This window comes from Paenibacillus praedii (assembly GCF_049725345.1).
Classification (GTDB): domain Bacteria; phylum Bacillota; class Bacilli; order Paenibacillales; family Paenibacillaceae; genus Pristimantibacillus.
In genome coordinates, this window is sequence record NZ_JBMWAM010000025.1 from 1 (window position 1) to 57,671 (window position 57,671).

49 protein-coding genes, 3 tRNA genes, 1 pseudogene and 1 riboswitch (1 of these 54 running past the window's edge) are annotated in these 57,671 nt (G+C 47.7%); of the genes and pseudogenes, 40 read left to right on the plus strand and 13 right to left on the minus strand.

The features are described 5' to 3' along the window. Position 1 precedes the first annotated feature (1 nt). The 4 genes from ACO9K6_RS18330 (at position 2) to pdaA (ending at position 1,264) form a co-directional block, all read left to right on the plus strand. Positions 2 to 77, plus strand: a tRNA-Thr gene (locus tag ACO9K6_RS18330). Between the two features lie 73 nt (positions 78 to 150). Next, positions 151 to 226, plus strand: a tRNA-Thr gene (locus tag ACO9K6_RS18335). A gap of 8 nt (positions 227 to 234) precedes the next feature. Beyond that, a tRNA-Pro gene (locus ACO9K6_RS18340) sits at positions 235 to 311 on the plus strand. A gap of 194 nt (positions 312 to 505) precedes the next feature. Next, positions 506 to 1,264, plus strand: a complete 759-nt coding sequence (gene pdaA, locus ACO9K6_RS18345; protein WP_424769001.1) for a delta-lactam-biosynthetic de-N-acetylase — start codon at positions 506 to 508, stop codon at positions 1,262 to 1,264. 43 nt (positions 1,265 to 1,307) lie between these two features. On the opposite strand, the gene yhbH is transcribed toward pdaA, so the two are convergent. Then, positions 1,308 to 2,462, minus strand: a complete 1,155-nt coding sequence (yhbH, locus tag ACO9K6_RS18350) for a sporulation protein YhbH (protein ID WP_424769002.1) — start codon at positions 2,460 to 2,462, stop codon at positions 1,308 to 1,310. 294 nt (positions 2,463 to 2,756) lie between these two features. Here yhbH and ACO9K6_RS18355 point away from each other — a divergent pair, with 294 nt between their 5' ends. The 3 genes from ACO9K6_RS18355 (at position 2,757) to ACO9K6_RS18365 (ending at position 7,449) form a co-directional block, all read left to right on the plus strand. Continuing rightward, positions 2,757 to 3,026 carry a substrate-binding domain-containing protein gene (locus tag ACO9K6_RS18355; RefSeq protein ID WP_424769003.1) on the plus strand — a complete coding sequence of 90 codons (270 nt, stop codon included), beginning with the start codon at positions 2,757 to 2,759 and terminating at the stop codon, positions 3,024 to 3,026. Between the two features lie 158 nt (positions 3,027 to 3,184). Next, on the plus strand, positions 3,185 to 4,360 hold the full coding sequence (locus ACO9K6_RS18360; protein WP_424769004.1) for an exonuclease SbcCD subunit D: 1,176 nt from the start codon (positions 3,185 to 3,187) through the stop codon (positions 4,358 to 4,360). Then, positions 4,357 to 7,449, plus strand: a complete 3,093-nt coding sequence (locus tag ACO9K6_RS18365) for an AAA family ATPase (protein WP_424769005.1) — start codon at positions 4,357 to 4,359, stop codon at positions 7,447 to 7,449. Before ACO9K6_RS18360 ends, ACO9K6_RS18365 begins: the two co-directional genes overlap by 4 nt. A gap of 57 nt (positions 7,450 to 7,506) precedes the next feature. Here the strand turns inward: ACO9K6_RS18365 and ACO9K6_RS18370 are convergent, their stop codons facing one another. Continuing rightward, positions 7,507 to 8,037 (minus strand): hypothetical protein, encoded by a 531-nt coding sequence (locus ACO9K6_RS18370; RefSeq protein WP_424769006.1) that lies wholly within the window; start codon positions 8,035 to 8,037, stop codon positions 7,507 to 7,509. A gap of 64 nt (positions 8,038 to 8,101) precedes the next feature. Here ACO9K6_RS18370 and ACO9K6_RS18375 point away from each other — a divergent pair, with 64 nt between their 5' ends. Continuing rightward, the gene (locus ACO9K6_RS18375; RefSeq protein WP_424769007.1) at positions 8,102 to 8,482 is read left to right on the plus strand and encodes a DUF423 domain-containing protein; all 381 of its coding nucleotides are present in this window, start codon (positions 8,102 to 8,104) and stop codon (positions 8,480 to 8,482) included. A 166-nt stretch (positions 8,483 to 8,648) separates the two neighbouring features. After that, positions 8,649 to 10,553 carry a putative bifunctional diguanylate cyclase/phosphodiesterase gene (locus ACO9K6_RS18380; protein WP_424769008.1) on the plus strand — a complete coding sequence of 635 codons (1,905 nt, stop codon included), beginning with the start codon at positions 8,649 to 8,651 and terminating at the stop codon, positions 10,551 to 10,553. Between the two features lie 71 nt (positions 10,554 to 10,624). On the opposite strand, the gene ACO9K6_RS18385 is transcribed toward ACO9K6_RS18380, so the two are convergent. Then, a complete protein-coding gene (locus ACO9K6_RS18385) occupies positions 10,625 to 11,101 on the minus strand; it encodes a hypothetical protein (protein WP_424769009.1) in 477 nt (158 codons plus the stop codon). A 159-nt stretch (positions 11,102 to 11,260) separates the two neighbouring features. Here ACO9K6_RS18385 and ACO9K6_RS18390 point away from each other — a divergent pair, with 159 nt between their 5' ends. Then, positions 11,261 to 11,566 (plus strand): YunC family protein, encoded by a 306-nt coding sequence (locus ACO9K6_RS18390; RefSeq protein WP_424769010.1) that lies wholly within the window; start codon positions 11,261 to 11,263, stop codon positions 11,564 to 11,566. A gap of 82 nt (positions 11,567 to 11,648) precedes the next feature. Here the strand turns inward: ACO9K6_RS18390 and mtnA are convergent, their stop codons facing one another. Both mtnA and mtnK read right to left on the minus strand, forming a co-directional pair. Continuing rightward, positions 11,649 to 12,704: an S-methyl-5-thioribose-1-phosphate isomerase gene (mtnA, locus tag ACO9K6_RS18395; protein ID WP_424769011.1), complete on the minus strand. Its 1,056-nt coding sequence runs from the start codon at positions 12,702 to 12,704 to the stop codon at positions 11,649 to 11,651. Between the two features lie 28 nt (positions 12,705 to 12,732). Then, positions 12,733 to 13,944, minus strand: coding sequence for an S-methyl-5-thioribose kinase (gene mtnK, locus ACO9K6_RS18400; RefSeq protein ID WP_424769012.1), 1,212 nt, complete (start codon positions 13,942 to 13,944; stop codon positions 12,733 to 12,735). A 141-nt stretch (positions 13,945 to 14,085) separates the two neighbouring features. Between mtnK and ACO9K6_RS18405 the strand changes: the two genes are divergently transcribed. The 6 genes from ACO9K6_RS18405 (at position 14,086) to sufB (ending at position 20,015) form a co-directional block, all read left to right on the plus strand. Then, positions 14,086 to 14,685, plus strand: a complete 600-nt coding sequence (locus ACO9K6_RS18405; RefSeq protein WP_424769013.1) for a DUF1802 family protein — start codon at positions 14,086 to 14,088, stop codon at positions 14,683 to 14,685. A 159-nt stretch (positions 14,686 to 14,844) separates the two neighbouring features. Further along, positions 14,845 to 15,624 carry a Fe-S cluster assembly ATPase SufC gene (gene sufC / locus ACO9K6_RS18410; protein WP_424769014.1) on the plus strand — a complete coding sequence of 260 codons (780 nt, stop codon included), beginning with the start codon at positions 14,845 to 14,847 and terminating at the stop codon, positions 15,622 to 15,624. Positions 15,625 to 15,645: 21 nt separating this feature from the next. Next, positions 15,646 to 16,953, plus strand: a complete 1,308-nt coding sequence (gene sufD / locus ACO9K6_RS18415; RefSeq protein ID WP_424769015.1) for a Fe-S cluster assembly protein SufD — start codon at positions 15,646 to 15,648, stop codon at positions 16,951 to 16,953. Next, positions 16,950 to 18,176, plus strand: a complete 1,227-nt coding sequence (locus ACO9K6_RS18420) for a cysteine desulfurase (protein ID WP_424769016.1) — start codon at positions 16,950 to 16,952, stop codon at positions 18,174 to 18,176. Before sufD ends, ACO9K6_RS18420 begins: the two co-directional genes overlap by 4 nt. Continuing rightward, on the plus strand, positions 18,163 to 18,588 hold the full coding sequence (sufU, locus tag ACO9K6_RS18425; protein WP_424769017.1) for a Fe-S cluster assembly sulfur transfer protein SufU: 426 nt from the start codon (positions 18,163 to 18,165) through the stop codon (positions 18,586 to 18,588). Before ACO9K6_RS18420 ends, sufU begins: the two co-directional genes overlap by 14 nt. A gap of 29 nt (positions 18,589 to 18,617) precedes the next feature. Continuing rightward, positions 18,618 to 20,015: a Fe-S cluster assembly protein SufB gene (gene sufB / locus ACO9K6_RS18430; RefSeq protein ID WP_424769018.1), complete on the plus strand. Its 1,398-nt coding sequence runs from the start codon at positions 18,618 to 18,620 to the stop codon at positions 20,013 to 20,015. A 475-nt stretch (positions 20,016 to 20,490) separates the two neighbouring features. On the opposite strand, the pseudogene ACO9K6_RS18435 reads toward sufB, so the two are convergent. The 6 genes and pseudogenes from ACO9K6_RS18435 to ACO9K6_RS18460 form a co-directional block, all read right to left on the minus strand. Beyond that, positions 20,491 to 20,601: pseudogene (locus ACO9K6_RS18435) on the minus strand (IS1/IS1595 family N-terminal zinc-binding domain-containing protein); the annotation flags it as partial. A 122-nt stretch (positions 20,602 to 20,723) separates the two neighbouring features. Next, entirely contained in the window at positions 20,724 to 21,608 is an 885-nt protein-coding gene (locus ACO9K6_RS18440; RefSeq protein ID WP_424769019.1) for an ATP-dependent DNA ligase, read from the minus strand. After that, positions 21,605 to 22,444: a non-homologous end joining protein Ku gene (gene ku, locus ACO9K6_RS18445; protein ID WP_424769020.1), complete on the minus strand. Its 840-nt coding sequence runs from the start codon at positions 22,442 to 22,444 to the stop codon at positions 21,605 to 21,607. Before ku ends, ACO9K6_RS18440 begins: the two co-directional genes overlap by 4 nt. Before the next feature lie 442 nt (positions 22,445 to 22,886). After that, positions 22,887 to 23,942 carry an HD-GYP domain-containing protein gene (locus ACO9K6_RS18450; protein WP_424769021.1) on the minus strand — a complete coding sequence of 352 codons (1,056 nt, stop codon included), beginning with the start codon at positions 23,940 to 23,942 and terminating at the stop codon, positions 22,887 to 22,889. A gap of 90 nt (positions 23,943 to 24,032) precedes the next feature. Continuing rightward, positions 24,033 to 25,112 (minus strand): ThiF family adenylyltransferase, encoded by a 1,080-nt coding sequence (locus ACO9K6_RS18455; RefSeq protein ID WP_424769022.1) that lies wholly within the window; start codon positions 25,110 to 25,112, stop codon positions 24,033 to 24,035. 59 nt (positions 25,113 to 25,171) lie between these two features. Continuing rightward, the gene (locus ACO9K6_RS18460) at positions 25,172 to 25,909 is read right to left on the minus strand and encodes a molybdenum cofactor biosynthesis protein (RefSeq protein WP_424769023.1); all 738 of its coding nucleotides are present in this window, start codon (positions 25,907 to 25,909) and stop codon (positions 25,172 to 25,174) included. A gap of 101 nt (positions 25,910 to 26,010) precedes the next feature. Here ACO9K6_RS18460 and moaA point away from each other — a divergent pair, with 101 nt between their 5' ends. The 18 genes from moaA (at position 26,011) to ACO9K6_RS18550 (ending at position 48,990) form a co-directional block, all read left to right on the plus strand. Beyond that, positions 26,011 to 27,012: a GTP 3',8-cyclase MoaA gene (gene moaA, locus ACO9K6_RS18465; RefSeq protein ID WP_424769024.1), complete on the plus strand. Its 1,002-nt coding sequence runs from the start codon at positions 26,011 to 26,013 to the stop codon at positions 27,010 to 27,012. A 9-nt stretch (positions 27,013 to 27,021) separates the two neighbouring features. Further along, the gene (locus ACO9K6_RS18470) at positions 27,022 to 27,489 is read left to right on the plus strand and encodes a hypothetical protein (protein ID WP_424769025.1); all 468 of its coding nucleotides are present in this window, start codon (positions 27,022 to 27,024) and stop codon (positions 27,487 to 27,489) included. A 47-nt stretch (positions 27,490 to 27,536) separates the two neighbouring features. After that, entirely contained in the window at positions 27,537 to 28,982 is a 1,446-nt protein-coding gene (locus ACO9K6_RS18475) for a bifunctional metallophosphatase/5'-nucleotidase (protein WP_424769026.1), read from the plus strand. A 143-nt stretch (positions 28,983 to 29,125) separates the two neighbouring features. After that, entirely contained in the window at positions 29,126 to 30,244 is a 1,119-nt protein-coding gene (locus ACO9K6_RS18480; RefSeq protein WP_424769027.1) for an HD-GYP domain-containing protein, read from the plus strand. A 113-nt stretch (positions 30,245 to 30,357) separates the two neighbouring features. Continuing rightward, the gene (yfkAB, locus tag ACO9K6_RS18485) at positions 30,358 to 31,497 is read left to right on the plus strand and encodes a radical SAM/CxCxxxxC motif protein YfkAB (RefSeq protein WP_424769028.1); all 1,140 of its coding nucleotides are present in this window, start codon (positions 30,358 to 30,360) and stop codon (positions 31,495 to 31,497) included. Positions 31,498 to 31,564: 67 nt separating this feature from the next. After that, positions 31,565 to 32,596 (plus strand): sporulation integral membrane protein YtvI, encoded by a 1,032-nt coding sequence (gene ytvI, locus ACO9K6_RS18490; protein WP_424769029.1) that lies wholly within the window; start codon positions 31,565 to 31,567, stop codon positions 32,594 to 32,596. Between the two features lie 164 nt (positions 32,597 to 32,760). Next, positions 32,761 to 32,865, plus strand: a riboswitch (TPP riboswitch). A gap of 331 nt (positions 32,866 to 33,196) precedes the next feature. Beyond that, a complete protein-coding gene (thiC, locus tag ACO9K6_RS18495) occupies positions 33,197 to 34,960 on the plus strand; it encodes a phosphomethylpyrimidine synthase ThiC (RefSeq protein ID WP_424769030.1) in 1,764 nt (587 codons plus the stop codon). Continuing rightward, entirely contained in the window at positions 34,953 to 36,038 is a 1,086-nt protein-coding gene (locus ACO9K6_RS18500; protein ID WP_424769031.1) for a ThiF family adenylyltransferase, read from the plus strand. The genes thiC and ACO9K6_RS18500 overlap by 8 nt, the downstream gene beginning before the upstream one ends. Positions 36,039 to 36,062: 24 nt before the next feature. Next, the gene (gene thiE / locus ACO9K6_RS18505) at positions 36,063 to 36,917 is read left to right on the plus strand and encodes a thiamine phosphate synthase (protein WP_424769032.1); all 855 of its coding nucleotides are present in this window, start codon (positions 36,063 to 36,065) and stop codon (positions 36,915 to 36,917) included. Positions 36,918 to 36,922: 5 nt separating this feature from the next. Next, a complete protein-coding gene (locus ACO9K6_RS18510; RefSeq protein WP_424769033.1) occupies positions 36,923 to 37,744 on the plus strand; it encodes a thiazole synthase in 822 nt (273 codons plus the stop codon). Next, on the plus strand, positions 37,744 to 38,883 hold the full coding sequence (gene thiO / locus ACO9K6_RS18515) for a glycine oxidase ThiO (RefSeq protein WP_424769034.1): 1,140 nt from the start codon (positions 37,744 to 37,746) through the stop codon (positions 38,881 to 38,883). Before ACO9K6_RS18510 ends, thiO begins: the two co-directional genes overlap by 1 nt. A 164-nt stretch (positions 38,884 to 39,047) precedes the next feature. Beyond that, positions 39,048 to 40,088 (plus strand): FecCD family ABC transporter permease, encoded by a 1,041-nt coding sequence (locus tag ACO9K6_RS18520; protein WP_424769035.1) that lies wholly within the window; start codon positions 39,048 to 39,050, stop codon positions 40,086 to 40,088. Between the two features lie 2 nt (positions 40,089 to 40,090). After that, a complete protein-coding gene (locus tag ACO9K6_RS18525) occupies positions 40,091 to 41,116 on the plus strand; it encodes a FecCD family ABC transporter permease (RefSeq protein WP_424769036.1) in 1,026 nt (341 codons plus the stop codon). Between the two features lie 135 nt (positions 41,117 to 41,251). Further along, positions 41,252 to 46,393: a WIAG-tail domain gene (locus ACO9K6_RS18530; RefSeq protein WP_424769037.1), complete on the plus strand. Its 5,142-nt coding sequence runs from the start codon at positions 41,252 to 41,254 to the stop codon at positions 46,391 to 46,393. Positions 46,394 to 46,503: 110 nt separating this feature from the next. Then, positions 46,504 to 46,824 carry a nucleoside-diphosphate sugar epimerase gene (locus ACO9K6_RS18535; protein ID WP_424769038.1) on the plus strand — a complete coding sequence of 107 codons (321 nt, stop codon included), beginning with the start codon at positions 46,504 to 46,506 and terminating at the stop codon, positions 46,822 to 46,824. A 26-nt stretch (positions 46,825 to 46,850) separates the two neighbouring features. Then, a complete protein-coding gene (locus tag ACO9K6_RS18540) occupies positions 46,851 to 47,189 on the plus strand; it encodes a restriction endonuclease subunit S (protein ID WP_424769039.1) in 339 nt (112 codons plus the stop codon). A gap of 2 nt (positions 47,190 to 47,191) precedes the next feature. Beyond that, positions 47,192 to 47,512 carry a hypothetical protein gene (locus tag ACO9K6_RS18545; RefSeq protein WP_424769040.1) on the plus strand — a complete coding sequence of 107 codons (321 nt, stop codon included), beginning with the start codon at positions 47,192 to 47,194 and terminating at the stop codon, positions 47,510 to 47,512. Between the two features lie 404 nt (positions 47,513 to 47,916). Beyond that, a complete protein-coding gene (locus ACO9K6_RS18550) occupies positions 47,917 to 48,990 on the plus strand; it encodes a glucose-1-phosphate thymidylyltransferase (RefSeq protein WP_424769041.1) in 1,074 nt (357 codons plus the stop codon). Between the two features lie 187 nt (positions 48,991 to 49,177). On the opposite strand, the gene ACO9K6_RS18555 is transcribed toward ACO9K6_RS18550, so the two are convergent. After that, the gene (locus ACO9K6_RS18555) at positions 49,178 to 50,260 is read right to left on the minus strand and encodes a glycosyltransferase (protein ID WP_424769042.1); all 1,083 of its coding nucleotides are present in this window, start codon (positions 50,258 to 50,260) and stop codon (positions 49,178 to 49,180) included. Between the two features lie 60 nt (positions 50,261 to 50,320). Beyond that, positions 50,321 to 52,018, minus strand: a complete 1,698-nt coding sequence (locus ACO9K6_RS18560) for a glycosyltransferase (RefSeq protein ID WP_424769043.1) — start codon at positions 52,016 to 52,018, stop codon at positions 50,321 to 50,323. 252 nt (positions 52,019 to 52,270) lie between these two features. Here ACO9K6_RS18560 and ACO9K6_RS18565 point away from each other — a divergent pair, with 252 nt between their 5' ends. The 6 genes in view from ACO9K6_RS18565 to ACO9K6_RS18590 are tightly spaced (each overlapping or abutting the next) and all read left to right on the plus strand, a layout consistent with a single transcriptional unit that may run on beyond the window. After that, positions 52,271 to 53,296: a CotS family spore coat protein gene (locus ACO9K6_RS18565; RefSeq protein ID WP_424769044.1), complete on the plus strand. Its 1,026-nt coding sequence runs from the start codon at positions 52,271 to 52,273 to the stop codon at positions 53,294 to 53,296. Further along, the gene (locus ACO9K6_RS18570; protein WP_424769045.1) at positions 53,289 to 54,368 is read left to right on the plus strand and encodes a glycosyltransferase; all 1,080 of its coding nucleotides are present in this window, start codon (positions 53,289 to 53,291) and stop codon (positions 54,366 to 54,368) included. Before ACO9K6_RS18565 ends, ACO9K6_RS18570 begins: the two co-directional genes overlap by 8 nt. Continuing rightward, positions 54,368 to 55,213, plus strand: a complete 846-nt coding sequence (locus ACO9K6_RS18575; RefSeq protein WP_424769046.1) for a glycosyltransferase family 2 protein — start codon at positions 54,368 to 54,370, stop codon at positions 55,211 to 55,213. The genes ACO9K6_RS18570 and ACO9K6_RS18575 overlap by 1 nt, the downstream gene beginning before the upstream one ends. After that, on the plus strand, positions 55,210 to 56,031 hold the full coding sequence (locus ACO9K6_RS18580) for a GT-D fold domain-containing protein (RefSeq protein ID WP_424769047.1): 822 nt from the start codon (positions 55,210 to 55,212) through the stop codon (positions 56,029 to 56,031). The genes ACO9K6_RS18575 and ACO9K6_RS18580 overlap by 4 nt, the downstream gene beginning before the upstream one ends. Next, positions 56,028 to 57,359, plus strand: a complete 1,332-nt coding sequence (locus ACO9K6_RS18585) for a UDP-glucose dehydrogenase family protein (RefSeq protein ID WP_424769048.1) — start codon at positions 56,028 to 56,030, stop codon at positions 57,357 to 57,359. The genes ACO9K6_RS18580 and ACO9K6_RS18585 overlap by 4 nt, the downstream gene beginning before the upstream one ends. After that, a protein-coding gene (locus ACO9K6_RS18590; RefSeq protein ID WP_424769049.1) for an NAD-dependent epimerase/dehydratase family protein crosses the window boundary here: on the plus strand, positions 57,356 to 57,671 show its 5' end (the start). 638 nt of this gene lie beyond the right edge of the window; the window shows 316 of its 954 coding nt (coding positions 1-316); its start codon is at positions 57,356 to 57,358; its stop codon lies off the right edge, out of view. Before ACO9K6_RS18585 ends, ACO9K6_RS18590 begins: the two co-directional genes overlap by 4 nt.

Consider the following 57,671-nt stretch of genomic DNA (forward strand, 5'->3'; position numbering starts at 1 on the left):
TGCCGTTGTAGCTCAACTGGTAGAGCAACTGACTTGTAATCAGTAGGTTGGGGGTTCAAGTCCTCTCGACGGCACCACTTTTTTTTCATGATGCAGCAAAGTTAGCAAATGCATCATCAAATATCATTGATTGGTGATCATAAGCATTTTGCCGTTGTAGCTCAACTGGTAGAGCAACTGACTTGTAATCAGTAGGTTGGGGGTTCAAGTCCTCTCGACGGCACCATCTTTTCTCGGGATGTAGCTCAGCTTGGTAGAGCACCTGGTTTGGGACCAGGGGGTCGCATGTTCAAATCGTGTCATCCCGACCATTTTCGAATTAAATAATTACGATTCATAACCATCCACTTACTTCTTATGCAAAGAAGCAGGTAGATGGTTTTTTACTGTGCATGAGTAACGATGATGGTATGTGGGAAATATAACGAAACCAATAAATAAATTTATGACATCTCTCAGGAAAAGGAGTGATCCCTTGTTTAGGCATAGGATAGGGTATGCTGCGATGATTACGGCGATGCTGTGGAGTGTGGTGAGTGCTCCTATCGCTGTTCATGCCCAGCCAGCTGCGTATCATTTTGGTTTTAAGAAGAGCGTGCAAGGCAGGCTTCCTTCGATCGATGAGGAAGGCTTTAAAAACATCGTCACGAAGCACGGAGCGTTGTTTCTCGGCGATACTAGCAAGAAAGAGCTGTTTATTACATTTGATAATGGTTATGAGAATGGTTTTACTTCTCGAATTTTAGATGTCCTTAAAGAAAAAAAGGCGCCTGCTGTTTTTTTTGTGACTGGACATTATGTAAAGGATCAGCCGGAACTGTTAAAGCGTATGGTTAACGAAGGCCATATTGTCGGCAATCATTCCTGGAGTCATCCGGATATGACTCAGCTAACGGTAAGTCAGATTCAGAGTGAGCTGGATAAGGTAAAAAATCAGGTGATATCGCTGACAGAACAGAAGGATATGAAATATTTGCGGCCGCCTAGAGGTATTTTTAGTGAAAGAGTACTAGAAGCAAGCAAGCAATTTGGGTATACAAATGTATTCTGGTCTGTAGCCTATAAGGATTGGGATGTAAATGCGCAGAGGGGCTCGCAATTTGCGTTTAATGAGGTTGTGAAGCAGTTTCATCCGGGTGCTATTATTTTGCTGCATTCGGTATCTAAGGACAATACGGAGGCTCTTGGCAGCATAATCGATGAAGCGCGCCGTCAAGGCTATGAGTTTAAGAGCTTGGATGAGCTAGCCTTCACCTATAGATGATCAAAAAAATCCCGCCAATGAAGTGAATGGCGGGATTTTGGATTTATACACCGGTTACTCTTTTGGAGAAAAACGTCTTAAGCGCTTTATAAACCTCGCCTTTCTCCTTGATGATCGAGTACATAAATTTTTTGTGATTGATGTGCTTGTAGGCGGACATTAATGTACTGCTTCTGTTGTATTGGTTGACTTCGCCATAACCGAACATATTGCTGCGCTCCATTAATTGTCCGATCAGTTTTACGCAGCGCTCGTTATCGGAGGTAAGATTGTCGCCATCGGAGAAGTGGAAGGGATAGATATTCCAATTGGCTGTCGGATAACGGCTGTCAATCACCTCAATCGCCTTTTGGTAGGCGGAGGAGCAGATCGTCCCGCCGCTTTCGCCCCGATTGAAAAATTCCTCCTCGGTCACTTCCTTGGCTTCCGTATGATGTGCGATAAAGACGATTTCTACATGCTCATATTTGCGGCGAAGGAAACGAGTCATCCAGAAGAAGAAGCTGCGCGCGCAGTATTTCTCGAATGAACCCATACTCCCTGAGGTGTCCATGAGGGCGAGAATGACAGCGTTGGATTGAGGCCGTACGATTTCATTCCAGGTTTTGTAGCGAAGATCATCGGGCGATATCCCGCCGATGCCGGCTTTGCCAGCATTAGCGTTTCGACGCAGGTTCTCGATGAGTGTGCGTTTTTTGTCGATGTTGGACATAATGCCCTTTTTTCTAATTTCATGAAATACGATTTCGGTCGTCTGCATTTGATCTTTCTGCTTCTGCTCCAGATTAGGAAGCTCGAGCTCCTCGAACAGCATATCCTCAAGCTGATCAATGCTTATCTCTGTATCGATCACATCTTCTCCAGGCTGATCGCCTGCGTCTTTACCTTTGCCAGGGCCCTTGGCTGCTTGAGGGTCTACCCCAAGCACATCGCCAACTTGTGAATCACCATCGCCTTGTCCTACGTGCTGCTTCTTGTTGTAATTATAGATAAAATGGGACTCATCGAGGCTTTTGATTGGCACTTTGATCGTACGACGGCCATCGGATAAGACGATGCTTTCGTCGGAAACCAGATCGGGAAGGTTTTGCTTTATGGCCTCGTGTACCTTTTCCTGGTGACGAGCTTGATCCTCATAACCTTTGCGGTGAAGCGACCAGTCCTCCCTGGATACCACAAATAGCTTTTCTGATTCCATTTCCCTCACCTCATTCCTTATTGTCAATCGGCATTTCTTTGTTGTTATTCAATATATTCAAGAGTCGAGTGGTTATGTGAATGAAAATGAACAGAAAGCAACTATTCCAGCCTAGCAAATAACTAGAATGGGCAATAGCTTTATTAGTTCATAGAATAACAAAATTTATAAAATATTTTGATTCTTATGGATGTTAAAATCATTAATGTAGCTTAAGAAGCTAAGGTTTCACTGAGCAAAAAATGAGGGAAAAAGTTCTAAAGGTTATTAAGCAATTAAACTATGTTCCTCCTCATGCTGCGGCAAAAACTCTACGTCAGCAAAAAAACATTTACTATTGGAATAATTGTGCCGAACTTTATGGTTTCTTGTGGAAAAGGTGATTTCAACAAAAAAGACGGATATTCAGCTATGAAGCGTCTTTGGGATGAAGCTCGCACCTTCACTGCTATTTTCTCAGCGAATGATGAAATGGCCTTAGGTATCTACGAGACTTGCAGGGAAGCTGAAATTTCCATTCCCAAAGACCTGTCGGCTTTCGGTCTAGATAGTGAACTGGTGTAAAGATACCTGATGCCTCAGATACGATGTTGAGTGTGCAAGGCTCCCAACTGGTCGTTTTTGCCGTACTATGCGATGAGCGTGAACGAGTGTTAAAATAGATGATAGAGTATTGTGACATGATTAACAGCTGATTTGCTAGGAAAGGATGTTAGAGACGAATGAAGCTGTTTCATACTGCGGACTGGCATCTAGGCAAGCTGGTTCAAGGTGTTTATATGACGGATGACCAGCGCTATGTGCTGGAGCAGCTGCTTCAGGCGATAGAGAAGGAAAAGCCGGATGCGGTAATCATTGCCGGCGATCTCTACGATCGAGCAGTACCGCCGACCGAGGCTGTCGAGCTATTGGATGAGCTTCTAGGAAGGATCGTTATTCATCTAAATACGCCGGTGCTTGCGATCTCGGGAAATCACGACAGTCCTGATAGGATAAATTTTGGTACAAAAATGATGGAAAGCCAGGGCTTGTATCTGGTCGGACAGCTGAGAGCGGACCTTCAGCCTGTTGTGCTTCGCGATGCGCACGGCGAGGTGCATTTTCATCTCATCCCTTACGCAGACCCTGCTCAAGTGCGTCATCAGCTTGCAGACGAAACGATCCGAACGCATGATGATGCGATGAAGGCAATTGTTGCAAAGCTGAAGACTAGCATGGATCCTGCAGCGCGGCATGTGTTTGTCGGCCATGCTTTTGTCACCTCGACGGGGGAGCCTGAGCAGAACACAAGCGATTCCGAAAGACCGCTGTCCATTGGCGGAGCCGAGCATGTCAGCGCGGCTTATTTCGAACGGTTTCATTATACGGCGCTGGGCCACCTGCATCAGGCGCATTTTGTTCGTAACGATAAGATCAGATATGCGGGCTCACCGCTCAAATATTCGATTTCCGAGGAGAACCATGTGAAGGGCTATTTCGTTATTGAGCTGAGTGAAGCGGGAGAAGTTCAGGTTGAGAAGGGAGAGCTGAAGCCGCTGCGTGACATGAGACGGATCGTCGCTACCATCGAAGAGCTGGAATCGCATCCGAAAAATGAAGATTATGTGTTTGTGACGCTATTAAGCGATAATCCTGTGTTGTTTCCAATGGAGAAGGTGCGGGCGGTTTACCCCAATGCGCTTCATGTGGAACGCCGGACAAGAGCTGCCGCAGGCTTGGGCGCGGATTCTGGCGCGATGGATGAGGGCGGCGGTGCGGGAAGACGCGAAGCAAATCCGATAGAGCTGTTTGCTGCGTTTTATCAGGAGGTTAAAGGAATGCCGCTCTCTGATGCAAAGAAGCAGCTGTTCGCGGATACGTATGCAGAGCTGCTGCGTGAGGAAGGGGGAGCTGTATGAGGCCGCTTAAGCTGACGATGACGGCCTTCGGTCCTTATCGCGATGCGGAGATGATCGATTTCCGCCTGCTGAAGGATCGCCGCTTATTTGTCATCTCAGGGAATACGGGAGCGGGCAAAACCTCGATATTCGATGCGGTTTGCTTTGCTTTTTACGGCACAGCAAGCGGAGAGGATCGGTCTGACCCGCGTATGCTCCGCAGCCAATTTGCGGATGATGATACACATACTTCCGTTACATTTGAGTTCGCGATAGGTCGCAGAAGTTATATAGTTACGCGCCAGATGCCGCATCGCAAAAGTGGGAACAAAGGCGAGACGGGAGGCAAGGCCGAGCTGTATGAAACGACTAGCGGGGAGTCCATTCCAGCCGTGGACCGATTCATTATATCCGATGTGAATGCGAAGCTAGAAGCGCTTATCGGGCTGACAAAGGAGCAATTTAGTCAAATCGTCATGCTACCGCAGGGAGAATTCCGTAAGCTGCTAACCTCCGACACTGAGAATAAGGAAGAAATATTGCGGCGAATTTTTCGTACGGAGCTGTATAATCGGCTGGAAGGCCGTTTTCAACAGAAAAACCGAGAGCTGCAGGATCAGTTGAAGGACGCGAAAGCAACGGTGTCAGCGTATATGAAGCAGGCGCAGGAGGCGCTTCCTGAGCGTGAGGGAAGTGAGCTTGCCTCCACTTTCAGGCAAGACGTATACAGCGCCTCACAAGTCATAGACGCATTAGAGCAAGAGTTTGCTTACTATAGAGAATTGGCTGTACAGGCAGACGAACGAAAAAAGACGCTGACAGCCGATATAGAGAAGCAGGAAGCTTGGCTTAGGGAAGCGTTTGCCTTAAACAGCAGGCATGAGGAGCTGGATCGAAAGCGAGCGCAGCAAGAGCAGCTTGATGCGCAGAAAGCTGGACATGCGTTGAAAGAGCAGCAGCTGGCACTTGCGGAGAGGGCTGCGCATTTGGCGCCGTATCAGGAGCAAGCGGAACGGTTAATTATTGATGCGGCTGCGAAGCGCAATCAGCTGACTGTAAGGAAACGTGAGCTTGAGGCCGCAGATCGCGGGCATGCGATCGCGATCGAACGGTACCGCAGCGAGGAGTACCGTGAGGAAGAGCGGCGCGAGGCGGATCGAGAGCTAAATAAACTGACAGAGCTGGTCCCGGTGGTGACTACGCTTGCCGCTCAGCAGCAAGCAATTGAAAAGCTTGTTTTTGAGGAGAGGAGCCTTGCGGCGAAGCTCGCGGATTCGGAAGCATCGCTTATTCAATTGCGGGAATCGAAGCAAGGCACAAGCAAGCAAATTAAAGAAATAGAGCTTGAAACGGCGCAGCTCTCCGATAAACTGGATAAGCTGCGGCAGGTCGAGCAGCACGGGAAGCAGCTGAAGCGGCTGGTTGATGTAGAGAAGGAAATGGCTCGACTTGCTATGCTGGAAGGCGAATTTAACCAGTCTTTCGAGAAGCTGAAGGCAGAGCATGATCGGCTGGAGGCGGCATGGATTGAAGGTCAGGCTACATTGCTTGCTGTTCATCTTCATGATGGCAAGCCTTGCCCGGTCTGCGGAAGCCAGAGTCATCCAGCTAAGGCGGACATGTCCAATAAGGTCCCTTCAAGAGAGCTGCTGCAGCAGGCTAAGGAGCAGCTGGGCGCAGTTGAGCGTGAATGGCTTCAAGCACGAGCGCAAGCGGCCGCTGCGCAGGCAACGCGCGAAGACGGCATAAGAGAGCTTGCTGAGTACGGCTTGCAGGCTGTCAGGCTGGAGGAGCAGCGATCGGATTTGCTTAGACAATGGCGTACCTTGAAAGAGGAGACAGATGTTCTGCAGACTAAGGTTAAGCTGCTTCCTGAGCTTAAGCAGAAGGGGGAGCTGCAGGAACAAATGCTGGAGCAGCAGCTTGCAGCAAAGGAGCGGCTGCAGCAAGAGCTGCAGCGTCTGGCCGTTAAAAGAACAGCTGGTGAGTCGGTGCTTGACAAGGAGCTGGCTCGCGTGCCAGAGCAGCTGCGATCTCCGGAGCAACTCGAGACGAAGCAGCGTGAGCAGCAAGCGTTAGCAGACCGGCTGGCGAAGGACTGGAAGCTTGCACAAGAGCAGCTGCAACGTATGGCGGGTAAGCTGGCTGAACAGAAAGCCTATGCTGATCAAGCGGCTACGCAGCTTGAGGAAGCGGATAACAATCGTCTGCAGGCAGAGCAGCGCCTGCAGGACGAGCTGGCGAGGGCTGGCTTTGCCGATGCGCACCAGTATCGCGAAGCGGTAATGACTGCAGCAGCGCAAGAAGCTCTCAAAAATGAGCTTGAAGCCTTTCGTTCGGCAGCTGCATCAATAGCTCAGCAGTTGGCGGAGCTTCAGCTTGAGCTTGCTGGGAAGCAGCGCATCGATCTTACCGGGCTCCAAACGCAGCTGTCGGAGTTGAAGCGGGAGCTTGAGCAATCGATAGCAGCTTCCCAGACGGCGCTGCGAACCGGTCAAGAAGCACAGCGGCTATCGGTTTCCATTGCGCGAGCCAACGGACAGGCGAAGGCCATCGAGTCTAAGCTCGAAGAGGTTTTGGATGTTTTCCAAATGATCAAGGGTGATAATGCACTTAAAATTTCTTTCGAACGCTACATTCTCATCGAGTATCTCGAGCATATTCTTTACGCTGCCAACGCTCGTCTGAGGGAGCTGTCCAATGGACAGTTTACGCTGCAGCGCAGCGAGCGTATGGAGACACGAGGAAAGCAAAGCGGCTTAGGTCTCGATGTTTACGATGCGTATACAGGACAGAACCGCGATGTGAAGACATTATCCGGCGGCGAGAAGTTTAATGCGTCATTATGCTTGGCGCTTGGTATGACAGACGTCATTCAGGCGCATCAGGGCGGCGTCTCCATCGAGATGATGTTCATAGATGAAGGCTTCGGCTCGTTGGATGAGGAATCGCTGCAGAAGGCGATCGCCGCGCTCGTAGATTTGCAGAAGGCTGGAAGAATGATCGGCGTTATCTCACACGTGCAGGAACTGAAGGAGGCTTTCCCCGCTTGTCTTGAGGTAATAAAGACGAAGGAAGGGTTCAGCCGCACCACGATTACGGTAAAATAAAAAAGTCTGCTCCGCACACAAAGGGTGCGAGAGCAGACTCTAAAATCATAAAAATAATTAAACAGCCCCGGTTGCGCCTATCGCTAAGCCAACGACAATTAAGCCAAGAGCGCCAAGAACGAGAATGCCGTTCAAAATAATCCCAATAACGCTGAACACCTTGCGGCGATTTTTGGAGAATGCACCTATGATACCGAGAATAAGACCGATGAATGCGGCGCCAATTGAAGCAAGAATGGATAAACCGGCAATCATGATGGGAACAATGGCCTCCTGGCCAATAGCTTCCATAACAGCCTCCTCATCTTTGGTGTCAATCAGCAGACTGTCGTTATTTACGAGCTGATCGGCAAAAGCGACACCGAATACAATGGAAACGATAATCAGGATGACAGCCACCAAAGACAAGATGAAGGAAGCAATGCCAAGTCCGGATTGTTTTTTCGGTTCTTCCTCCATGGGGAGGGAATTTGAGAAGATGGGTCTTACGTCATGCGGATTGCTCGATTCGTGACTCTGGCTGTCGCCTTCCGTCACAGACGAGCTCTCTTTGTTTAAATTAATTGGTTCATTGCGGTCATTATCCATTGCGATCGTCTCCTTTACTAATTACGGTAAAATTATACACAAAGCTGAAAGGAATGAAAACCATATGTTTCCCAAATATTTCACAATTGGCGCGATTAATGCCGTACTGGCGATTGCGCTGGGCGCATTCGGCGCTCATGGTTTAGAAAATATACTTGATGAGCATTATTTAGAAGTATTCGAGACAGGTGTCCGCTACCATATGTACAGTGCACTGGGGCTTATGCTCGTTTCATTGCTTGTGAAGCAAATAGGCGAGAGTAAGCTGGTAGTGAATGGCGGACGTCTTATCTTGGGCGGGACGATCATATTCAGCGGGAGCCTTTATGTGCTTGTTCTGAGCGGTATAAGCAAGCTTGGGATGATTACACCTATCGGAGGACTTGCCATGCTGGCAGGCTGGATTTGCGTCATTGCAGCTGCATGTAAAGCAAAATCCCGATAAGCGATCATAAATAAGATTTAATAAGAGTTTGATCGGCCTGTTCTTATGTAACATAATATCAATTAGCTTTAGTAAATACTTCTATACCGGGCCAGTTCAATCGTTTATAATAAAGCGAATACTCACTTCATTAGAATAATTAGAATTAGAGGAGGGACGTTGGTGCGTGACGAATCGGATGGATGGTTTGCCTGAAAAACGAAAGCGGCAGCTATTTAAGCAGTCGCTGAACGGACCGATGATTATTAGCAGCCTTTTGGCAGCTCTTGCGTCGGTTTGGATCGTTATTTCATTTCTGTTGATTTCTAATTCGATGTACAAATGGACCGCTGCGGCCATTGCTGCATCGTTATTCGTTACAGCAATCATCGTTTATACAAGGCGCCATCAATCCCTAAGCTTCCAGCATTACCATACCGCAATCGTTGAAAGCTTGCTTCGATCGGAAGCTGTTCCACTTGCTGTACTGGATCCAAACGGCACGGTTATGGAAATGAATGAGGCTTCGAGTCAAACGTTCGGTTATCAGCGTATTGAGCTATTGGGTGAAGAGATTTCTCGTTTAGTCGAGCCGGCCAGCCGACCATTACTGCATGAGACGCTTCAGCAGGCTATGCTTGGTAAGGCTAAGCAGACGAATGTTAATATTACTCATCGTTCTGGCTTTCCACTCGAGCTTCAAGTGATTTGCGCCCCGATGATTCAGGATGATGAAGTGATCGGAAGCGTTATGATTAGTCATGATTTAAGCGACCGCAAGCGTAATGTTGAGCGTATTCGTTACATGGCTTATTATGACGATATGACGGGACTGCCTAATCGAACTCTATTTCAAATGAAACTGACTGAAACGCTTGTAAGAGCCAAAGACGAGGGGCGTGTTGTCGGCTTATGCTATTTGGATCTTGATCGGTTTAAGCTCGTTAACGCTTCCTTCGGACGCGAATTTGGAGATATGCTTCTCATGCAGGTGGCGGAGAGACTGAGCAGAGATCTATCCGAAACGGATTTTGCCGCTCGAATGGAAGGCGATGAATTCGCTTTGCTATTCTGCAATCTGCAATCGGAGAAGCATCTGCTTGAGCAGTCACGCCAGCTGCTGAAATCGATTGAGGAACCCTATGATCTCGGAGGATTTCCCCTACATATAACTGCTAGCATGGGCTCGGTTACGAACAACAACGAGGATGATGACACCTATGCTTTAATTAAAAAAGCGGACATGGCGCTCGTGAAAGTGAAGGAAAGCGGGAAAAACGACTGTCTGTTGTACTCGGAAAGCTGGAGTAATTCTTCCTTGGAGCGGCTGACGCTTCAACACGAAATGTACCGCGCGATACAGCACAATGAATTTGTGCTCCATTACCAGCCGCAGTTCGATTTGGTATCGGGCATGATGGTTGGCGTGGAAGCGCTGGTAAGGTGGAATCATCCGCTTAAAGGCATAATACCCCCAGGCAGCTTTATTCCGTTAGCGGAAGAGAGCGGTATGATCGTACAGATTGGAGATTGGGTGCTTGAAGAGGCTTGCCGTCAAAATAAAGCATGGCAGGATGCAGGACTACCGCCTATTCCCGTGTCCGTAAATATGTCGATCAGACAGTTTGTCCAAAATGATCTAGCCAGCAAGGTGTCAAGCGTGCTTCACAAGACGGGTCTTGACGCGAAGTATTTGGATCTTGAAATAACCGAGTCGATGACGATGGATATCGGTCACGTATCACGCTGTTTGTTAGCCCTGACGGATTTGGGTGTTAATATTAGCGTAGATGATTTCGGTACCGGCTACAGCTCCTTTCATTATTTGAAGAGCTTCCCGATTGATCGATTGAAAATTGACCGGTCCTTCGTGCGCGATATTCAGCAGGATCCTGGCGATGCGGAAATTGTGGCAGCGATTATCGCAATGGCGCATAACCTCAATATTCAGGTTATAGCGGAGGGTGTAGAAAACGAAGAGCAAATGGAATTTTTGCGCAGACATCATTGTGATGAGATGCAAGGCTACTTCTGGAGTCCTCCCGTACCAAGCGGGAACATCGAACAAATGCTGGCGCCAGGCTATGTATAAAAAATACCCGTTTCGGACTGCTTTAGAGCAGTACGCTGAACGGGTATTTTTGTGTTATCGATGATGTGAAGTTAAGTAGAGAAGTCCTCTATTTCATTCAACCGGAAAGTATATACCTGCTTCTCGTCAACATGGTATACCGTAATCAAATTCTCGCCCTCATCTATGTTAATAATACGGCAAGGAATATTTAGCTTGATGCCAAGACCTTTGTTAACGATTAGACGGATCAGCGTGTTGTTCTTCATATAGGTACGAATATTGTCAAAACCGCTTGATGTCTTCGTTATTGAAGCTTGTCTGTTGGCAGCGCTTCCGGATTGATCCATCTCAACTGGGATTTGGGTGAGTGATGCAGAATTTGACTTGCGCTCGTCTATCTTCTGGCCAAGCTGTATACCGGAGAGTATGCGGTAATCCAAAAAATTACAGTTGCTCAACGCGTGAAGCAGCTGTTCGAGCGCTTCAGCATTATTTTTGCCTTCAACAAGGAGCTCAACATTGAAAATAAAAGATTGTTGATCCGGTGATGGGGTTTGATTTTTCATAAGACCTCCGTGCCATATGTTATAGCACTAATATACCACTAAACCTTCAGATCATGTAGTCTCATAAATGTATATTTATTAAGCACTGTTCACACATATTGCATATAATGATGTGCAGTGTAATAGCACTTATTAATGAGATGAAGGGGTGGACTCTATATGATGCGAATGGTTCCTTTCACACTTGAGAATGGCGGAACCGTTTTAGGCGTTGAAGCGAAGCTGCCTAAAACGACATTACTTGCGATTATGACTGACAAAGGATACATTATGTGCGGTGCACTTGATGTCGCTCTTCTAAACGAGCGGCTTAAGGACCGTGAAATTATTGCTGGCCGGGCAGTAGGTGTGCGAACGTTAGAGGAGCTGTTGGAAGCCCCATTGGAATCAGTTACTTTTACCGCCGAGAAGCTTGGTATTAAAGCAGGAATGAAAGGCTCGGATGCGCTTCGTTTAATGCAGTAAAGCAGATGGAAACAGCCCTAATCCGTTGTGCTGAGCTGTTCAGCACAATGGATTAGGACTTCTTGTTTCTTTACATTTTGGTTTATTCCTCAAATAGCTTACGGAGATTAACGTCAAAAGGAGCGTGTACGATACCCTTCTCCGTAATGATTGCTGTTACATACTCATTAGGCGTCACGTCAAAGGCAGGATTGTAAACTTTGATGCCCTGCGGCGCGGTACGTTTGCCGAAGCCCTCTGTAATTTCCTCGGCGCTGCGCTCCTCGATCGGAATTTCGGCGCCTGTCGGCGTATTCAGATCGATTGTGGACAGCGGGGAAGCAACATAGAATGGGATTCCATGTGCCTTCGCCAGAACAGCTACGCTGTATGTGCCGATTTTGTTGGCAACATCGCCGTTTGCCGCAACGCGGTCTGTTCCGACAATAACCGCATCGATCCAACCCTTAGACATGACCATTCCAGCCATATTGTCGCAAATCAGTGTGACATCTACCCCGGCTTGCTGCAGCTCGAATGCTGTTAAACGAGCGCCCTGCAGCACCGGGCGGGTCTCATCCGCAAAAACCCTTAATGTGATGCCGCGCTCTAGGGCAAGGTAGAAGGGGGCTAGCGCTGTTCCGTATTTGGCCGTAGCCAATCCGCCCGCATTACAATGCGTAAGCACGCCCATATCATCTTTGAATAGAGAAAGCGCATGTTCGCCGATAAGACGGTTCGTTTCTTCGTCTTCACTCTGAATAGCAATGGCTTCACTTAACAATGCAGCTTTACCTTCTTCTAAGGATAAGCCCTTGTTGATAAAAGAAACCGCCGCCGCCTTCATACGATCCAGCGCCCAAAATAAATTAACGGCGGTTGGGCGGGAGGTTGCCAAGTATTCAGCCTGCAACATTACTTTCTCAAGCCAAGTATCGAGGTTCTGCTCATCGCGAGAGCCAAGCACTACGCCATAAGCAGCGGCGATTCCGATTGCTGGCGCTCCACGAACCTTCAGATGCCGAATGGCCTCCCATACATCTTCAGAGGTCTTTAATGGCAAATACACGATTTCCTCAGGCAATAGCCGCTGGTCCAGTAAATCAAGCTTATCACCATTCCAAATGACGGATTGTAAGCCTGCATAATTTGTAGTCATGATGTCTATTCCTCCCTGATCTGATGGTTCAATTGTGCACTGCTGATAAGGCAGCATCGATGACTTCGTCGATGGATTGCGCGCTGCGATGATTGCGAATAAGCGATGTTCCGATCGTTAACGCAAGGCGCTGTGCCTTCTCGCGAGCGGCAGCATCAGGGATGCGGTCAATATCAATAACATGCGACAGACCGACGATACGGCGAACGATTTTGCAGCCTGCAAAGCCGATCGCATCCTGCAGTAAGCGATTCATATAGTAGTCTTTGTAGCTCGGCGTTGTTGAAGCGATGCGATCAATGCCATACTCGTCCCATAGTGCCCGGAATTTCTTCTCGAATAAGGTCCAGACATCGCGAACCGTGTCCGTTAAGTAGCTTCGGAAATCCGTGCGCTGCTGCGCATCGGCTGACCAGTGCTCCTGTCCTGCAAAGTTAAGCAGCAAATTAGCGATGACAGCGCCGATATCAAAGCCGATGGGACCGAAATAAGCAAATTCAGGATCAATAACCTTTGTAGAAGCAGGAGTGACAAAGACGCTGCCCGTGTGCAGATCGCCATGAAGCAGCGCCTGCGCATTCGTCAAAAACTTTTCCCGAAGGATAGCTACCTCAAGATGAAGCTCGCTGTCCTTCCAAAGGGCTTCAGCCGCGTCTCTGATCGCAGGGTCAAAGCTGTTATTAGGTGAGTCGGTGTAAGGATCGTCGAAAATAAGGTCTTCTGTTATTTTGCACAGCTCTGGATTAATAAAAGATTTTACGCGATTTTTTTTGTCCTGCTGGTTCATACCCAGATCGGAAGTGAAAAATAGCGTGCGTGCCATAAACGTTGAGATATCGTCAGCGAATTTCGGATAGCGTGTGCCTGCAATAAGACCGTGACGCATAATGATATGATCGCTCAGATCCTCCATGACGGTAAGCGCGAGATCTGCATCATATTTATATACGATAGGAACAAGGCCCGGCGCCAGCTCTCCTTCGAGAATCAGCTTCTCGCTCTCGATTCGGGCTCTGTCGAGCGTAAGCGGCCAGGATTCTCCAACGACCTTCGCATAGGGCAAGGCTTGCTTCAATATTAAGCTTTTGCCGCTCGCAGAATCCGAAATGTGAAACACCAGGTTTAGATTGCCGTCTCCGATTTCACGGCATTGCAGCGCTGCTCCTGCAGGAAAGAATCCTTCGATATTTTTGGCTATTTGAATAGCTTCTTGCTCAGCTAGTGGATGATATGCAGACATGGCTGTCACCTCCGGTTAAATTTGTTGAGGCTGTAAAGCCCAGTATTCACCTCAACACAGTATAATAGATATTATTTCGCCTTGGAATACCTCATTTGATATAATATTATCAATTATATAGCAGTTGGGTGGAGGATGCACATGACAGAGCAGAAGGAACGTCATACGATTGCATTGAAGGAGTGGGCTGTAAGCGTTAAGGCTCTTGCGGAGGGCAAGCAAATTCTCATCATGCGCAAAGGCGGCATTCGTGAGGAAACACGTGATTTTCAGATTATGAGTCCTTCCTTTTATTTAATGCCAGCGTACGAGCATCAGAAAAAGCATTTGCTGAAGGCTGATTATGCGGGTGAGCTTGACGATACATTGACGGAATGGTCGCCGGATATGGAGGAGATTAAGCTGAAATGCTTTGCTGAAGTCGTCGAAGATATTGAAATAACGGATCAGGCAACACTCGATCGGCTGCGTGATTTTCATATATGGACAGATACGTTTGCCGAGGAGAGACTGCGGTGGAAAAAAACAAAACCACTGCATTTGTTAATTCTAAGAGTTTACAGCTTGCAGGAGTCTGTGAAAATTCCGATGCGTCCCGCTTACAGCGGCTGCAAATCTTGGGTAGTATTGGAGGATGAGTTTGCAAAGCCTAACTTCGCGCCCGTTTTGGAAGACAATGTTTTCCGTGCTGAGGTGCAGCGAATAAAGGGAGCATGGGCTGACCGAATAGGCTCTGACTAGTGTGAAAATCGCATGAAGGTTTTCATTCGCATTGATTTAAAACAAAAACTATATTAAAATGATTATTGAGAATCATTGAGAATCACTTATTAATAAACAAGCATGTTTATTATAGAGTGACCGGACGCGATATACTAACCTTGGAGGGATCAGCATATTATGGCAACTCATTTTGTCATCGATGGTTTGAAAGCAGCTATCGACGGAAAAGAAATTTTGAAGGGGATTAACCTTGAAATTAAAGGTGGAGAAATTCACGCGATCATGGGTCCTAATGGAACAGGTAAAAGTACACTGGCTTCCGCTTTGATGGGACATCCTAAATATGAAGTAACGGAAGGCACAGCACAGCTCGACGGTGAAGACCTGTTTGAAATGGAAGTAGACGAGCGAGCTCGCGCCGGACTATTCCTTGCTATGCAGTATCCAAGCGAAATTTCTGGCGTTACGAACTCCGACTTCCTTCGCAGCGCGCTGAACGCTCGCCGCGAAGAAGGGAAAGAAATTTCACTGATCAAGTTCATTCGTCAGATGGAAGGCAAAATGAAGGAACTTGAGATGAACCCGGAGTTTGCTCATCGTTATTTGAACGAAGGCTTCTCCGGAGGCGAGAAAAAACGTAACGAAATTTTGCAAATGATGTTATTGGATCCCAAAATCGTTATTCTTGATGAAATCGATTCGGGTCTAGACATCGATGCGCTTCGTATCGTATCGCAAGGCGTAAACGCGATGCGTTCGGAAGACCGCGGTTTCCTGATTATTACTCACTATCAGCGTTTGCTTAACTATATCACACCAGATTTCGTCCACGTTATGATGCAAGGCCGCATCGTGAAATCAGGCGGTCCTGAGCTTGCGGAAAGACTTGAAAATGAAGGTTACGATTGGGTAAAAGAAGAACTTGGCATCGTGGATGAAACGGTCGGCCAGGCCTAAGCGGAGAAGGGGGCATAACGGATGAGTACACAACTATCGACTCCGACCGACCGTCAATCTGCAGAGGCTTTGGCCCGCAGCAAGGGCGAGCCGAATTGGCTTGTTGAGCTGCGCGGGGAAGCCGCAGAGCTTGCCGGAACACTCGGTTGGCCAAAGCCAGAGAAGGTGCGCATTGAGCGTTGGAATTTGACGGCAGTAGGCAGCTATGAGCAGCCGGCAAAGGTAGGAGCTATTAGCGAGCTTCCAGAAATTGTTCGCGAATTGGTAGCAGAAGGCACGGAAAATTTATTAGTTCAACGCAACTCGGGCTCCGTATGGAAGCAGGTTGCAGGCGAGCTTGAAAGCAAGGGTGTTATTTTCACCGATCTCGAGACGGCATGCAAGGAGCATGGCGATCTTGTTCAAAAATATTTGTTCCAAGCAGTAGCGAAAGACGAAGATAAGCTAACGGCGCTTCATGCTGCATTGTGGAATGGCGGAGTATTTGTCTACGTTCCAAAAAATGTAGAGGTTGAGCTTCCGCTGCAGGCGATTTTTTACAACGACAATGCGGAAGCGACATTCGCGCCGCATATTCTAATCGTTGCTGACAGTCATAGTCGTGTAACTTACGTGGATTGCGTGGTGTCCGAGCCAAGTACAGCAGCCGGTCCGTTCGTTCACCCGTCAATCGTAGAGGTTTTCGTGAAACCAGGCGCTCATGTTCGCTTCGGTTCTATACATTCTATGGGCGAGACTGGTGTCGATATGACAATCCGTCGTTCCGTTATCGAAAATGACGGTCAAATGGAATGGATCATTGGTGATTTGAACGATGGCAATACGTTGTCGGATACGAAATCCGTGCTCAAGGGACAAGGCTCCACATCGGATGCAAAAGTCATCAGCGTAGGCAAGAATGCTCAGCAAAACAGCTTGACGACACAAGCTGTTCACTTCGGCAAAAGCACCGACAGCAACATGGTAACTCGCGCGGTTATGAAGGATTCGGCTTCGGCGATCATTAACGGGATTACCAAAATCGAGCATGGCGCGACAAAAGCAAACGGCGTGCAAACCGAGAAGGTACTCATGCTGAGTCCTAAGGCGCGCGGCGATGCCAACCCGATTTTGCTGATTGATGAAGATGATGTTACAGCGGGCCATGCGGCAAGCGTAGGTCAAGTAAACCCTGAACAGGTTCACTACTTGATGTCTCGGGGTATTTCCAAGCAGAACGCTGAACGGTTAATTATTTACGGCTTTTTGGCTCCGGTTGTATCGGAAATTCCGGTAGAAGCGGTTCGCGAGCAGCTTCAGCGTTTGCTCGAAAGGAAGCTTGAAGGATGAATATAAATGCGATTCGGGAACAGTTCCCGATATTGCATCAAGAAATAAACGGGCACCCGCTCGTTTATCTGGACAGCGCGGCGTCTTCTCAGAAGCCGCGTTCCGTCATTGATGCGGTTAAACGATACTATGAGCTGGATAATGCGAATGTTCATCGCGGCGTGCATACGCTCGGTTCTAGAGCGACTGACGCCTATGAGGGAGCGCGTGAGAAGGTGGCTAAGCTGCTCAATGCGGGAGCGCCTGAGCAAATTATTTTCACGCGCGGCACAACAACAGCATTGAATTTGGTGGCATCGAGCTATGCACGTTCCGTCTGCGGTGAAGGCGATGAAATCGTCATTACGCCGATGGAGCATCATAGCAATCTCATTCCTTGGCAGCAAGCAGCCAAAGCGACAGGCGCAACGTTGAAGTATATTCCGCTGCAAGCGGACGGATCGATTTCCATTGAGGATGTTGAGAAAACAATTACACCACAAACGAAGGTCGTTTCCGTCACGTATGTGTCGAATGTGCTCGGCGTAATCAATCCAATCAAGGAAATTACGCAAATTGCTCATCGCAATGGTGCGGTCATGGTCGTAGACGGTGCACAAAGCACGCCGCATATGAGAGTTGATTTGAAGGATCTCGATGTTGATTTCTATGCCTTCTCCGGACACAAAATGTGCGGACCAACAGGAATCGGGGCGTTGTACGGCAAGAAAGCATTGCTGAACAATATGGAACCGATTGAATTTGGAGGCGAAATGATTGATTTCGTCGATCTGTATGAATCAACTTGGAAAGAAATCCCTTATCGCTTTGAAGGCGGTACGCCGATCATCGCAGGTGCGGTTGGTCTCGGAGCGGCGATTGATTTCTTAAATGAAATCGGCTTTGATGAAATCGATCAGCATGAGCGCCGTTTGGCGACATACGCTTATGAGAAGCTGTCAATGATGGATGGCATTACCTTGTATGGACCAAAGCAAAATCGTGTTGGTCTCGTTACGTTTAATCTCGAAGACGTACATCCCCATGATGTAGCGACCGTGCTGGATTCCAAGGGCATAGCGGTGCGGGCAGGCCATCATTGCTGCCAGCCTCTTATGAGATGGTTGAATGTATCGGCGACGGCAAGAGCAAGCTTTTATTTGTATAATACTGAAGATGACATTGACCGCTTAGCCGATGCTTTACTACAGACAAAGGAGTTCTTCGGTCATGCAATTGGATGATTTATATCGCAGAGTTATAATGGATCATTATAAAAACCCTCGTAACCGTGGAACGATGAATGAAGAATCGGTTACGATCAACCTCAATAATCCGACCTGCGGCGATCGTATTTCGCTTCAGCTTCAAGTCGTTGACAATAAAGTGACGGATGCGAAGTTCAGCGGCGAAGGCTGTTCGATCAGCATGAGCTCGGCGTCTATGATGACGGAGGCTGTTAAGGGTAAAACATTCGATGAGGCGCTTTCGATGGCTGACAGGTTCTCAGGCTTAATGAAGGGTGAACCCGTCGAATTTGAGGAATTAGAAGATATTGAAGCCTTATCGGGTGTGAACAAGTTCCCTGCGCGGATCAAATGTGCGACGCTTGCGTGGAACGCATTGCGCAAAGGAATTGAGCATCAGCACGAATAACAAATTTAAGTATAGAGGAGCTGAATAAAATGGCTAAATCAATGCCGGAAATGGAAGAGTATAAGTATGGTTTCCGTGACGAGCACAAGGCGATATTCCAATCAGGAAAAGGTCTGACACCTGAAATTGTTCGTACGATTTCAGAAATGAAGAACGAGCCGGAATGGATGCTTGAGTTCCGTCTCAAGTCGCTTGAGCAATTTTACAAAATGCCAATGCCTCGTTGGGGCGGCAACATGGATGATCTTGATTTTAATGACATTCAATACTATGTAAAGCCTTCCGAAAAGCAAGGTAAAACATGGGAAGAGGTTCCTTCGGAAATTAAAGAAACATTCGACAAGCTTGGTATTCCTGAAGCGGAGCAAAAGTTTCTTGCTGGCGTGTCGGCGCAATATGAGTCCGAGGTTGTTTACCACAGTATGCAGGAGGATCTGGAGAAGCAAGGCGTTATTTTCACCGATACGGATACAGCGCTGCGCGAGCATCCAGAGCTTATGAAGGAATATTTCGGTACGATCATTCCTCCGAACGACAACAAGTTTGCTGCGCTGAACAGTGCAGTATGGTCGGGTGGAAGCTTTATCTACGTACCGAAGGGCGTGAAGTGTGAAATTCCGCTTCAAGCATACTTCCGTATTAATTCCGAGAACATGGGTCAATTCGAGCGTACGCTTATCATTGCCGATGAAGACAGCACTGTACATTACGTCGAAGGCTGCACAGCACCTGTATACAGCACGAACTCGCTTCACAGCGCGGTAGTAGAGATTTTGGTTAAGAAAAATGCTCGCGTGCGTTACACTACGATTCAAAACTGGGCACCGAACATTTACAACCTGGTTACTAAACGTGCGGTTGCAGATGAGAATGCAACGATGGAATGGGTGGATGGAAATATCGGTTCCAAGCTGACGATGAAATATCCAGCAGTCGTATTGCGCGGCCGCGGAGCAAAAGGCATGGTATTGTCGATTGCAGTAGCGGGCAAAGGTCAGCATCAGGATGCAGGCGCTAAGATGACTCACCTGGCTCCGGATACAAGCTCAACGATCATTTCGAAATCGATCAGTAAGCATGGCGGTAAAGTAACTTACCGTGGTCTGGCATCGTTCGGTCGCAATTCAGATGGCGCGAAAGCGAATATTAAGTGTGATACGCTCATTCTCGATAACGAGTCGACTTCCGATACGATTCCTTACAACGAGATTTTGAACGATAACATTACGCTCGAGCATGAAGCAACGGTATCCAAGGTATCCGAGGATCAGTTATTCTACCTGATGAGCCGCGGTCTAAGTGAAGCAGAAGCTACACAAATGATCGTTATGGGCTTCATCGAACCGTTCACGAAGGAGCTGCCGATGGAATACGCGGTAGAGATGAACCGTTTGATCAAGTTCGAGATGGAAGGCAGCATCGGTTAATAAAAACGTAGGCGTAAATAGTGATACGGTGATAGCCCACCGAACACATATGACGAATCTTTGAATCCGTAGATTTTTTCTGCGGATTCTTTTTTTATTCCTTCAAGCTTTTCGGCTATAAATGAGGGAACGGGACATCGCCCATGCTACCGCTGTTTTTGGAGTAGTTGGCGTTCTTGTTTTTGGGCATTACGCTAGGGTGGATAAGCAGTTCAAAGTCTATTAGGCAAGAAACACGCGAGGAAGCGCGGAATGCCGCGACCATACGCACGGACAAGAGGCGTAGACGACGTTAGACTTGAGCAGAGAGCGCAAGGGAAGCGTTTTGATCTATTGTCTGAGCGCGTCACGCGGGAATTACAAATTTTATGGTCTTGACCATGTACAACTGGCAGCCCCAGAAGGTTGCGAAACAGAGGCTCGGAATTTTTTCAATAACTTGTTAGGTTGGACGGAGATTCCAAAACCTGAATGCCTCATTAAATGTCATTCCACAGTCTTTACAAAGATAACGTTGGCGAGAACGATATCTGCCATTTCTTTTTAAACTGAGACTTCCACAGTGGATATGCTCTGATTGAGGCATATCAGAAAAGTTCTCATAAAGTTGTGTCCATTCCACTGTGTTCAGCCCTCTCAATAAGTTTGTTACTATTACAACCACTTTTGTTTAATAGCAACAAACTTTAAGAAAATAGCCACTTTGTTTCAATGGTTTCCAAATCCAATTAATTTAGGCTGCCGCAAGATACCGTTATCGGAAAATTCCAGTGCCGTCACACGACAAGGAAAGGGGATGGCCAACCAAGCAATATCGGATTTTTTCATTCCAGGTGATAACTTATCGAATGGACATTCACCGGAGTGTTCCTTCATGAACTGCTGCAGTACCTGTTTAGATACATTATCAAGGCCTGATACATGGCCAACATATCGATCCTCGTAACGCAGGACAAGGCTGGAGACGCGCTTATCTTTAAGTTTTATCCCGACTACGTCAGCCACGATCCGCACTTCTTTGCGCTTTTTAAACCAATGATTATGCTTTTTCGCTTCCACATATGGACTGTCCAGACGCTTCGAAATGATTCCTTCCCACTCACGTTCGTTAACCCATTTCCAGAGAGCCGGCCCATCGTAGACCAGATCAGTTACAAACAAACGAGGGTGTTTGTCTGGAAATGCAGCAGCAAGCCGTTTGTATCGTTCCTTGAAGGGCAGGGGGCGGATGTCCACGCCGCCAGCATAAAGCATATCGAACATGACAAAGATCAGTGAGTCATCGAATTTTTTGCGGTTAACACCTATGAGGCCGCGTTGAAAGTTCGGTCGTCTACCATCAAAATATGCGATCTCCCCGTCCAGCACACAAGCCCCAATCCTTAATGGCTGCAGCAGCTCAACGATTTCAGGAAAACGATCATTCCGCGGCTCAACACGCTTTGAAAAGATCTCGACGCCACCCGTACCATCCAGCCTAACAAGCGTGCGCACTCCGTCCCATTTGATTTGATAACCCCACTCCGGACCTGTTGGAATCTCTGGGGAGGTTATCGGCGCCATTGGTACGGAAGGGAGTTGCATAAAGCTCATGATACGTTATCCTGTTTTTTCTTAGTTGTGCGCTTCCGTTTGGGAGTGGTAACAGGCGGAGCTTTTGTCGCTTCGAGGCTGGCTTGCAGGGCGGCCATCAGATCAATAACATTGGAGCGACCTTCATTAGTAGGCGCTGAAACGATGTCGATACTCTCTCCAGCGATCTTTTGTTGAATTAATTCAGTTAGGGCGATTCGGTAATCGTCTGTATATTTGTCCGGCTTAAATGGCTCACTGAGTTGCTCTACGAGCATTTTTGCCATTGTAAGCTCCTTGTCATTTACGACCGTTTGGGCCGGAAGATTAGGGACCTGGGAGATCGCCCGTATTTCGTCCGGGAAAAACATCGTCTCCATACAAAGGCAGTTATCGACGACCCTCAGAGCGGCCAGGCTGCTTTTGCTGCGGATGGAGATTTTAGCGATACCAATTTTGCCAGTCTGCTTTATCGCCTCAATTAGCAGGCTGTACGCGCCTGCTCCAGCCATATCGGGCGAGAGGTAATAGGCTTTTTGAAAGTAGATCGGATCGATTTCAGTTAGATCGACAAAATCTAATATTTGAATTGACTTTGCAGAATCCGGCTTAATGGCTTCGAGTTCTTCCTCTTTGACGATGACAAATTTGTCTTTCTCGTATTCAAAACCCTTCACGATCTCATCTGGATCAATTTCCTTGTTGCAGTGCCGGCAAATTTTAGCATAATTGATCGGCATCCCGCAATCCTTATGCAGGCTACGAAATGAAATGTCTTTGTCTTCCGTAGCCGAATGCATCTTAACAGGAACGTGAACGAGTCCAAAACTGATTGCGCCTTTCCAGACGGTATGCATAAATATCCCACCCTAATGTTTTTGATAGGGTTTGTTTTATTTTGTTAAATTATTCAAAAATAAAAGCCCACTGGCCTATACGGTCGATGGGCTTTTCCCAATGTTTGTATATAATAAGAGCAAACATTCGTATCGAGGTGAGGTTTATGCTTGAATGTATTGGTCGCATAGTACAATTAATTCACAACGACGGAAACCGTAACATACATATCCTATTATTCTGATCCAATCCGTTCGGGAAGGTAGGGTTAAAATTGACTAAATAAAGTAACAGCCAAAGTGATGGATATACAGAATAAAAAGCAAGCCCCGACATTGATCGGGGCTATTTCATTTACTCAAGCGCATGGTGGTCTATAAATCTGAATTGATATGATACCGATAATCGCGAATGCGGTGCAATCTAACGAATTTGAAGCCACAGAAAACGTGTTTCTTCTTCTTATATATAGACGTGCTTAATTTCATAGCTACGCTCGATTGTCAGATCAATGAAACGATTACCGATTTGGATGAGCGGTTGGAAAAACTCGGTTTGATGAGTCATCACAATGATACCAACTTCGCCGCTTTCAAGCTCTACTCGTTTGCCGATGAAATTCGGCATCATATGTTTAATAAAGGTTTGAGTTGTGAAGGGGTCAAGCTCGCTGAAGCTTAGACGGTAAAGCTCTTTGAGTACGTAGAGTAAGTCTCGCTTCTGCTGATAGACTCTCGCTGAGATCATGGCGCTATAGATATCGACAACGGAGATGATTTTTGAAATAGGGTGAATGGCATCACCCTTTAAGCCATGCGGATAGCCGCTGCCATCCACACGTTCATGGTGCTGAAGCGCTCCTATAGACAATTCCGGCTCAATAAAGGAATTAGAGAGAATCTCATGTCCAAAGATCGTGTGCTTCTTAATCTCTTCATATTCGGCATCTGTGAGCTTGCCGGGCTTGTTCAATACATGATCGGTAATTTTGCATTTTCCAATATCATGAAGAAAGCCTGCTTTTCCAATTTGCAGCGCTTCTTCATCTGAATAGCCGACCCAGCTAGCGAGGTAATAGGCAAGCATGCCTACCTGAACGGAATGCTGATAGGTATAGTCGTCTTTCGTATTAAGCAGAAGAAGCATGGATACGACATCGCGTTCTAATTGGAAATTACTCAATAATGGCTCAATGACAGAAATGACCTCATCTTCATTAATTCGGCCGTCAATCAGCGCTTTTGAAAAAAGCTGTTCAAAGCTCTTTACTGCGTTTTCATACATAGGCTTAACAGTTGGCAGCCATTTTGGGTCGACTGTTGATTCAAGCGTACGGCCCAAGTGCTCTTCAGATCTTCTTGCTTCAATATCGACATAGTCAATTTGATGTTGGAATAATTTTGAAATTTCTTGATTATTCAAGAGCGTTCCTTTGGAAAGAACATGAAGGCCATAGTTGTTAAAGGTATCGCAGCTCAACTGGTCTCCATTTATTAAATCCATCACATGTACTCTCATTCACGCACCTCATAGCATGTAATTACTTAGATACATACAATAGTAGCAATCTATTGACATATTGGCAATAAGAGGGTATTCCCAAAGTGGCTAAATACCTAAAATTTCGGCATAAATCGACCTTGCTTTTATTAATTGATCGGTCCCTTGGACGATAGCGCGGCCGTCGCTGAATAGGACTAAAGTCAATTCCTCCTGCAGCTCCAGTCGAAGCAGGTAGCGATTGGAGGTGACTTTGCCAGCAGGACGTAATCTCTCGGAAAGCGCCTTTAAATTCAGCGAAACGGGCTGATGGGGCGAGATTTGGACGGAATGACGGCCGCAAAGGGAGGCGGCAGCAGGCCCGGAGAGCTGCTCGTTCAGAAATTCATAGTGCCGACGTGCACAGCATGCGCAATCGCTGCGCTTCGCATTCGTTAAGGAAATGGGAAGCCAAGCATGATTCCAGAGGTCCACCTGGAACAATGTCCGGTGCAGCGTACTATGATTCCCGCTCAGAAGCTTAATCGCTTCAGTCGCTTGGATAGAGCCGATAATATCGACGATTGGTGAAATCACACCAGCGGTTTCGCATGTATCGGTTGTACCGGGCGCGGGCGGTTCATTGAACATGCAGCGGTAGCAGGGTGTATCCAGCGGCAGTATGGTCATGGACATGCCTGAGGCGCCGACAGCGCCGCCATAAATCCAAGGAATTCGATGCTTCACGCTGTAATCATTTATAAGGTAACGGACGGAGAAATTGTCGCTGCCGTCGAGGATGAGATGAACGTCTGCAAGCAGCTCCTCCGCATTAGCTGACGTTAAATCGGCTATAATGGGCTCGACTGTAACGGAGCTGTTCATGGCGCGCAAATGAGCGGCCGCAGCTTGCGCCTTCGGAAGCAAATCTATGACGTCCTGCTCGGTATATAGCATTTGTCGCTGCAAGTTGCTCCATTCAATGATATCGCGGTCAATGACCCGTACGTAACCAACACCCGAACGAACGAGATGCTGTGCAATGACTGAACCGAGAGCGCCCATGCCGACGACGACGACGCGGCTTGCGCTAAGCGATTCCTGGCCCTTGTCGCCTATTGGAGCGAAGCGCTTTTGTCTTGCGTAGCGGCTTTGTGGAAGCAGTGAGTTCGTACCGGAAGCAGCAGGTTCATATGGTTTGTTATTCATCAATCATTTCTCCTTCCATGTCTTTGCCAAACGATGTGTGTCCTGAAAGGATGGAGGGCTTAAAAATCTGTAAGCTTTGCAGTAGGGTTCCATGGTCCAAGCTGATGGCCTTTCCATTCTGAGCCATCGTCCCAAATCTCTTTTTTCCAGATGGGAACGATTTGTTTTAATCGCTCGATGGCATATCTGCTCGCCTCGTAGCAGCTGTCACGATGGGGTGCCGATACAGCGATGACTACACTCGTCTCCGCGAGTCCTACAACGCCAATCCGGTGGCTGATGGCGCACAAGGCGCCTTGCCAGCGCTCGGCTATCTCTTCTCCGATTTGCCGCATTGTCGCAACGGCCATAGGAGCGTAGGCTTCATACTCTAATCTGACGGTACGTCTTCCATGCGTCCATTCTCGTGTAGTTCCGACGAAGGCTAAGGCGGCGCCGTGCTCGGGAACGATGACCTTTGCAAGAACATCGTCGGAATTGATCGATTCTGCAGTAATGACATAACGTTCGCTAGATTCATCGACTTGCCGGGGCGATGTCTCTTCGCCCCCGGATACGGGTGGCAGAAGCGCAAGCTCGTCCGTTACGCGCAAAAGTGACTCATCAGCGGCGTAGGAGTGGTTGCAGGCGATGAACGAAAATTGTATAAGTCCGGCATGCTCCGGGTAAGCAGCGGAGATGGCAGCTTTTAGCTCGGCTGCAGTCAGCTGATCAGATTTGGTTTGCAGCAGCAGAGCTGGCCTTCCCAGACGTTCGGGGAGACCGGCAAATAGTTTGATAGACCAATTATACGTCATGTTATATAACCTCTCATCGATTCGGAATATGCTGTTTCTAGAATATCATAATTCACGAAAAAATGTTATGCTGATACATAGACAGGAAGGGAGTGAAGCTTATGCCGACCTTGGTGGATCGTTTTGGACGGGTACATGATTATTTGCGAATATCTGTTACGGACCGCTGTAATTTGCGGTGCCTATATTGCATGCCCGAAGAAGGTATGGAATTTACTGAATCCGAGAACCTATTATCTTATGATCAAATTGTCGAGGTAGTGGAGAGCGGTGCAGCACTAGGCATTTCCAAGCTGCGCATTACGGGGGGCGAGCCGTTAATTCGTCCCGGTTTAGACCAATTGATTAGCAGACTATCCGCGATTCCGGGCATTCGCGATATCGCTCTGACGACAAACGGAATATTTCTTGCCAAGCAGGCTGAAGCGCTTCGTGCCGCAGGGCTGAACCGCGTGAATATAAGCTTAGATACACTGGATCCTGCGCGCTTCCGCTTTATCGCAAGACGCGGTGATCTGAAGCGCGTCTTGGAAGGGATCGAGGCAGCATCCGCTGCAGGCTTTGATCCAATAAAGCTTAATTGCGTCCTTTTGAAAGAAGTAAATGAAGACGAAATCGCCGCATTCCTGCGGATGGCATACGAGCATCCTATGCATGTCAGGTTCATTGAATATATGCCGATTGGCCATGCCGATGAAAATTGGCGCAAGCATTACCTTCCGCTCTCAAGCGTTTTGGAGGTCGCAGAGCAGGAAGGCTATGTGATCAGCCGCCGCGATAATGTACACGGAAACGGCCCTTCTGAGGATTGGCGAATGGAAGGCGCGCGCGGGTCTTTCGGGCTAATACATCCGATCAGCGATCATTTCTGCAGCAGCTGCAACCGGCTTCGCTTAACGGCGGATGGTTCGATTAAGCCCTGCTTGTATTGGGTAGATGAGCTGAATGTGAAGGATGCTTTCGGAAATTCGGATGAGATGCAGCGCCTTCTGCTTCGGGCTATGGATATTAAGCCGGAAAATCACGAAATGGCAGCTAAGCTGGCTAACGGAGAGCTGACGCATATGCCTACTGACCGGCGGATGTCGCAAATTGGAGGTTAATAAACCCTCATGAGTGAGATTACGATTGATCACTTTGCGCTTGGCACAGCTGTAACGAGCGCCGCAGAGATGGCTGAGCTGGCAGGCATGAGCTTTGCGATTACGAACAGAGTACCTGGGACGGCCGGAGACGCATTTGATTGGCTCAGCTGGTATTTTGCATGGGTAACAGCAGCAGGCTTGGAGACGGAAGTTGTGACGCCCACAGAGCTTAAAGCGGAAGCGGCCGATTCGTTCGAGGCGACGATTCCGTGGGAGCAGCTGGAGATGGCGGCCGTATTATACGCACTTGAAGGAGAGCCCCTGCCAAGTAGCGGTCCAATTCGGCTCTATGTGCCTAACGGAAGCAGCAAATGTCTAAATGTGAAAAGCATCGTTAAGCTGACGATTGGTCACAAAGCCGATGGCGGAGCAGAAGAGGCAGCCTATGGCTTTAAGTCCACATTTTCGGCAGCAGAGCTGCGTATGAAAAAATAGAGCGCTATGCAGCGATCTTATAGAGCATGGAGGAGGCGTGCATAAAGTTGTCAGAACGTTTTCGTACCCAAGTAGTACTCCTTCATAGTAATGATATTCACAGCCGTCTTGAGAATGCGGCCAAAATCGCCTCCTTCATCGCGGAGGAACGGAGAACCTATGGCAGCGACGTTGTGCTGGCGGTCGATTGCGGCGACCATATGGATCGGATGCGCGTGGAAACCGAAGGCAGCGATGGGGTCGTCAATGTCGAGTTATTAAATAGCTCAGGTTATGAAGTCATTACGCTTGGCAATAATGAAGGATTGACTTACTCTTATGAAGCCTTGTCCGAGGCCTATGTTGACCGGGCAAAATTTGCGATCGTTTGCGCCAACATGAAGCTGACCGCAACGGGTGAGCTTCCGGACTGGGTGCTGCCGTATACTATCATTGATAAAAATGGCCTGCGCATTGGCCTAATAGCCGCAACCGCAGCTTTTACCGACTTTTATTCGCTGCTTGGCTGGGATGCCGGCGATCCCTTCGAGGCCATTCACGAGCAGGTCCGACAGCTGCGAGGACGTGTTGATGTGACGGTTGTAATGTCTCATCTGGGCTTGGCGTCAGATCGGCTTATGGCGGAGAAGCTTGACGGTATCGACCTCATATTAGGGGCGCATACCCATCATTTGTTGGAGGAGCCGATTGTGATTGGCGACACGACGATTTGCGCAGCCGGGAAATTCGGCGAGTATATCGGGCGGGTTGAAATCGGGATGGATCCGATTTCTGCCCGCCCGGTGTTCCGCGCAGCCTGCGTGCCGACGGCCGCGATGGCGGAGCAGCCTGAAGCCGCCGCTATAATCGGCGGCTTTCGCAAGGCGGGACAGCAGCGCCTGAGCCGAATTATCGCCCGGCTCGATACGCCGCTGCCCGCCAGAGCCGAGCGGGAATCTCCGCTCGGCAACCTGCTGGCCGCTGGCCTGCGCCGCTGGACAGATGCCGAGCTCGGCATCGTGAACGCGGGGCAGCTGCTCGGCGGCCTGGCGCAAGGGGACGTGACAGCGGGCGAATTGCACGCCCTCTGTCCGTCGCCGATCAACCCGTGCCGAATGAACATAGCCGGCAGTCATCTGCGCACAGCGCTTGAGCAATCGCTGCTCCCGGAATACATTCATAAGCCGATCAAGGGCTTCGGCTTCCGAGGCGTTGTGCTTGGTATGCTCGCGGTGGACGGACTGACGATTACGTACGATTCCACGCGGCAGGACATGAATAAGCTGATAACGGTATTGGTAAACGGGGAGCCTTTAAACGATGAGCGAATCTATGCGCTAGGCACGATCGATATGTTCAGCTTCAAAGCAGGTTATGAGACGCTCGCTAATGCAGAGTCCCTTCAGTATTACTTGCCAGAATTTATACGCGACATCATTGCAGAGGAGCTTCAAAACGTTGAGGCTTTACTGGATTGCAATCGTATGAGATGGAAAGATATATCAAAATTTTGACGAATATCGCAATTTTCGACAATATGTGTCGAAAAATTAGCATTAAATGGTTGCCGTATTTTAGCTTTTCCCTTACATTAACATTATGATCGGCTTTTTCCGATGTAATAATTAACAGATCATTTAGGGGAAGGACCGAGATCATGCGCTTGTTGCCCATTACTAATTGTAGGCCTGGCATGAAGCTGGCCAAGAAAATATTTTCACAGGAAGGCGTCGTCCTTCTCGGAGAAAACATAGAGCTTACAGATCGACTCATTACAAGGCTGGAGCAGTGCGGCATACAATATGTCTACATTGCTGATCCGAGGACGGATGATATCGTACTGCCATCCTTGATTAATGAGAATACGATGCAATTGGCGCTCAGGGAAGTTCGGACGAATTTCCGCGAGATGATGGATCGCCCAAAGCAAAAGAAGGGCGTGACCTATCCCTATATTGCACAGCCCTTCAAGCAAATGATGAGTATGATTATCGATGATTTGTCCGGGCATAAGGACGCGATGATTATGCTGATGGACATGGGCTCTATCGACCACTATCTGTATCAGCATTCCTTGAACGTCTGTGTCTACACGACGCTGCTGGGGATGGCTCACGGGTATACCCGTGACGAGCTTACAACGCTCGGAATGGGTGCGCTTCTTCATGATATCGGAAAAACGCAAATTACGATGAACGTCCTGAAGAAGCCAGGCTCACTTACGCAGGAAGAATACGAGGCGATGAAGCAGCATACGCGCATCGGTTACGAGCTTCTAAAGGATGAACCGAACCTTCCTCTCATCGTCGCACACTGCGCTTTTCAGCATCATGAGCGAATTGACGGAAGCGGCTATCCACGGGGGATTAAAGGGAATGAGATTCATGAATACGCCAAATGGATCGGACTTGTCGATTCGTATGACGCAATGACAACAAATCGCATCTATAGTCAACCAATGCTGCCGCATCATGCGATTGAACGTCTCTATGCGGGTACGGGAACTTTATATGATCAGCAAATGCTGCAGCTGTTCCGCGACAGAGTCGCGATTTATCCGATCGGTATTACGGTAAAGCTGCATACGGGCGAGTCGGGTGTGGTTGTGGACCTGAATCACTCCTATCCGCACAGACCGATCATTCGGATTCTGTCCAACGAAGCGGGCGAAGAGCTCAAGTCGCCGTACGAAATTGATTTATCAAAGCAGCTGACGACGATGATTGTCAGCGTGAATGATGATCCTAACGAAGTCCAGCGAACTGCTGGCATTTAATCAGGAGCCGATAAGGCTCCTTTTTTGCTGATTTATTTGCTTCCTGCCGAAGCGGGCAGTACAATGAAAAAATAGAAGTGTCAATACAGATCATGAAGTCAGGTGCTGAATAAATGAACACAATTGATTTGCAACAATCCATTTTCCCGTTATCTCCATTATCCCCGATGAATGACCCATGGGATCCGATCCGTTCCCTCCAGAAGCATGGCAGACATCGTTTGACAAGTGTAGAAATGACGGTTTCCAATCTATGTAATATGCGGTGCGAGCATTGCGCCGTTGGCGATACACTTGTTTTATCGGAGCCTGCTAAGCTGCCGCTGAAGCAGATGCTGGACCGCTTGGAAGAGGTTGAGCATCTTGAGACGATCAGCATAACGGGAGGGGAGCCGTCCTTCTCTGATCGAACGGTGCGCGAATATATGGTGCCGCTTCTTCAATACGCTCGCAGCCGCGGCATTCGCTCCCAAATTAATTCGAATGTAACCCTTCCTTACAGCAGGTATGAGCTGCTGGCACCGCATCTGGACGTAATGCATATATCCTTCAACTATACGTCGGCCGAGCAATTCCATCAAATCGGCTTTGCTAAGGCTGGTCATGCGGTATCGCTGGAAGCAGCGACTAAGCTTTACGAGCGAATGATCGACAATGCGCGGCGCTTAAGCGAGACGGGTGTGCTAGTGTCGGCGGAATCAATGATCAATTATAGAACCTATGACAAAATTGAAGAGATTCATCAGTTGATTGTGGAAATGGGCTGCAAGCGGCATGAGGTGCATCCGATGTATCCAAGCTCCTTCGCCAAGGATTTACCCGTACTATCGCGTGAGCAAATGCTGGAAGCGATCGAGCGTTTGCTGAATGCAAGAGATCAATCGATTTGGATGCTGTTCGGAACATTGCCTTTCTATCAATGCAGCGATCATTCCAACGAGCGGAAGCTGCTTACTAGACTGGCTAACGAGCCAAATGTAACAGTCCGCAATGATCCGGATGGGCGGAATAGATTGAATGTCAATTTATTTACTGGCGATGTGTTCGTAACCGACTTCTCGGATGTGCCGGCCTTCGGCAATATCGGATCTGCGAAGCTGGATGATCTATTTGACAAATGGCTTGACCATGACCTTGCGCGCAGCGTTAATTGTCATTGTCCGGCGGCAGCCTGCTGCGGCCCGAACCTGCTAGTTAAGGATATGTACTACAAGGAAACGGACTTCCACAAAAGAAGCGCCATCATAGATTAGCTTTCAGCGATTTACAAGGCTTATTCCATACAGCAAGCGCATATAGAATTAAGAGGAGGGGAAGCTAGTGTCTATCAAAACTGTTGTATTTATCGGGCTTGGTTTGCTGCTGCTCTATTTATTATTTACGGTAGGAGCGCCCTTCCTGCTGGCGCTTGTCGTTGCTATCTTTCTAGAGCCTCTTAATCAGCTGTTTATGCAAAAATTTAAAATGAATAGGCTGGCAGCAGCAACCGTTTCGAGCAGTATTTTTACGGTCATTCTCATTGGTCTGATCGCACTACTTGGTGTAAAGGTTGTCGCCGAGCTTATCGCCTTCTTCAAGAGGGTTCCTAATTATTTCGAGGATGCGAACGGCATCGTTGACGATCTTATGCTGCAAGCGCAATCGCTTTATCAAAACTTTTCTCCCGAGGCAGTCGATACGATTGAAGGCTGGCTAGTTGGTTTAACGAACACGTTGACGAGAATGGTCGGCTCCTTATCCGACTCCGTCATCGGCTTCGCAACAAGCATCCCTGCCATGTTCATTTTCTTTATCGTATTTTTGGTCGCTGTATACATGATGAGCTTCAGTCTGAATACAATGAAGACTACTGTACTGTCGCTGTTTGACGAGAAGTCGCATCCTCAGGTAAATGACGTGCTGAATAATTTGCGCAAATCGATATTTGGCTTCCTTCGTTCTCAATTCATCCTAAGCGCGCTTACCTACATCATCTCCTTAATTGGTCTCCTGGTGCTTCATGTGAAATACCCATTAGCGATTGCTCTGCTCATTGTTATCGTAGATATTATGCCGATTCTTGGAACAGGCTCGGTACTTGTACCTTGGGCATCCTATCTGATATTTACGGGAGATATTTATACAGGCGTCGGTTTGATTGTGCTGTTTCTCGTCATCACTGTATTCCGCCGGATTATAGAACCGAAAATTCTCGGAGATGCTGTAGGCATTGGCTCCTTGTCCGCTCTCATTAGCCTCTATGTCGGCTTTAAGCTCGTAGGCGTAATAGGCGTATTCATTGGTCCCCTTGTTGTTATTATTTATATGGCTGCACGCAGGGCTGGCTTATTCCAAATGAAAATCAAGCTATAGCAGAACTGCTGAGAGCGGGTAGAGCAAGTCTTTACATGGCGGCATACGGCTGATCGATGGATAAAGCCGATGAAGGTGAACGGCTTGCAGCAGGCAGCTTTTTCGCAGCTTCTTAGATATTGAGGGTTGACACCTTTCTTGCATTAACGTTATAGTCAAACAAGGAAATCCACTAGGGGCGCCGTCTTGGCTGAGATAAAGCGTTATGCTTTGGTCCCTTTGAACCTGATCTGGGTTATGCCAGCGTAGGAAAGTGGGATTGTGCGTTTATGCATTTGCGCGAAGGGACTCCTGCCTCATTCAGCCGAAGCTTCAGTTTGAGCAAGGATGGGAACGGAAACTAATCGATCGGTTAATTAACCTGATCTGAGAACCGCGCATGACGACACATTTCAACCGCTCCTTCGCTGGGGCGGTTTTTTTGTTGCGATTTAGCACCGATTTTAGTAAGGTGGTGCTCCTCTGCGATGACGACTGTCCCGGCAAAAGAAGCACTGCTTGCTATTGAGCAAGCGAGGGCCGCGGTGCAACAAACTTTCTTATATGCTTGCGTACGCCTCCAGGAGGAATTCTGACTATTCCATTTAGGAGGTTTTTTTGATGTCAATTTTAACAACTCCGCTGCCGGGCAGCAGAAAAGTGTATGTAACTGGCTCGAAGGACAGCATCCGTGTGCCGATGAGAGAAATCGCGCTTGAGGCGAGTTCGGGAAGAAATGGAGAAGAGCTGCCAAACGAACCAATCCGGGTATATGACGCAAGCGGTCCCTATACAGACGAAAGCTATGAATCAGATGTGAGACGGGGCTTGCCGACCTTCCGCAATGAATGGTTGATGGAGCGCGGCGACGTTGAGCATTATGATGGACGTGCAGTGAAGCCTGAGGATAACGGTTTCTTATCCGAGGAGAGGGCTGAGCAGCGGGGAGCGGAGCTGTTTCCTGGATTAACTAGACAGCCCCTTCGTGCAAAGGCTGGACATAATGTGACCCAGCTGCACTATGCGCGCAAAGGGATCATAACGCCGGAGATGGAGTATATTGCGATTCGAGAAGGCATGGAGGCTGAATTCGTACGCAGCGAGGTGGCGGCGGGACGCGCCATTATTCCGTCGAACATCAACCATCCGGAGAGCGAGCCGATGATTATCGGGCGGTATTTCCATGTGAAAATTAATGCGAATATCGGTAACTCTGCTGTTGCTTCTTCGATTGAAGAGGAAGTGGAGAAAATGACGTGGGCGACCCGTTGGGGCGCGGATACGATTATGGATTTATCCACAGGCAAAAACATCCACACGACGCGCGAGTGGATTGTCCGCAATTCACCGGTGCCTGTGGGTACCGTGCCGATTTATCAGGCGCTTGAGAAGGTTAACGGCAATGCCGAGGATTTGAGCTGGGAGGTATTCCGCGATACTTTGATCGAGCAGGCGGAGCAGGGAGTCGATTATTTCACCATTCATGCAGGCGTGCTGCTGCGTTATATACCATTGACAGCAAAGCGGGTGACGGGTATCGTGTCGCGGGGCGGATCGATTATGGCGGCATGGTGTCTTGCCCATCACAAGGAAAATTTCTTGTACACGCACTTTGAAGAGATTTGTGAAATTATGAAGGCTTATGATGTATCCTTCTCGCTGGGTGACGGCTTGCGTCCAGGCTCGATTGCCGATGCAAATGATGATGCCCAATTCGCTGAGCTGGATACGCTGGGCGAGTTGACGAAAATTGCATGGAAGCATGATGTACAGGTCATGATTGAAGGTCCGGGACACGTTCCGATGCATCTCATCAAAGAAAACATGGATCGCCAGCTAGCGGTATGCGATGAAGCTCCGTTCTATACGCTGGGCCCTCTAACGACTGACATTGCGCCTGGCTACGATCATATTACGTCAGCTATTGGGGCGGCGATGATCGGCTGGTTCGGTACGGCTATGCTTTGCTATGTAACGCCGAAGGAGCATCTCGGACTGCCGAACAAGGAGGACGTGAAGGAAGGGGTTATCACTTACAAAATCGCGGCGCATGCAGCTGATTTGGCCAAAGGGCATCCCCGCGCGAAGCTGCGCGACGACGCATTATCGAAAGCGCGGTTCGAATTCCGTTGGCGCGATCAGTTCCACCTCTCTCTTGATCCTGAGCGCGCGATGTCTTATCACGATGAGACGCTGCCAGCGGAAGCGGCGAAGTCGGCGCATTTCTGCTCGATGTGCGGTCCTAAGTTTTGCAGTATGAGAATCACCCAAGATATTAGGGAGTATGCGGCGCAGAACGGTATGGAGACCAATGAAGCGATTGAGGCCGGCATGAAGGAGAAGTCCGAAGCGTTCAAAGCAGCAGGGAGTGCGATATATGGCTGATGCGGTCGACTTGGTTTGGTCTGATCGTTATTCCAGACAAACCCGATTTGCACAGATCGGCGAAGCAGGCCAGCGAAAGCTGGCCGATTCCTGTGTGCTCATTGTCGGCGTTGGCGCACTGGGTGCTTCGCTTGCGCAGCATATGGTTCGAGCGGGTGTCGGAGAGGTAAGGCTGGTGGATCGGGATTTCGTCGAACCAAGCAATCTGCAGCGGCAAATGCTGTTTAATGAAGCTGATGCGCTGGAGATGCTGCCGAAGGCAATCGCGGCGGCAAATAAGCTTCGTCTTGTAAACAGCGAGGTCCATATTTCCGCTTCGGTGACAGATGTGAACGCTACGAATATAAGTGCGCTTATAGCGGGTGTGCATGTGGTTCTTGACGGCACGGATAATGCGGCCACCAGACTGCTGATAAGCGATGCATGCTTCAGCAGGAACATTCCATTTATTTATGGAGGCGTGGCTGGTGCGCAAGGGATGAACGCTTCACTGGTGCCTGGGCAGACGGCTTGTCTTCGCTGCATGCTCGGAGGATCGGAAGAAGAGGGAGAAATCGACACCTGCGATACGGTTGGCGTACTCGCTCCTGCTGTTGAGTTTATTGCCTCGCTGCAGGCTGCCGAAGCGATGAAGTGGCTTACCGGCAATGCTGCCGCAATGCGACAAACTTGGGTTAGAGTAGATTTGTGGACTTTTCAGCTGCGGGAATCGATTCTTCCTTCAGGACGTGAGGAATGTCCGTATTGCGGCCAGAAGCGTACTGGAATCAATCCATCTCCTCTGCTTAGAGACGGCGAGTCTCGAGAGAAGACCATCAGCTCTGCAGTGCTTTGCGGACGAGATACGGTACAGGTGACGCTGGAGCATCCGCTGCCGCTTGAAGAAATGGAGAAATGGCTGGTGGAGCAGGGCTATCCGCTAGCCGTTAACCGTTACCTTGTGCGAGCGAAGCTCCCGAGCGGGGAACAATTGGTTCTATTTCCTGATGGACGGGTGCTTGTTCAAGGGACGTCAGATTCGGAGCGGGCTGTTCGGCTTTGCAAGGCTCATTTGCTGGAGCGCAAGCTCATGATTTAAGGCGACAGAGAGGTGTGATGAAAGATGAGCAGGGCATCATGGAAGGATTTTCGCTTGTATGTCATTACGGCGGAGTCCAATCATCCCGGTAAAGCAATAGTGGATGTGATGGAGCAAACGCTTATAGGCGGGGCACAGATCTTACAGCTGCGCAATAAGACGGGTAGTCGTGAGCAGGTGCTGGAGCAAGCGAAAGCGCTGCGTGCTCTCACGCGCAAGTACAATGTACCGTTCATCATAAATGATTATCCGGATATTGTGCTTGAAGTGGATGCGGACGGCGTGCATCTTGGCCAAGACGATCTGCCGATAGCCGAGGCGAGACGGCTGTTAGGTCCGGATCGAATCATTGGGATTTCGACTCATAATATAGAACAAGCGTTAGCGGCCGAAAAAGCAGGAGCCGACTATTTAGGCGTCGGACCTGTCTTTCCGACAGATACAAAGCCTGGAAGAGCAGCGGTTACGACAAGCTACGTCCAGGAAGCAGCTCGTCATGTCACGATACCGTTCGTAGCTATCGGCGGTATCACGCTTGGTAATGTGGATCAGGTGCTGGCTGCGGGTGCGGAGCGTATTTGTGCGGTTTCGGCAATCGTTGGAAGCGTTGATCCGGCTGAGACTTGTCGTGCTTTGCGAAGTCGGATGGAGACAGCTGCACACGATGCTGTAATTGCTGAGCAACTGGTAAGGGTGAACGGACGCGAGGAACGGACGAGTGCGAGAACGGTTGATGAGCTGGTGCGGCAGCTTGGACAGCAAAATAAGAAGCTCATCGTCGAATTGAATGGCGTTATCGTGCAGCGGGCTTTATGGGACGAAACGGAATTGCGAAATGGCGCTTCGGTTGAGCTCATACATTTTGTAGGAGGGGGCTGAAGAGGTTGGAGAGAAGGCTAGAAGACGATCCGTTAATTATTGGCGGTCAGAGTCTGAGCTCGCGCTTCTTGTTTGGAACAGGAAGGTTTCCGAGTCCAGCGGTGCTTCAGCAGGCGCTGGAGGCGTCTGGGTCTGAGGTGATTACCTTTGCGGTTCGCAGGGTCAATTTGGAAAGCGTCGAGGATGATTCCGTGCTGCAGCACTTTGAGGATAATCGGCTTACTTATCTTCCGAATACGTCCGGCGCAAGCACGGCCGAAGAAGCGATTCGGATTGCGAGACTGGCACGGGCGGCGGGGCTCGGTAATTGGATCAAAATTGAAATAAGCGGGGATGCCCGTACGCTCCTGCCCGATCCGATCGAGACGCTCCGCGCCACGGAGCAGCTTGCTAAGGAGGGGTTTATTGTCCTGCCCTATACGTCAGATGATCCGATATTATGCAGAAGACTAGAGGAGGCGGGCGCATCGGCCGTTATGCCTGGCGGATCGCCGATCGGCACGGGACTTGGGCTGCTGAATCCTTACAATTTGGGCTTGATTGCGGAGCAGGCCCGTGTTCCGATCATTATTGACGCAGGCATTGGCTCGGCGAAGGATGCGGCTGAAGCGATGGAGCTTGGCGCGGACGGCATATTAGCCAATACGCCGATTGCAAAAGCGCAGGACCCGATTTTGATGGCGCACGCCTTCCGACTGGCGATCGAAGCGGGCCGGCTGGCAAGGCTTGCCGGAAGAATCCCGAAGAAACCTTACGCTTCCGCAAGCAGCGATTCCGAAGGCTCGCTATTTGAGATTTCGGCAAGCAGCGCGGGAGGTAGTGCATAATGCCCCAATCCATCGTTGTGCTTGGAGGTGGCATTATCGGCTTGTCCTGCGCCTTTGAAGCGGCTCGAAGAGGAATGAGGGTTACGCTTGTGGAGCCGGCTTCGCTCGGCGGGCAAGCGTCTGGCGCCGCGGCGGGGATGCTGGCCCCATTTTCTGAAAATACAGAGCAGCCGGACAGCTTTTTCCAGCTATGCTTAAGCAGTCTGCGGTGCTTTCCGGAGTGGATTGCTGCGGTAGAGGAGCTGTCTGGCTTGTCTGCGGAATGGATACGAAGCGGCAGTATTCATGTATTTCAGCATGATGCGGATTTGCTTCCCATTGAATCGAGGCTGCGATGGCAGAATGCATGGGGTGCGAAGGCGGAGCTAATTGATCAGGCGCAGCTTCAAAAGCTGGAGCCGATGCTTGCAAAATCCGCTGCTGCCGGCGTGTTCACCCCGGAGGAGAGCCATGTGTATGCACCCAAACTTGTTGTGGCGCTGGAAGCAGCCTGCCGCAGGCTGGGTGTTATTATTTTGGATCAAGCCGGTGAAATTGAAAATGTAGACGTGCATGGAGCGGAAGGGGTCACCGTTCGCGCCAAAGGGCTGGAGCGGAGCGTCCATGCCGATCAGGCCGTCGTATGTGCGGGCGCATGGGCAGGCGCTTATGAGCGATGGTTTGGGCTGACGATACCGATACATCCGATTCGCGGCCAAATATGCTCCTTCGAGCATAACGCTAACGAGGTTCGGCATATGGTTTTTTCCAGTGAAGCCTACTGGGTTGGCAAAAGCAACAAGCGGCTTGTCTGCGGGGCATCCGAGGATGTCGCAGGCTTCGAGACCAGCGTGACTGAACGCGGTATCGGTCGTTTAATCCGCAGCTCCAACCGGCTTTTCCCGTTTCTCGAGGGGAAGCAGACAGCGCATCGATGGGCAGGACTTCGTCCGGCTACCCGCGATGGCATGCCGCTGTTGGGAGGGGTGAAAGGAAAGCCGAACGTTCTCATGGCAGCAGGTCATTACCGGAACGGGGTTTTGTTAAGTCCGGTAACCGCTGCTATTGTAGCTGATCTGCTGGAGGGGAAGCAGACGGGAGTGCCGCTGCACGCTTTCGCGCCTCACCGGTTTACACCAGTTTCTAAAATCATACATTGAAAAAAACTACAAAATCTGCTATATTGAAAACGAGAATCGTTATCATTATAGCAGATTTTTTTTTTTTATGTCTCGATAGGGCGTACAAAGTTATTAACTTCCTAGAGCATATTAATAGCAAGATAGACTTCGTTAAAGTTTACATACAGAAGGGTAGTTTAACAATGTCGGCGCAATCAAATGAAAAATTGCTCACACGTTCTAATATGCGAATTAGGCCTTTGATAGCTAGCTTTATTCTGATGGGAGGACTGGCTGCGCTCATTCTTTCCATTGCCTTATCCATCTCTGTCGGCGCAGCAAATATTAAGCTGTCCATGGTGTGGGAAGCGTTGTTTCAATTTAATCCGGCTATAATGGATCATCAGATTATTAGGGAGATGCGCATGCCCCGTGTGCTCGCCTGCGTATTGGTAGGCGCTGCTTTTGCGGTCGCCGGCGCTTTAATGCAAGGGATGACGCGAAATCCGTTAGCCGATTCCACCTTGCTGGGGGTAAATGCCGGAGCGGGTCTCATGCTGGCAGTCAGCATGGCTTTTTTTCCATTTATAACTTATTTGAATTTAATGTTTATGTCGTTTGCAGGAGCAGCGCTTGGGCTGGGACTTGTGTATGGTATAGGTACGCTTGCTAAGGGAGGCTTAACACCGGTGAGGCTTACTTTAGCCGGGGCGGCAGTCGGCGCTCTGCTCGTGGCGCTTGCGGAAGGCATTGCGCTTTATTATCGCGTTGGACAGGATCTGGCCTTCTGGTACGCTGGCGGAGTAGCGGGCATCAAATGGCTGCAGCTTGAAATTGTTGCCCCTTGGATCATTACAGCCTTAGTTGGCGCCATGCTTATTTCCCGATCGATTACAGTGTTAAGCTTGGGGGATGATGTAGCGGCAGGTCTCGGTCAGCGGACGGGACTGGTGAAGCTTGCCGGCGTTGTCATCGTACTGCTGCTTGCTGGCGCATCGGTGTCCGCTGTCGGCTCTATTGGATTTGTAGGTCTCATCATTCCGCATATCGCGCGTTTTTTCGTCGGTGTCGATTATCGCTGGATTATTCCATGCTCGGCGATATTCGGCAGTCTTCTCATGGTCTTAGCTGATATCGGCGCCAGAATAGTTAATCCTCCTGAGGAAGTTCCAATCGGTATGATCATTGCTGTTATCGGCGTTCCCTTCTTCTTGTATTTAATTACTAGGATGAAGGGGGAATAGCCGTGGATAAGCTATATATTACGTCTGCCGAGAATCGGAGAAGAAGGCGCGCGTACATCTTAATTACGGTGCTTAGCGTTCTCATTATTGCTGCATTTATTATGAGTATGAATACCGGCACTATTCGGCTAACTCCGCTAGAGGTGCTGAAGACGCTATTCGGAGGTGGCACTGAGGAGCAGGAGCTTATCTTGTTTGATTTTCGTTTGCCGCGGATCGTGATCTCTGTTTTGATCGGTATCGGCTTTGCCGTTTCCGGCAGCATTATTCAAGGGGTGTCACGCAATCCGCTTGCCGACCCGGGTTTACTAGGTATTAATGCAGGCGCAAGCCTTGCCGTGGTCCTGTTTATCAGCTTTTATCCAGCCGCGCTAAGAGGCTCGGTCTTTCTGATGCCGATCGTTGCTTTATTGGGCGCTGCTTTGACGGCGCTGCTCATTTTCATTTTCTCTTACAAACCGCATCGCGGCTTGCTGCCAACAAGGATGATTCTTGTCGGTATCGCTTTTGCGGCAGGCATCAGTGCTTTGATTCAAATCCTGCAAATTCGGCTCGATCCAAATCAATTTCAGTACATAGCGTTATGGTTGGCAGGGAATATTTGGGGCACGAACTGGAAATATGTGCTTGCCCTGCTTCCTTGGTTTCTTCTTATTCTCCCTTTTGTCTTCGCTAAGTCGAAGGTGTTGAATGCATTAAATTTGGGCGAGCATATGGCAGTCGGCTTAGGTGCGCGTGTGAATAAAGAAAGAATGTGGCTTCTTGCCGCTGCGGTCGGCCTGGCTGGCTCCTGTGTGGCCGTTGGCGGAGGGATTGGGTTTGTCGGTCTAATCGCGCCCCATGTCGCGCGAAGGCTCGTCGGACCGAAGCATCAGGTGCTGCTCCCCGCTTCCGCTCTGGTCGGTGGCCTGCTTGTTATTACAGCGGATACGATCGGAAGATCGATAATGGATGGCATACCAACCGGCATCATCGTGTCTGTCATTGGAGCACCGTATTTTTTATATTTATTGTCTAGGTCAAAATAATAAATCCCTTCTTCATTTAAGGAAACCGCGGTGAGCTTTCTCATCTGCGGTTTTTTTTATGCGTTCTTGAGTAGCGAGCCTATAGGGAGATGCATATATTACCAAAGAAATTTCAGGTGGAAGAAGGAGAGGACTATGGCCAAAAGCAGAAAAGGGAAAAGCCCGCGGGGGCGGAAGCCGCTTTTTTATGTCGATAATCCGAATACTTCCGAATTAGAGTGGCTGGACGATTTAAAAAAAATGAAAGCTGCTCCACAAGCACTAGCACAAGCACAAGCACATGCACAAGCAAAAACACAAGCAAACAAAATGCACTTAAAAGTAAAGGATGAATCTGGAAAGGCTAATATCAATGTATTTCATGCTGTTTTGGAAGGAACGACTGAAAAAAACGATAGTGAAGCCGTAATTACGGAGCAGAGTATTCTGCCTGAACCGTCAGAAGAAGTGGACAATACTCAGCAAGACACGATAATAGCGGAGGAGGAGCCCGCTTGTGCTGAGCCGGAAATATCAGGAACAGAGCTCAGCCACGAAGAAAAGCTGAAAATAGCTGAAGATAAGAAAAATGCAAATGCGCCGGTGCCTTTCATCTACACAGATGATTTGGTCGACCATGCGATTACAGCCGAGAAAATCGCACCATTCGCGGTTGATGCCAGCAAACTCGCCCATGGCAGTATTAATGCAAGCACGATCGCCGATTATGCGGTAGGAAATGTTCATATTGCTGACGGAGCGATTAACTCAGTCAAAATTGCCGAAGAATCAATTATCGGAAAGCATTTGACGAAAAACTCGATCTCTGGCAGTAAAATATTGGATCATTCCATCAGCGGAAGTAAGTTTAAGGATGGCAGCATCACGTCGGAAAAGCTTGCCGACCGTACGATCAGTTCACATAAAATTGCAGATGGTTCGATTGAGTCGAGACATTTGAAGTCGTTCATTGTGACATCTGAGCTTCTCGCCGAACAGTCCATTACGGCCGATAAAATTAAAAGCGGCGCGATTCAAACTGAAAATCTGGCAAATGACGTCATCACCAGCTCTAAGCTTGCAGAAGGCTCGGTTACCCGCTCTAAGCTTCGGGATGGTATCATATCAAGCGAAAAAATTGAAGCGGGAGCGATTGATGCCACCCATCTGCAGCCAGACATTTTGCTTGCTGAACATGTCGCTGTAGGTGCAATTCATGGAAAGCATTTGGCCCCAGGCGCAATTTCGGCAGAGCATCTGGCAGAAGGGGCGGTAGGAAAAAGAGAGCTTCAGGCAAAAGCGGTAGACTCCGAGCAGTTGGCCGATGGAGCGGTCTCCGCCATACATTTGCAGGCAGGGGCCGTACAAAGCGCCCACATCGGAGCGAGAGAAATTATAAGCGCTCATCTCGCTGAGCAGTCGGTTAGTTCGGTGAAACTGGCCGATCAATCGGTATCAACCATAAAGCTCATCGATCATTCCGTTACGTTATCCAAGCTTTCAGATCAAAGTGTAAATTCTCAAAAGCTTGTTAACGATGCGGTTCTTAACCGTCATCTCGGTCGCGGCAGCGTCACCTCCGATAAAATTGCCGAAGGACAGGTGCAGCAGGCCCATTTGACCGCAGACTCCGTATCGGGCAAGCAGATCGCCGCTAACTCCATACTAAGGAAGCATTTGCAAAACGCGATTGTTAATGAGGAGAAGCTAGCGCCTCATGCTGTTCGAGATGAGCATATTGGTTACGGAGCTGTAGGGATGGCTCAGCTGGCTGATCATTCGGTGTCTAGAAGCAAGCTGACGGAAGGTGCGGTAGACGGTTCAGTATTGGCGAATGAGTCTGTTAATACGGAGCATTTGCAGGATGAGCTTATCACATTTCAAAAAATTGCGCCTGCAGCGCTTAGACCCTACCATTTTACGGCAGAGACGGTAACGGAAGAAGCGATTGCGCCAGCTGCTGTTGCCGGAAAGCATTTGCAATCAGGGATCATTGAAAGCCGCCATTTATCGAATAATATGATCGGTACGGAAAAGCTGGAGGATGGAGCGGTAACAAGCAGCAAGCTGTCGTACGGAGCAGTTATGGAGAAACATCTCGGGACGGGAGTTGTATTCTCTCATCATCTAGCCGATCATATCGTGAATTCATTGAAGATATCTCCGGAGTCGGTCACCACGGATAAGCTCGCGGATTTGTCGGTTTTGACATCTAAGCTGGCAGAGGGAAGCGTTACAAGCGAGAAAATAGCCGCTAAATCGATTTTGCCCATCCATTTTGCGGAACAATCCATAACGGCTATTCATATTACTCCCGGTTCTATTCAATCTAGTCATGTGCAGGAAGGGATAATTGAGGCAAAGCATCTGGCTGCTCAATCGATTGGACCTCAATCGCTTAAGGATGAGGCCGTCACAACCGAAAAGCTGGCGGGCAGAGCAGTGCAATCGAAGCAAATTGCTGATGAAGCGGTGCAAAGCCGTCATTTGTCTGGGGGTTCAGTGCTTGGCATTCATTTGAGCGAGAGCAGCGTGCATGGTAATCACATCGTTGATGAGTCCATAACAGCGGAAAAGCTGAGCCCCCGCAGCGTCGGTGAAGCACAGCTTCAGGACGGCTCCGTTACGGCTTCGGCATTGCGCGGCGGAATTATTGGCACGGATCATGTAGCTGAAGCCGCGATAACGTCCGAAAAAATTGCCAAGCTGGCGATTAGCGCCAAGCAATTGCAGCCCTCTTCGGTCAATGCCGTTCATTTGACACCCGGCAGCGTTGGAGAGAGCGTTATTCAGAAAGGTGCGGTAACAAATGCAAAGCTTGCGCCGGATGCCGTATCCGGTGAGAATGTGCAGCTTGAATCATTAGCTGGCAAGCACTTGAAGTCGGATTCGATACAAGGCTATCACATTCGCAAAGGAACGATTACGTTATCTCATTTGGCTGGTGATATACATGCATTCGAGAAGATTGCTGATGAAAGCATCGCTGGCCGTAAGATTAAGCAAGGTACTATTATCAGAGAGCACTTGACCGCAGACAGCGTAGGAAATGAGCAACTGGCCGATGCTGCCGTTACGAGAGAAAAGCTATCGTTTGCAGTCGTTGGTAATGAACAGCTGAGCGACAGCAGCGTGACGGAAGAGAAGCTTGCACAAGGCAGCGTAGGAAGTGAGAAGCTGGCCGATGGCAGTGTAACGACGGAGAAGCTTGCGCTTGGAAGCGTGGGAAGCGAGCAGCTGGCGGAAGGCAGCGTAACGACGGAGAAGCTTGCGCTTGGAAGCGTGGGGAGCGAGCAGCTAGTCGATGGCAGCGTCACAACGGAAAAGCTTACGCTTGGAAGTGTAGGAAGCGAGCAGCTAAGGGAAGGCAGCGTAACGACGGAAAAACTTGCGCTTGGAAGCGTGGGGAGCGAGCAGCTAGTTGATGGCAGCGTCACAACGGAAAAGCTTACGCTTGGAAGTGTAGGAAGCGAACAGTTAGCGGAAGGCAGCGTCATAACGGAAAAGCTTGCTCCTGGAAGCGTAGGAACCGAGCAGCTAGCGGAAGGCAGCATAACTGCTGAAAAACTGGCTCTTGGAAGTGTAGGAAGCGAACAGCTGGCCGAAGGCAGCATAACAACGGAAAAACTGGCGTTTGGAAGTGTAGAAAGCGAGCAGTTAGCGGAAGGCTGCGTAACGATTGAAAAATTAGCATATGACAGCGTAGGAAGCGAGCAGCTAGTCGACGGCAGCATCTCGACAGAAAAACTGGTGTACGGCAGCGTAGACAGTGATCAGTTAGCAGATGGCAGCGTCACAACTGAAAAGCTTGCGTTCGGCAGCGTGGGAAGCGAGCAGCTAGCGGAAGGCAGCGTCACAACGGAGAAGGTTGTGCTTGGAAGTATAGGCAGCAAGCAGTTAGCTGCAGGCAGCATAACAACGGAGAAGCTGGCATTTGGCAGCGTAGGAGGCGAGCAACTGGCTGCAGGGTGCGTATCGATCGAAAAACTTGCCTACCGAAGCGTATCACGAGAGCATCTAGTCGATGGCAGCATAAACACAGAAAAACTTGCACTGGGAAGCGTAGGCACAGAGCAGCTAGCGGAGCGCAGTGTAACTACGGAGATATTGGCATACGGCAGTGTAGATCGTGATCAGTTAGCTGCAGGCAGTGTGACAGCGGAAAAGCTAGCGGAGGGGAGCGTAAGCTGCAAGCATTTGGCAGAAAGCGGTATTACAGCAGAGAAGCTGGCGTACGAAAGCGTAGGCAGTGATCAGCTAGCTGCGGGCAGCGTGACGGATGAAAAGCTAGCGAAAGGAAGTGTAACTAGAGAGCATCTGGCAGAAGGCAGCATAACAGCAGATAAGCTGGCGTACGGAAGCGTGGAAAGCGATCAGCTGGCTGCTGGCAGCGTAACTAGAGAGAAGCTAGCGAGAGGAAGCATAGGCAGCGAACAACTTATCGAGGGTAGCGTCACGGCAGAAAAGCTGGCACACGGAAGCATAGGCAGCGAACAATTGGCCGAAGGAAGCATAACATCAGAAAAGTTGACGAGAGACAGCATAAAGAATGAGCATTTAGCGGCAGGCAGCGTGACATCGGAAAAGCTTGCAAGTGGCAGTATAGGCAGCGACCAGCTAGCGGAAGGCAGTGTGATAAAGGAGAAGCTGGCATACGGAAGCGTAGGCAGAGAACAGCTGGTTGAAGGCAGCGTAACGAGAAAAAAAATGGCAAACAGCAGTGTAGGCAGGGAGCAGCTAGCGGAAGGCAGCGTAACAACGGAGAAGCTGGCGCAAGGCAGCGTAGGCAGCGACCAGCTAGCGGAAGGCAGCGTAACAACGGAGAAGCTGGCGCACGGAAGTGTGGGGTCGGAGCAGTTGCTAACTGGCAGTGTAACAATTGATAAGCTAGCGCCAGATTTACTGTCGCAGTATGTACTTGGCAGCAGTTTTATTCAGACACAAGATATTGCTGATCATTCGATTTCAAGCAAGCATTTGCAGGAGCAGTCTATCGAGCTTTCAGCTTTGCGGTTCACGCCGGTTTTAACGAATTCAGGCAGCGGCGAAGTCAAGCAGCAATTCGGACTTACACCTTATAGCTTTTCCACTCAGGAAGAGAGAATTGACATTAGCTTTACATTCGAGGAGCCATTTGCTAACGATCAATACGTGCTGACTGCAATGACTGATAATCCATCCTGCTATGCAGTCATCCAATCGAAGATGGTCGATCAAGCGACGATAGCTATCATTCGAACCCGCATTAGTTTGGAACCCAAAGGATGCATTAACTGGATTGCGATTGGCAGGTCCTAATCACAATCAAAAGAAGATTATGTCCGCGAGAGGCGTCATAATCTTCTTTTACTTATAGTTCCACCTCTAAAAGATAAGCATACACCAGTAAGAGCAAGGAGGAGGTTGCCATGTATAAATCAGTAACAGAAATGGTAGAGCGTATGTCCCGCTCAAATTATCAGCTTGCTCGCATATTGGAAGCGAACCGCCATGTGGCAGTCCGAGCGGCAAAGATTATTGTGTCGATTCCTGATGACGATAAGCCTTTCAGCGGTGTACCTGAGCTTCTTCACAACACGAACACTGTGGGGCAAAGCATCGTTAACTATTTGAACACTATCGCAGTTTTTCAGAATACAATAGCAGAGCAGTTAAGCGTAGTCATTCGTGAACTGAAAGAAGCGGAACAAGAGCATGGACAGGAGTATGACCAGGAGAGGGAAGAATAAGAGCAAGAAAGGGGGCTGCGATTGAGATGGATCGCGAAAAGGCATACCTGCGAATACTGAGTTCTACTGCGGATATACAATCGAATATTTCTCTCATTTTGGAGGCAAAAGCAGAAGAAGCAGAGAAAATGAGGTATTGGATATGCAACCATATACAGAGTAACAGTTTTAATAATTATGAGTCGCAGTTAATCCAATCTTTACAGCTGCATAATCAGATCGTTGAAATCATTGACGGAATAACGAAGTTAAATCATGGTATGGTTTCGATTTTGAAGGTCATATTGCCGCGCGAGGAGCAAGAGGCTGGCTTTGGCTACTTAAACGGAACAAATGGAAATAGCAGTTCATATGGAGATCAATAACGATGAACTGCGATGTGACGGAGCTTGAAGCCAAAGCATCTTTCATCGGTTCGCTTGCAAGAAGCCAGCAGGCGTTAGCCCGAATTTTAGAAAGTATTGCTGATGTAGCCGACTGTTCGCCCGAAACAGCTAAGCTGCTTCGGGATAACGTAAGGTCGTTAACGAGTATGCAGGAAGGGATCGCGGAGGCAATTACGAGCCTGACATGGCGGAAACGTATTAAACGCCGAGGTAAACACGGAAAGCTTTGGCTTCAGCCCAGTCTGCGCCTTAGCCACACAAGATGCCGCATCGAACCTTTAAAGAGGTCATTGTCGAAATAATCGCAGTTGAAATTAAAACATGTAATTGCCAAATTCCGCGAACGATTTTCGATTTGGAGATGATTTGACAATAAAACGCCTTATTTGGCGATATGAACTTGAGATTTCTCATGTTCATATCACCAAACAGGGCGTTTTTTTTTCTAGCAATAAACCGGTCTAGCAGATGGCTTCCATTCTACGGAACGAACCGGAAATAATCATAATATTGTTCATCATCACTAGATAATTACCGTGCCAACTAGTAACTTTTCTCCATATAGTAGTAAAAAGACAATAAGATTTTAAGCTCTTTTCTCACAAACGCATCATGCAGTAATTGATAGATCTCTTTCTCTACTACTCTAAGTGTTAAGGTGTCAGTACGGAGACTGAAAATTGAGCTATAATGGGAGGGTTATTATATGAAAGGCTTGATTTTATGTGCCGGAACTGGTTCTCGTTTGCGACCTATGACATTTTCTCGACCAAAGCATCTCCTGCCGATAATGAACAAACCGGTCCTTTTTTATGGTATTGAAGCAATGCTTCAGGCCGGCATTACCGAAATTGCAGTCGTTGTTTCTCCCGTCTTCCGGAAAGTATTCGATAAAGCACTTCAGGGAGGGGCGCCGTGGAATATCGTCATTTCTTTAATCGAACAGCCCGAACCGAAAGGTTTAGCTGATGCCGTACGGGCTGCGGAAGCGTTCACGGAACATGACGATTTTCTGTTATATTTGGGGGATAATGTCATCGATGGATCATTAAAGCCGCTTGTTGAAAAATTCCAATCTGAAAATCTTGACGGAGTCGTGTCCGTAAGTCCCGTGGATGCTCCTGAACAATTTGGTGTTGTTCAATTATGCGGAGATAAGATTGAGAAAGTAGTGGAGAAACCTAAAAATCCACAAAGTAATTTGGCAATAAACGGTGTTTATTTGTTTCGACACTCCCTATTTGAGGCGATTTCTAAAATCGTTCCTTCACCAAGAGGGGAATACGAGCTAACCGATGCTATTCAACAATTGATAGACGATCGGTATCATCTGGGAGTGTTTCGCTCCCCTCATTGGTGGAAGGATACAGGACAGCCTAAAGATTTAATAGTATGCAATCAATATTTTCTGCAAAAAATGAATGGTTATAGTTATAAAGGTTCAATCGATCAGAATTCAAGCGTATCTAATCCGGCTATGATCGGAGAAAACGTTAAAATTATAAATAGTGTCATCCGTGGGCCGGTAATCATTGGAGAGAACACGGTTGTTGAAAACTCCTATATTGGTCCATACACTTCGATTTCGGAAAATGTGTCTATTTACAACTGTGAGCTTGAGAATAGCATCGTTATGGAAAATACAGTGCTGGACAGCATACCTCAGCGAATTAATGATAGCTTAATTGGCGGAGATGTAAAAATGATTGGCAAGTCGCAGCAGCCTCAACGCTTGCAGCTGTTGGTGGGAGATCATTCGCATCTCTATTTTCCACTTTAAAGAGAACAAACTCCATAGAATTTACTGAAGAGCCTCCCTTCGAATGACATTTGGAAAAACCTTTAGAGTTTCCGATGTCCGTTTCAAGGGGGATTTTTATGATGAAAAAAAGAGTAGATTAGCCGCGTGCTGAGAGAAAGCTAAAAAAAGCTGTCGTCTGTAGGTTACAGAAGACAGCTTTTGAAGCCTATTCCATCCGATTGATGAGTACTTCGTCATAATATTCTTTTTGTCTTTTCAGTTGAAGAGGCAAGTTAAAGTCTGTTTCCACTTTTTTTCGCGCGTTAACACCTAAATTTTCCCATTTTTCTGGATGTTTAATTAACCATTTCATTGCTTTTGCCAGCTCATCAACTGATCCTTCGGGGACTAGAAGTCCAGAAACCTTGTCCTTGACTAATTCCGGTATCCCCGCGTGGATCGATGCAATAACAGGCATTCCTGTGGCCATTGCTTCTGTTAACGTATTTGGAATTCCCTCTTGGTTCCCATTCTGATCCGTACAGCTTGGTGCGCAAAAGATATGGGAGCGGTAATATTTCTTTTCAATTTTTCGATAATCGACCCATGGAACGATTTCGACACTGCTGCCGAGTTCTAGTTTCTTGATCAGTTTACGGTATTCCTCTTCTAAGGGACCTCTCCCAATTAAAATTAATTCAACCTGTGTATATGATTTTTTTACCTTAGCAAAAGCGCGAATCAGGTTAGCGAATCCCTTTTTCTCGACAAATCGTCCGATCGCCAAGAACCGAATCTTTTTCTTTGAATCTACTATACGGGGGCGGCATTCAAAGCGGTTTAGGTCAATTCCCCCGTACAAGACACGTATTTTATCTTCATGACATCCTAAACGGATGATTTCTTGCTTAAGATGCTCACATACGGGGAAAAATAAATCAGCGGTTCGAAACAGCTTTTTCAATCGCTTTAGATTCCCTTTTTTCTTGGGATAAGCTGTCGCATCATTCCCGCGAAAACTGACAAACAAAGGGATTCCGTATTTTTCTTTTAGAAACTCGAATTTGGGAGCTAGAGAACCGTGGTGAATATGAACGGCTGCGACATTCGCTTGTTTGAGAAGATCCGGATTTTCTTTAATCGTTTTTAAGGAAAGAACGGATGAAAACGGGGTTTGGTTAGGTTGTTCCTTCGATTTGTTTGCTATTATAATTCCGCGGTAACCTTCGACACTAGTTACTTGCTCTGTAACATGACCATCTTCCAATGAATATTTATGATGCAGAATAGAAGGATAATTTTGTTTCAAACTCTGTTCCTCCCTTGATTTCCATATATATATTTTCTGTCGGCGCGATGCGTCCTATTTCTACCATTTATACAATTTAGAGGCGTTTTTTCGAATTAAAAGATGGCGTTTACTTCCAGGGATTCTCTTTCGCTGATGCCTGCGGTATATGGCCAATGGTATTTTTTGGCAGTATCCCAGGTAAAGGGAGGCTAAACGAAGCCACAAATCCCAATCTTGAGAATAATGATACCTCTTATTAAAAAATCCGATATTAAAAAAGCAGCTATGGTGTATAACTACAGTGGATGTTCGGATCGTAAATTTACGTTTATACAAATTTAATCGAAACTGGTGTAAATTCGTAAAGCTCTTGAGGTTGCGCACGAGTCTTTTTTTCCTTCTTCTTCGATCATCATAGTACCAGCTGTATAAAAAACGACAGTTCGGATTTTTTTCTAAAAACTGTTTGTTTTTTGACAGCTTCATAGGGAGAAACTGATCGTCGGAGTCCAATAACGCGATATATGTTCCTCTTGCCAATCGGATCCCCGTATTTCTCGCTTCGGAAGGACCTTGATTTTTTTGGTATACATATCGGACCTGTGAGCCGAACGAGTTTACTATTTTTGCGGTTTGATCTGTCGAACCGTCATCAACAACGATGATTTCATAATCTTTGCTAGTTTGCTGCAGCACACTTCTTATCGCTTTGCCAATATAACGTTCACGGTTGTAAGTCGGAATAATGACGCTGAAGAAAGGTCTTTCTCGTTCTTCATCTTCATAGGATTTGATGACTTTATCAAATAGCTGCTCTAACTTTTCTGTTTGTACCTGCCGATTGAAGCTGGTTTCTATTTTGTTTCGTGCATTTTTCCCGAGTTGTCTCCATGTTTCAGGGTTTTTCATGACATCAATCAGCTTCCACGCAAGCCCATCAACGTCACGTTCTTCTACTAGATGCCCAGTTACGCCATCCTCAACCAGCTCCGGAATTCCCGAGTGAAACGTTGAAACAACGGGAAGCCCACAAGCCATAGCTTCTTTGATTGCATTGGGGATACCTTCTTGATTTCCTGTACGGTCCTTCATGCTTGGCAGACAAAAAATATGTGCCTGCTCCAACTGTTTGGCTACTTCATTGTGCGGAAGAGCACCCATGAATTCAATTTGCCGCTGGAGGTTCAGTTTTTTGCTCAGCTGTTTCAAATGTCCTTTTAACTCACCATCTCCGATTAGGGTGAGTCTGGTTTGCGGAAAGACCTGATGGACGTGATGAAAAGCTTTAATAAGCTGATCAGCCCCTTTTTTTTCGACGAGTCTTCCGACAAAAACGATACGCACCGGGCCATTTGCAGGAAAGTGGCGTTCTTTATAAGCAAATTGAGTCAGATCGATACCGCTGTAATGGACAGTAATTTTTTTTTCAGGACAGCCATGATTAATTAATTCGTCTTTCATGGCTTGGCAGGGGACCGTAAAGCCATCTCCTATGGAAAACAAACGTTGCAGTGATTTTCTTCGCTTTTTCATTTTTTCGGTTCCGGGTGAATCGCATCCATGGAAGGAAGTAACTAGCGGGACTCTCCATTTTTGTTTCAACGGCATCATTTTGATGCCACTCGTCCCGAATCGGGCATGAATCAGTTGGAAAAACCCGCTCTTCAGCATCTTTTCCAATCGATTAAATCTGGGGGAGACAATTACGTTTTTATGCGGAAAGGAGTCTATGTTATTTCGTTTCTCGCAAAAAATGTAAGGCTCATAACGATTCATTTGCCGAATCTCGCCGTAAATAAAAGTTTCGCTGATTGGCAAAAAAACGGATCGGACAACGGCGATGTTATGCAGAACGTATACCTCCCTTGATATTTTTGAGGTTCATCTTTACTTTATGACGGTTTGAAACAGGATGTATAGACGACAGTGGATGCAAGAGCGCGGTTGCAAGAAAAATAGCATCTTGCCCACGCTTTTTAGTTGAGTTTGCATAGTTTGATAAAAAGAGCGAACGAGAAAGAAAGGAACGTGGATGCGATAGAGAAGTTAAAACGAAAGGTGGAGCATGACTACGGATTAGAAATAAAGAGATGGCAGGTTATCAAAAAAGAAAAGAATATTAGCTTTGTCGCTCAGGTTGTGACGAGTAAGGGTAAGAAATATGCGCTTAAAAGCTTATATATCACGCCTGAACGACAGCATTTTATAGCCAAATCGGAACAAATGCTCGCTCAAAAAGGAGTGAAGCTGGCCCTGCCGATACCGACTTTAAAAGGCGATTTGTACATGATTCATAATAGGGCTCCTTACGTCTTATACCAATGGATCGATGGCAAAAGCGGTCAACTGCGTCACCAGGATGATCTTGAATCCATAATTAAGGTATTGGCTCGATTTCATCACGCTTCCCATGAGCTCGATTACCCTACTGATGTAAAGATTTATTCGCACCCTCACTGGAAGAAAGAATATAAAGACCGTATAAAGTCGATGGAACGTTGGTATAATGCGCACAAATCATCAAAAAACTGCAAAAAAGTAATGCTCATCCGCAGTCATATCCCATTCTTTCAGCGGATGGCCAAAAAGGCGCTGAAAGCATTGAAAGAGAGCCGTTACGAAGACTACTTGAAGGGTGCTGTATCTGTCAAAAGCTTAGTGCATGGCGATCTTCATCAGAATAACCTCATTAATCGGAAAGACACGAAAACACTGATCGATTTTGAGGATATCCGTTATGATCTCCCTTCTAAAGATTTGCTTCGCATTTACAGTATGTATACAAATAAACATCCTTTTGTCGCAAAAACGTTTCGCAAGATGATAAAAACATACGAACACTTTAATCCGCTTTCCCCTGAAGTAAAGCAGATTGTCCTAATAGATTTGACATTTCCGCATATTTTCGAGAGGATACTGCGCAAAAAAAAATATGTCAGAATAACTTGCTCTAAGTTAAAACATAGGATTAAACAGGAAAAGAAAAAAATTGAATATATTCATCGGCATTATCTCAAGACCAGCATCAAGAACAGGAGGGGCAGTATTGAATAAAATTGCATTTGTCCGAGTGCGTTACCTTCCTCCATCTGAAACCTTTATTTATGAAGAGCTGAAAAACATAAAACAATTTAAGGCCATCGTGTTTTCTCGGAGAAAAATGAATTTAAAACGCTTCCCCTTTCCGAGAATTAAACGATTGCCCAGCGGTACAAAGAAGATCGCACGAGTATTCAAGAGAAAAAAAATTAAACTTATACATGCCCGATTTGGAAACGCGGGTGTCCGTCTAATCGAGGTGAAACGGCGGCTGCGCATCCCAATGGTAACCTCTTTCCACGGATTTGATTTGCCCACGAAAAGAAACAGACGAAAGGCCTATCATCGAAAGCTGCCGGTTTTATTCAAGGTTGGCGAAAAGTTCACGGTGCCGTCCCGCGATATGAAACGGCAGTTGATCAGATGGGGATGTCCCCGGAACAAAATTACAATTATGTACAGCGGTATTGATTTGAATAAATTCTCGTATGTGCAGCGCGAACATAAGACGAAAGATATAATGATTATTTCGGTCGGACGCCTTCACAGTAAGAAAGGTTTTCGCTATCTGTTGAAGGCTTTCAAAAAAGTACATGATCGATATCCAACAAGCCGGCTCATTATTGTAGGTGATGGAAATGAACGGAAAAAGATAAGACGTCTCATTTCAGAGCTAAAGCTTAAAAACTATGTTCGACTTGAAGGACTCGTTGCACACAGTCAACTGTCTAAGCTGTTGAGCCGAGCGGACATATTTTGTCTGCCAAGCATAACAACGAAGGATGGAAACCATGAGGGCATTCCAAACGCGATCAAAGAAGCGATGGCGACAGGTCTCCCTGTCGTCTCCACGTATCATGGCGGGATCCCAGAACTGGTCACCGATGGGCTGGAAGGGCTGCTGGTTGCTGAAAAAAACGTCGGAATGCTAGCGGAAAAAATGAGGTATTTAATAGAAAATCCATATTTACGTGAGGAAATGGGAAAAAGAGGACGTGAAAAGGTAGAAAACCAATTTAATTCAGCAAAGCAGGTAAGCAGTTTAGAGACCATTTATAGTGATTTAATCAGAAAGGGGCGTAAATAATGGTTGATGAAAGACCCGGAAGCCAGCTCCATAACATGAACGAGGAAGCTAACCTCGAGCCTGCACTCGTTACTGTAGTGATTCCCACTTACAACCGAGCGAAATATATAAAAAGAGGAATAGAAAGCGTATTGAAGCAGACCACTGGACGGTGGAAGCTGTTAATCATTGATGACGGATCAAAGGACAAAACAAAGAAGATAGTCAAACGCTATTTAGAGGATTCAAGAATCCGTTATGTGAAGCTAAAGAAGAACAGAGGCGTTTGTTACGCGTTGAATCACGCCTTGTCATTAGTGGATACAACCTATTTTTCCCAGCTTGACGCAGACGATTGGTATGAGAAGGATACACTCGAAACCTGTTTGAATCGGATGGAAAAATCGGATAGCAAGGTTGCTGTCATATACGGTAACGAAAAAGTATGGAAAGCTCAGAGAAAGGGTAAGATCAAGTATTTAAATATGAAAAAAAAGCGTCAAATTCGCGGAAAATATGATTTTATCACTTTTCATTCCATGGTTTATCCTCGTTTCTATCGGACGGAGGCACTTCGCAAGGTGGGCGGCTGGTCGAGAAACGTACCGCAAAAAGGCCGTTTTGCCGAGGACAGACAAATTTTGCTCAAGCTTGCGGGACGTTATTCGTTTAAAGCAGTGAACAAGGTGCTGTATAACCGCTTAAAACATAAAAGTAATAATTCGAGAATGGAGAACCGGAAGAAATACGCGAGTGTTACGAGATATTTATACAAAAAAGCTTTAAAACGGTGGGGAGACAAGTACAAAGCGAAATTCAAATGGGTTAGAGGTCGGCTTAAGGTAGGAAGGCTGATAAGAAAATGAACCTTGAAAATCAACGTGAGAATGATGACAACAATTTGACGATGAAATATGAATTAGAGACATGGGAAGTCATTGAAGTAATCAAGGACGCTTTGGAAAATAAAAAGCCGCTTTCAGTGGTCCGTGTAGGCGATGGAGAAAATATTTGTCTGAGTCAATACAAAGTGTGGCCGATTCGCAAAACACTGGCGACCCGCTGGGCGAGATTGTCCCGCAGCACCAACTGGAAAGGAGTCCGGTTGCCGAATATTCCACTTCGCGAACAATTAATAGCGTCGATCAAAAAAGCGGACATCGTCGGCATACCTTCTTACAATGATAAGGAAATATTGGCCAAACAGCAGTACTTGCGTCCATTGACGGATGCTTGCTTTGAAAGGTATAACATTCGACCTAAACAAATTTGCCACACCTTCGTTAATCGCCATATGATTGAATACCTGCAATTTTGGGAAATGCTCAAAGGAAAAAAAGCGGTCGTCATTTCTCGTTGGGCCGAAGATTTCAAAAAAATGGTCAGCAATAGATACGGAGCATTCGATATTGAATTCGTCAAGGTCATCCGGATTAATCGGTATGCTGAAATTCCAAATGTGCTGCTCAAGATGAAAGCAATTGATTGTGATATTGTATTTATTTCCGCAGGAGTCAATGCCGTTATATTGGCGCAGAGGCTGGCAGAGGAGCAGGGACGAATTGCTATTGACTTTGGAAAATCAGCGGTGTTTATGGTGAAAGGGAGTCGAAAGGTTCAGCCGTGGAAACCGAGGGATAAGTATGAACAAGAAATATTTGTAAAAAGGGGAGAGCGGTCTTGAAGATCACCGTCATTGGTTCGGGATATGTTGGTACAACGACGGCGCTCGTACTAGCTCATATTGGTCATGACGTTATCGGTTACGATGTCAATAACGTTAAAGTAGGGAAGCTGAATGAAGGAAAGCTCCCATTTATGGAGCCTGGCTTAGAGCCATTGCTCCAGGAGCTGCTGGAAAATAAACGTATCGTTTTTACCACGGACACCCAAGCTGCTATAACTCAAAGCGAACTGTTGATGATTTCGGTCGGTACTCCTTCAGCCTTAAGCGGGAATGCCGATTTAACCTATCTGCAGCAAGTGATAGACGCCATTGCAATGTATAGCAATGAGCCTAAGGTTATCGTGACCAAAAGCACGGTTCCGCTTGGAACTAATCGATGGATGAAGCGGCAGCTGGCAAAGAAAATCGATACGGATAAATATCCCATTGAGGTCATCGCTAACCCTGAGTTTTTACGCGAGGGCGAAGCTCTTCACGATTCGCTTTATCCTTCCCGAACGGTGATTGGCGGGGAGGACAATGCGGCGATTGAAATGGTGAAACAATTGTACGCCCCGCTGCAAACATCTTATTTCATTTGTAGTTATGAAACGGCCGAAATGATCAAATATGCCTCAAACGGATTTTTAGCGACCAAAATTTCATTCATCAATGAAATTGCTCGGTTAGCCGATCTAGTAGGTGCTGACATTGAAGGAGTTGCTGCAGGGATGGGGTTGGATCCGCGAATTTCACCGCAGCATATGCATGCCGGTCTCGGTTATGGGGGATCCTGTTTTCCCAAAGATGTTAATGAGCTTCTTTTTTTTGCACGACAAAATAATATGAATTTAGACTTGCTTCAGCGAGTGAAATGTATTAACGATTCACAAATCGATTGGTTTGTCCAAAAAATAGAGTCGCTGCTTCCTTTGAAAGGCAAATGTTTTCTAGTTCTCGGAATTACTTTCAAGGAGGATACCGATGATCAGCGGGAGTCGCCGGGCATTCGATTGATCGAGCATTTACTTGAAAAAGGGGTCGATGAAATTAGAGTAATGGATCCGACGGTCAATTCGGTTGAGCAAATTCATTGGACAAAAGGGCTTAATGAAAGGGAAAAAGGAAGGCTGAAAGTAGTCCATGAAGAGGATGAAACGGTAAAAGGAGTTCATGCTGTCGTATTGGCGACCCCTTGGTTACAATTTTCCTCTTATCCTTGGCAGGAATGGGCGAAGAAAACGGATTCCGCCTTTTTATTCGACGGACGAAACTTTTTGAGTCCGGAGGAAATGCGGCGCTGCGGATGGCACTACGTGGGTATTGCTAGGGGAGAAATGATATGAAAATAGTCATAACGGGGGCAGCCGGATTTATTGGCTCGCATCTGAGTGAAGCACTACTGAAGGATGGAAATAACGTAATAGGTATTGACCACATCGAGCACAATCCCGATCGGAACATCAAGGAGGACAATATGAAGCAGCTGTTCGGACATCCGAATTTTCAATGGCAGGCTGCTAATTTGTTGAATGCCGACCTGGAGAGGCTCCTTGTCGATGCCGATGTTGTTTTTCACCTAGCGGGTCTAGCGGGTGTACGAAACAGCTGGGGCTCATCTTTCGGCGATTATTTAAATGCTAATGTTTTGCTGACGC

Coding starts and splice junctions, on each gene's coding strand:
- ACO9K6_RS18370 (WP_424769006.1), bottom strand. CDS start 8,037: ATGGATAATGACCGCAATGAACCAATTAATTTAAACAAAGAGAGCTCG.
- ACO9K6_RS18480 (WP_424769027.1), top strand. CDS start 29,126: ATGCGCTTGTTGCCCATTACTAATTGTAGGCCTGGCATGAAGCTGGCC.
- ACO9K6_RS18575 (WP_424769046.1), top strand. CDS start 54,368: ATGGTTGATGAAAGACCCGGAAGCCAGCTCCATAACATGAACGAGGAA.
- moaA (WP_424769024.1), top strand. CDS start 26,011: ATGCCGACCTTGGTGGATCGTTTTGGACGGGTACATGATTATTTGCGA.
- ACO9K6_RS18420 (WP_424769016.1), top strand. CDS start 16,950: ATGAATATAAATGCGATTCGGGAACAGTTCCCGATATTGCATCAAGAA.
- ACO9K6_RS18460 (WP_424769023.1), bottom strand. CDS start 25,909: ATGACGTATAATTGGTCTATCAAACTATTTGCCGGTCTCCCCGAACGT.
- ACO9K6_RS18455 (WP_424769022.1), bottom strand. CDS start 25,112: ATGAATAACAAACCATATGAACCTGCTGCTTCCGGTACGAACTCACTG.
- ACO9K6_RS18450 (WP_424769021.1), bottom strand. CDS start 23,942: ATGAGAGTACATGTGATGGATTTAATAAATGGAGACCAGTTGAGCTGC.
- ACO9K6_RS18470 (WP_424769025.1), top strand. CDS start 27,022: ATGAGTGAGATTACGATTGATCACTTTGCGCTTGGCACAGCTGTAACG.
- ACO9K6_RS18390 (WP_424769010.1), top strand. CDS start 11,261: ATGATGCGAATGGTTCCTTTCACACTTGAGAATGGCGGAACCGTTTTA.
- sufC (WP_424769014.1), top strand. CDS start 14,845: ATGGCAACTCATTTTGTCATCGATGGTTTGAAAGCAGCTATCGACGGA.
- ACO9K6_RS18405 (WP_424769013.1), top strand. CDS start 14,086: ATGACAGAGCAGAAGGAACGTCATACGATTGCATTGAAGGAGTGGGCT.
- ACO9K6_RS18385 (WP_424769009.1), bottom strand. CDS start 11,101: ATGAAAAATCAAACCCCATCACCGGATCAACAATCTTTTATTTTCAAT.
- ACO9K6_RS18535 (WP_424769038.1), top strand. CDS start 46,504: ATGTATAAATCAGTAACAGAAATGGTAGAGCGTATGTCCCGCTCAAAT.
- ACO9K6_RS18550 (WP_424769041.1), top strand. CDS start 47,917: ATGAAAGGCTTGATTTTATGTGCCGGAACTGGTTCTCGTTTGCGACCT.
- mtnA (WP_424769011.1), bottom strand. CDS start 12,704: ATGACTACAAATTATGCAGGCTTACAATCCGTCATTTGGAATGGTGAT.
- sufD (WP_424769015.1), top strand. CDS start 15,646: ATGAGTACACAACTATCGACTCCGACCGACCGTCAATCTGCAGAGGCT.
- pdaA (WP_424769001.1), top strand. CDS start 506: ATGATTACGGCGATGCTGTGGAGTGTGGTGAGTGCTCCTATCGCTGTT.
- ACO9K6_RS18580 (WP_424769047.1), top strand. CDS start 55,210: ATGAACCTTGAAAATCAACGTGAGAATGATGACAACAATTTGACGATG.
- ACO9K6_RS18365 (WP_424769005.1), top strand. CDS start 4,357: ATGAGGCCGCTTAAGCTGACGATGACGGCCTTCGGTCCTTATCGCGAT.
- ACO9K6_RS18500 (WP_424769031.1), top strand. CDS start 34,953: ATGGCTGATGCGGTCGACTTGGTTTGGTCTGATCGTTATTCCAGACAA.
- yfkAB (WP_424769028.1), top strand. CDS start 30,358: ATGAACACAATTGATTTGCAACAATCCATTTTCCCGTTATCTCCATTA.
- ACO9K6_RS18530 (WP_424769037.1), top strand. CDS start 41,252: ATGGCCAAAAGCAGAAAAGGGAAAAGCCCGCGGGGGCGGAAGCCGCTT.
- yhbH (WP_424769002.1), bottom strand. CDS start 2,462: ATGGAATCAGAAAAGCTATTTGTGGTATCCAGGGAGGACTGGTCGCTT.
- sufU (WP_424769017.1), top strand. CDS start 18,163: ATGCAATTGGATGATTTATATCGCAGAGTTATAATGGATCATTATAAA.
- ACO9K6_RS18540 (WP_424769039.1), top strand. CDS start 46,851: ATGGATCGCGAAAAGGCATACCTGCGAATACTGAGTTCTACTGCGGAT.
- ACO9K6_RS18360 (WP_424769004.1), top strand. CDS start 3,185: ATGAAGCTGTTTCATACTGCGGACTGGCATCTAGGCAAGCTGGTTCAA.
- ACO9K6_RS18440 (WP_424769019.1), bottom strand. CDS start 21,608: ATGAGCTTTATGCAACTCCCTTCCGTACCAATGGCGCCGATAACCTCC.
- ACO9K6_RS18355 (WP_424769003.1), top strand. CDS start 2,757: ATGCTGCGGCAAAAACTCTACGTCAGCAAAAAAACATTTACTATTGGA.
- thiC (WP_424769030.1), top strand. CDS start 33,197: ATGTCAATTTTAACAACTCCGCTGCCGGGCAGCAGAAAAGTGTATGTA.
- ACO9K6_RS18375 (WP_424769007.1), top strand. CDS start 8,102: ATGTTTCCCAAATATTTCACAATTGGCGCGATTAATGCCGTACTGGCG.
- ACO9K6_RS18520 (WP_424769035.1), top strand. CDS start 39,048: ATGTCGGCGCAATCAAATGAAAAATTGCTCACACGTTCTAATATGCGA.
- thiO (WP_424769034.1), top strand. CDS start 37,744: ATGCCCCAATCCATCGTTGTGCTTGGAGGTGGCATTATCGGCTTGTCC.
- sufB (WP_424769018.1), top strand. CDS start 18,618: ATGGCTAAATCAATGCCGGAAATGGAAGAGTATAAGTATGGTTTCCGT.
- mtnK (WP_424769012.1), bottom strand. CDS start 13,944: ATGTCTGCATATCATCCACTAGCTGAGCAAGAAGCTATTCAAATAGCC.
- thiE (WP_424769032.1), top strand. CDS start 36,063: ATGAGCAGGGCATCATGGAAGGATTTTCGCTTGTATGTCATTACGGCG.
- ACO9K6_RS18560 (WP_424769043.1), bottom strand. CDS start 52,018: ATGAATCGTTATGAGCCTTACATTTTTTGCGAGAAACGAAATAACATA.
- ACO9K6_RS18545 (WP_424769040.1), top strand. CDS start 47,192: ATGAACTGCGATGTGACGGAGCTTGAAGCCAAAGCATCTTTCATCGGT.
- ku (WP_424769020.1), bottom strand. CDS start 22,444: ATGCATACCGTCTGGAAAGGCGCAATCAGTTTTGGACTCGTTCACGTT.